Below are 57013 nucleotides of genomic sequence, written 5' to 3'. Positions count from 1 at the left end.
GCGAGTTCACTTCTGACGATTTGTTGGGTCGCATCTTCTCCAGCTTCTGTATCGGTAAATAACCGTGCTGGCCTGATAGCGTCTTGCTGTCAGGCCAGATTTCCTGCCACGCTGCCTCCCTGTTATTCCCGCTTCTGCGTTGATTCTTGCTGATATGTTATTTTGCGGCGGCACGGCATTGCCGTATAACGGTTGAAGCGCCGATCTGACGTGCGGCGACGGATTGCGGTGAATAATCCCCGCCTCATCCCGCCGCGCCGGACCGGACGCAAACCCACTACGTGAACACCGTTGGGCGAACTTTTTCGCCTGAAACAGGAGAGTTGCATGAGTACACCGCTCGACACTGCCGCACTGGACACGCTGTTTAATGACGCCCGCACCCATAGTTACTGGCAGGCTAAGCCCGTCGATAACGCCCTGCTGGAGCAGCTCTATGCTTTAACGGCACTGGGCCCGACCTCGGCGAACTGCTCGCCTGCGCGATTTGTTTTCGTGACCTCGGCGGAAGGCAAAGAGAAGCTGAAACCGGCACTCTCTTCCGGCAATCTGGAAAAAACCATGAGCGCGCCGGTCACGGTGATTGTGGCCTGGGACCGCGAGTTCTATGAGCAGCTGCCCGCCCTGTTCCCGCATGCTGATGCGCGCAGCTGGTTTACCGGCAGTCCCGAGGCGGCAAAAGAGACCGCTTTCCGTAACAGCAGCCTGCAGGCGGGCTACCTGATTCTGGCGGCGCGTTCGCTGGGTCTGGATGCCGGTCCGATGTCCGGGTTTGATCCGGCCAAAGTCAATGACGCCTTTTTCCCCGACGGTCAGTGTCAGGTTAACCTGCTGATTAACCTTGGCTATGGTGACGCGTCAAAACTGCATCCGCGCCTGCCGCGACTGAGCTTTGAGCAGGCGAGCCGTTTCGCCTGATGCTGCCCGCGTCGCGATTCGAATCGCGACGCTTATCTCTGGTCGATCCCCGCAACTCAGCTCACTCTGCTCATCCTATTCCGAATTTATCCCAATCTGTGCGTTGCCAGGTGCATTAAGGTAAGAAAATTCCTACAATGCTTCTGATGATTATCTGACCATTTTCACGGAGCGACAGATGGCTGGTCATTTTGTACGCTGGACGGGCGATCCCGGCTTCCCGGCTAATGATTTACGCATTCCTCAGGCTATCACCGACACGGCACAGCAGTTTGCTGAGAAACGCCGTGGGCGATTTCTTGCCGCCCGTACCCTGCTGGCACAACTGATGCTACGGGTTTATGGCATTGGTGAGCTGCCGCGCCTGCTTATCCAGAGCAACGGACGCCCCTTTTTTGCTGACAGCGATCTGCCCGATTTCAGCATCGCCTATGCGGGCAATACGGTGGGTGTGCTGCTGGCCGAAGAGGGTGGGCGTGCCGGTCTGGATATGGAGATTGTGCATGCCAGAAGCCGTCAGACTCAGGAGCAGCTGATTCAGGGATTAACCTCGGGCGAGATCGCCTGGATCAATGCCCAGCAGGATGCCATGGAGGCGGTGACGCAGATCTGGACATTACGCCAGAGCATTCTCAAGCTGACGGGAGAGGGCGATCGGGGGCTGGATTCGCTGCGCCTGTTGCCCGGTGCGGGTCGGCTGCGATCTTCACTCTATCCCGATATTCAGGTGGTGTGTGATGCGGAGCCTATGCTGGTCTGGTCGTGCGCGCTGTCGTCTGCGACTCAGCGTCTGCATCTGTGGGAGATGAATAACGCCTTTCAGTGGCACGCATTACGCGAAATAGAGATGGGTAAGCCCAACATCGGGCCTCATGCTCTGCGGCTGACCAGCCTGCCCAGCGAGCGCAGCCTGCATCCTGAAATGTAAAAAGCCGCAACCCGGAGGTTGCGGCCCTGAATGCGCTTAGTGCGCGTCTACAAAAACAATCTTCAGCACAAACAGCAGAGCAACAATCACTACGCAGGGGCTGATTTCACGCCAGCGGCCAGTACCCAGCTTCATGACGCAGTAAGCGATGAATCCCAGCGCAATGCCTTCGGTGATGGAAAAGCTGAAGGGCATCATGGCGGCGGTCACAAACGCCGGAACGGCTTCGGTCAGATCATCCCAGCGTACGCGCGACAGGCTGGCGGTCATTAACACCCCAACGTAAATCAGCGCGCCCGCAGCGGCGTAGGATGGCACCATCGCGGCCAGTGGTGACAGGAAGGTCACCAGCAGGAACAGCAGGCCGGTGACCACGGCCATCAGGCCGGTACGGCCACCAATCGCCACGCCCGAGGTGCTTTCGATATAGGCGGTCACGGATGAGGTGCCCGCCAGCGCGCCACTCACTGAACTGATGCTGTCGACATAGAGCGCCTGCTGCATGCGCGGGAAAGTGCCGGTTTCATCGGTCAGTCCCGCTTTGTCGGTGACGCCGATCAGCGTGCCGGAGGAGTCGAACAGATTGACCAGCATAAAGGAGAAGATCACGCCCGCCATGCCGATGTTGAAGGCGCCTTTGATATCCACCTGGCCGACCACAGAAGAAATGGAAGGCGGCGCAGAAAACAGGCCGACAAACTTCACGTCACCCAGCATCCAGCCGATAGCAGTGGTAACCACCATCGAGATCAGCACTGCCGCGTGGATATTGCGTGATGCCAGAATAGCGATGATAAAGAAGCCCAGCGCGCCCAGCAGTACGCTGTGCGAGGTCAGGTTCCCCACGGCCACCAGGGTATCGGGATTCGGCACGATAATACCGGCATTCTTCAGCCCCATCATGGCGATAAACAGGCCGATACCGGCGGTAATGCCGACGCGCAGGCTCAGCGGGATATTGGCAATCATCCAGTAGCGAACCCGCAGCAGCGTCAGGATCAGCAGGCCGACCGCACCCCAGAAGATCGCGCCCATACCCACCTGCCACGAATAGCCCATCGCGCCAACCACCACAAAGGCAAAAAAGGCGTTCAGCCCCATTGCGGGCGCCAGCGCCACCGGCAGATTGGCAAACAGTCCCATCAGAATGCTGCCGAAAGCGGCAATCAGACAGGTGGTCACAAACACCGCCTGGGTATCCATGCCGGCGACGCCGAGGATCTGCGGATTGACGAAGACGATGTAGACCATCGTCAGAAAGGTGGTGATACCCGCGATCACTTCGGTGCGCACCGTGGTGCCATGTTCCTGCAGCCTGAAGATGCGCTGCAAAACGCCTTGCTTGCTCATGCCATCCATCCAGAAGAAAAAATCATCGGCGCGTATCCTGGCGATTTTACCGGGGCAATACAATGATTTTTCGCAACCGATTGCCAGTCTCGCAATCTGCGCTGAGTGCGGTAGAGTGTGGAGCACACCCCTGAATCGAAGGATAGAGTCTGATGTCAGTAGAATGCGTCTTTTTTGATTGCGATGGCACGCTGGTGGACAGTGAGTTGCTCTGTACCCAGGCCTACGTCAACACCTTTGCCCGTTACGGCCTGGAACTGTCGCTGCAGCAGATGTTTGAAAAGTATAAGGGCGTCAAACTCTACGACATTATTCGTGACGTCGGCGACGCGCATCAGGTGACGCTGCCGATGGAAGAGGTGGAGACTGCTTATCGCGCAGAGGTCGCGCGGCTGTTTGATCAGCAACTGCAGCCCATCCCGGGCGCGAAAGCGCTGGTTGAGCAGATCAAGGTGCCGATGTGCGTGGTTTCAAACGGGACGGTAAAAAAGATGCAGCACTCGCTGGGCTTAACCGGCATGCTGCCGCTGTTTGCGGAGCACCTCTACAGCGGCTATGACATTCTGCACTGGAAGCCCGATCCGGAACTGATGTACCACGCTGCGGAACAGATGCAGGTGCCGATTGAGCGCTGCATTCTGGTGGATGACTCCGAAGCGGGCGCCCGCGCCGGTATCGCCGCTGGCATTCCGGTCTACTACTACTGCGCTGACCCACACAACCCTGAACTGGATCACCCGCTGGTGACGCGCTTCGACGATATGGCGCAACTGCCTGCGCTGTGGCGCGCCCGTGGCTGGGATCTGGTGTAGCGCGGGCCAGCATGACACACACCGTCTGGTTTTTAACCCTGCCCGGCGTGATGGCGCTGGATCTCACCGGCCCGGCCGAGACGCTGAAGCTGGCGGGCGAGCACTTTACGCTGCGCTACATCGGCCCGCAGCCGGAGGTGGTCTGCTCCACCGGCATGACCATTGGCGGCATCGAACCGTTACCTGAACAGTTGCCCGCCGGGAGTCTGCTGGTGGTGCCAGGCGTCTATGACTCGCAGGTCTGTTACGCCACGCCGCAGGCCGGAGAGGCACGCGAGTGGCTGATGCGCCAGCACGGCGCGCTGCGCGCGCAGACCTTTATGCTGGTCTGCGTCTGCTCGGGAGCGCTGCTGGCGGCGCAGGCAGGCATGCTGGATGACGTGGTCTGCACCACTCATCATGATGTGATTGCCCGTCTGAAAGCCGCGGCCCCGCGCGCACGGGTGCAGGAGAACCGGGTGTTTGTCGGGCATGAGAATATCTGGACCAGCGCAGGCATCACGGCGGGAATCGATCTGGCGCTGCATCTGATTAATCAGCTCTGTGATACGCAAACCGCGCTGGCGGTAGCGCGGGAGATGGTGGTCTGGTTCCGCCGGGCCGGTGACGATCCGCAACTTTCGCCGTGGCTGCGTTACCGCAACCACATGCATCCGGCCATTCATCGGGCGCAGGATCTGATGATTGCCCATCCTGAGCACGGCTGGACCCTGACCGAGCTGGCTGGACGCACGCATGTCAGCAGCCGCCATCTGGCGCGGCTGTTTCGCCAGCATCTGGGGATTAGCGTGCGTGAATACCATGAGCAGCTGCGGGTTGGCGTGGCACGCCAGCGTCAGCAGCAGGGTGAATCTGCCGAAAAAGCGGCGCTGGCGGCGGGGTTTTCATCGGCGCGCCAGCTACGGCGCGCCCGCCAGCGCGAAGCCGATCAGCTGACAAAGTGACGGGTATCGACGCGTTTCAGCGCCATCCCCAGCAACAGGCTGCCGCCCAGTGTCAGCCCGAACACCCAGGGCAGGTCGAGCCACGGACGCGACATATCATCGTAATGATGCGTTCGCAGGTAGTGAATGAACAGCGCATGAAAGCCGTAGATCGGCAGTGAATAGCGTGCAATCACCGTTAAACCCGGCAGCGTGCGCTGGTTCAGGCTGTTTTTAAACACGATGAGCAGGCTGATCGCGGCGATAAACACCAGCGGTCCGCAGTAGAGATACCAGGTGTCATTAAACGCCCCGTTGACGATCAGCGCCTGTTTCGTCCCTAACGTAATGCCAATCACACAGGCGATAAACAGCCCGGCAGCCAGCGGCGTCAGGCCGCGCCGGGTCGTTTCCATGGTGCCGATAGCCCGTCCCAGCAGCGCATAGAGCAGGTAGTAGATACTGTCACCGCTGACATAGAGATTAACCGGCAGAAAGTGAAACGGCCCCAGCGACTGGCTGACCGTATTGGGGTTGGCGAGCACCGCCAGCACCAGCACCAGCAGCGCCACGTAGCGCGCCTGCACGGTTTTTACCTGGATCAGGGGTGACAGCAGATAGATGCCGATCAGCGCAAAGAAGAACCACAGGTGATAAAACACCGGCTTCTGCAGCATCTTCAGGATTGATCGCCCTTCGCTGATGGGGGTCAGCCAGGTGATATAGGCCAGCGATACCGCGCTGTAGAACAGCAGACAGAGCACCAGCCGGAGCATATGGCGCGGCTGGGCGCTGCGTTCGCCGAAAAACAGATAGCCGGAGATCATAAAGAACAGCGGAACACAGACGCGTGATGCTGAGTTCAGCAGATTAGCCGCATCCCAGGTGATGCCAGTCACCGCCATCGGCCCGGTGATATACCAGGTGGTGGTGTGAATCACGATCACCATCAGGCAGGCAACCGCGCGTAAATTATCGATCCAGTAAATCTTATGCGGCATGGCATCCTCTTGCGCATCGCGTCCGTGCGCAAAAGGGTAGCCAAATGCGACCAGAGCAACAACTGCTGCCAGCAGGATTCGGAGCCATCTGTATGCCAGCGCCCTGAATCACCGCGAAAACGCGCCGGTAGCGCCTGGGATTTACGGCTGCACATCGCGCGGTCAAAGGGTATACTGTCGGCCTCTTTTTTTAATCTAACCGAAGCGCGTGCACACTCAACATGCAAAAGTTTGATACCAAAACCTTTCAGGGGCTGATCCTGACCTTGCAGGATTACTGGGCGCGTCAGGGCTGCACCATTGTCCAACCGCTGGACATGGAAGTGGGCGCTGGCACTTCACACCCGATGACCTGCCTGCGCGCACTCGGCCCGGAGCCGATCGCCGCCGCTTACGTGCAGCCATCACGCCGTCCTACCGATGGCCGCTACGGTGAAAACCCGAACCGCCTGCAACACTACTACCAGTTCCAGGTGATCATCAAACCCTCACCGGACAACATTCAGGAGCTCTATCTTGGCTCGCTGAAAGAGCTGGGTATGGACCCGACGGTGCATGACATTCGCTTCGTGGAAGATAACTGGGAAAACCCGACGCTGGGTGCCTGGGGACTCGGCTGGGAAGTGTGGCTCAACGGCATGGAAGTGACGCAGTTCACCTACTTCCAGCAGGTTGGTGGCATGGAGTGTAAGCCGGTGACCGGCGAGATCACCTACGGTCTGGAGCGTCTGGCGATGTACATCCAGGGCGTCGACAGCGTTTACGATCTGGTGTGGAGCGACGGTCCGCTGGGCAAAACCACCTACGGCGACGTGTTCCATCAGAATGAAGTGGAGCAATCCACCTATAACTTCGAATACGCCGACGTTGATTTCCTCTTTACCTGCTTCGAGCAGTATGAGAAAGAGGCGCAGCATCTGCTGGCGCTGGAAAAACCGCTGCCACTGCCCGCCTACGAACGCATTCTTAAAGCGGCACACAGCTTCAACCTGCTGGATGCCCGCAAAGCGATCTCGGTAACAGAGCGTCAGCGCTATATTCTGCGCATTCGTACCCTGACCAAAGCCGTGGCTGAAGCTTACTACGCCTCTCGCGAGGCAATGGGCTTCCCGATGTGCAATAACAAAAAGTAAGAGGCAGCCATGACTGAACAAACCTTCCTGGTGGAGATCGGCACCGAAGAGCTGCCACCAAAAGCCCTGCGCAGCCTGGCAGAAGCCTTTGCCGCGCAGGTCACTGCTGAACTGGATGCCGCTAACCTGAGCCACGGCGAGGTCAGCTGGTTTGCTGCGCCGCGTCGTCTGGCGCTGAAAGTCGCTAACCTGAGCGCCTCACAACCCGATCGGGAAGTAGAGAAGCGCGGACCGGCAGTCGCTGCTGCGTTTGACGCTGACGGCAACGCGACTAAAGCCGCTGAAGGCTGGGCGCGTGGCAACGGCATTACCGTCGATCAGGCTGAACGTCTCGCCACCGATAAAGGCGAATGGCTGGTTTATCGCGCTCAGGTCAAAGGCGAAGCGGCCCAGGCGCTGCTGCCCGCAATGATCGCTACCGCGCTCAGCAAGCTGCCGGTGCCAAAACTGATGCGCTGGGGCAACAGCGATGTGCAGTTCGTTCGTCCGGTTCACACCGTGACGATGCTGCTGGGCGATGAGCTGATCCCAGGCACCATTCTGGGCATTAAGTCAGATCGGGTTATTCGTGGTCACCGCTTTATGGGTGAAAGCGAAATCACGCTCGACAACGCCGATCAGTACCCTGATGTGCTGGAAAAACGCGGCCAGGTCATTGCCGACTATCAGGTCCGCAAAGCGATGATTAAAGCCGATGCTGAAGCAGCAGCACGCCGTTTAGGCGGCAACGCTGATATCAGCGACAGCCTGCTGGAAGAGGTGACATCGCTGGTGGAGTGGCCGGTGGTCCTGACCGCGACCTTTGAAGAGAAATTCCTCAAGGTGCCTGCGGAAGCGCTGGTCTACACCATGAAAGGCGATCAGAAGTATTTCCCGGTGTATGACAATGACGGCAACCTGATGCCGAACTTCATTTTCGTCACCAACATCGAATCCAGCGATCCGCGTCAGATTATCTCCGGCAACGAGAAGGTGGTACGTCCACGCCTGGCCGATGCGGAGTTCTTCTTTAATACCGACCGCAAAAAGCGTCTGGAAGATCACCTGCCGCGTCTGGAGACGGTGCTGTTCCAGAAAGAGCTGGGCACGCTGCGCGATAAAACCGATCGCATTCAGGCCCTGGCGGGCTGGATTGCCGGTGAAATTGGCGCAGATGTGAATCACGCCACCCGCGCGGGCCTGCTGTCGAAGTGTGACCTGATGACCAACATGGTCTTCGAGTTCACCGACACCCAGGGCGTGATGGGCATGCACTACGCGCGTCACGACGGCGAAGCCGAAGATGTGGCGGTGGCGCTGAATGAGCAGTATCAGCCGCGCTTTGCCGGTGACGATCTGCCGTCCAGCCCTGTCGCCTGTGCACTGGCGATTGCCGATAAAATGGATACGCTGGCCGGTATTTTCGGCATTGGTCAGCATCCAAAAGGCGACAAAGACCCGTTCGCACTGCGTCGTGCGGCGCTGGGCGTGCTGCGTATCATCGTTGAGAAGAAGCTGCCGCTCGATCTGCAGACTCTGACCGAAGAAGCGGTGCGCCTGTATGGCAGCAAGCTGAGCAACGCCCGCGTGGTGGATGATGTGATCGACTTTATGCTGGGTCGCTTCCGCGCCTGGTATCAGGAAGAGGGTCACAGCATCGACACGCTGCAGGCGGTTCTGGCGCGTCGTCCGACCCGTCCGGCTGACTTTGATGCACGCATGAAAGCGGTGTCGCACTTCCGTACGCTGGAAGCAGCCGCAGCACTGGCGGCGGCGAACAAGCGCGTCTCTAACATTCTGGCAAAATCGACTGAAACGCTGAATGAGAGCGTGCAGGCGTCGCTGCTGAAAGAGAATGAAGAGATCCAGCTGGCGACCTTTGTCACTGCGCTGAGCAGCAAGCTGCAGCCTTACTTCGCTGAAGGTCGTTATCAGGATGCGCTGGTCGAACTGGCACAGCTGCGTACTGCGGTAGACAACTTCTTCGATAAAGTGATGGTTAACGCCGACGATCAGGCGGTGCGGGTTAATCGCCTGACGCTGCTGTCAAAACTGCGTGAGCTGTTCCTGCAGGTCGCGGATATCTCACTGCTACAGTAATGCTATTTGTTGTGCGAAAAAGGGACGAGCAATCGTCCCTTTTTTTATGGGATTTTTTTGGCCTGATGTCTTCGACTCATACCTGAGTGTGACCGCTATAGCGGCCATTTTTTAGGGTGCAAATGAATACGCTAAAGTGCTCAAACTGCCATTGCCGGTCATCAGGAATCGGCTGTTGTGATGCGCCAGATTATAAATGTTTCATATATATCAAATGGTTACTTGTTAATTTTTCTCCTGTCATACTCTAAATTTTTTCATCAATCCGGTGGTTAAGAAACCGCCCTAAAAATAGCCAGCCCTCTTGTTTTTCCCCTCACCTGATGGATAATTCGCCAGAATTTACACCCGGTTACATTTAGTGAAATGGAATTTTCATGAAAAGGATTTGTTTATCGCTCTGGCATCCGCCAGTGCGTCTGCTCACCATGGTGGCAGGCGCGCTGCTCTGCTCTGCTTTCCCGCTGATGGCAGCCCCACCAGCCGATAATCCCCGCGAAGAAGGCCAGGCAATTGAAACCGGGCAACAGTTGCGTCAGCAGATGCGTGAAAATAATTCTAAAAGGTGTTTAGATGAATGTCTCAAATATGGATATGCAGCAAAAACTTGAAGTTTCCATCACTAAGGCTGCAAAAATTCTGCCTGGTGATGTCGGCCAACAATTGTTGGCAATGCTGACCCCTCAAGCATTGGCCACAATGGCTGCAATAACTGGTTTATGGGCTGGTGCACACTTTTTTGGTATTGGTGAGTTAGCTGACCTCATTCTGATTGTGGCGGGTTGGGTTGCCGTAGGTGGTGTGGCTGTTGAGGCTTCAAAAAAGCTCTACGAATTCGGTAAGACAACATACAAAGCCAGAACTGAAAGTGATCTTGATGATGCGGCTGCCTATTTAGCTGCAGCCATTACCATGATTGGCGTAGATACTGTGATGGCGATTTTACTGAAAAAGAACCCTCGCGACGCCTTCAGGCATTCATACAGAAATATACGTATGCCTAAATACAGCGCATCAGTGGGCCGCGCAATGAATGGCCCCCGAAACACTTCTTCATCCTGGCGGTATCGCCCAAAAATCCGCTTTACTGATAGGCAAAATGCCGGGTTAGGTTCAACTAATTTATGGGGTGACATTACTATTGGCAGAGCCTACGACCGTACAGTAAAAACAGCGGAACAAGCGGCTGAGGATGTTCTGGCGGCCATATATCATGAGCGGGTACATTCCTCCATTGCGCCAAAGTTTTATCTGCTTCGAGAGCTTAGAGCCTTTATGCATACTAGCTCCTACAACAGGTCATATATTTTACGTTATCTGGAAGAAGCATTTGCCGAGATGGTTGGGCTAATGAGAGCGAAAGGAATGTCACCACGTTATGTTATTAATGGTTTCAAATTCCCGTTAACCAATAACTATGAGATTACCTTTACCGCACTTCGACATGAAGCAGCTGGCGTATTTCTTGGGCCGGTTGTTGTAGGCGGTGCTATGTACAATGTCTATTATGGAATTCAGCAATGATAAGCTTAGAAGACGCTAAGGACGCCGCTCGTGACTACGCATCCCGGCATAAAATGGGATGGAGTGAGAAATTTACTTTCATTCAAACGGCTTTTTATGATGGTGTTGAATGCTATATCGTTGAGACTTCTAGCGAAGATGTAGAAAACAAGTCATGGATGGAGATTGAGACCTCTACTCCCGTGAATATTTACGTCGATATGAAAACTGGAAAATGTTTTGGGCATCAGTTTGGTAATAGGGGTTTTAACAAGGGTATTTAATATTCTCAATCATTGACCAGCTAATACCGTGTGGCCTGGCCTTTGCCGTAGACGGCGTCGCCCGTCATGACGGCGACACAGAACTTACGACGGGTGATAACACATCGGGTCGCCCACTGTTACCGGCTGAACTGGCCCTGACGGCGCTACAACAGCTGGAGAAAGTCGCCACAACCATCCCCAATAATGGTCTGTTCAGCCAGCATACCGCGGCGGGCAGCCCGTATCTGATCGTGACTGACGAGCGTTTTACCAGCAAGAGCAAATTTATCAGCAGCGACTATCTGCTTGAACGGGTGGGTTACGACCCGTCACAGGTGCATAAACGCCTGGGCGACGGTTTTTATGAGCAGCGTCTGGTACGCGAGCAGGTCCTGAAGCTGACCGGCAGGCCTTCCGTTAACGGCTGGGATGCGATGGCGCAGTATCAGGAGCTAATGAACAACGGCTCTAAAGTGGCGCAGGATTTCCATCTGGTGCCGGGCGTGGCGTTGACGCCGCAGCAGATTGCGGCGCTGCAACAGGATATCGTCTGGCTGGTCAGCGAAACGGTTGATACGGCAGACGGCCCTCAGACGGTGTGGGTGCCGAAAGTTTATCTGGCACAGACCACGCTGCGCCTGACTGGCGCGGGCGCGGTGATTGGCGGCGGTAATCTGCAGCTCTCGGCAGACAGCGTGACTAATGCCGGTAACCTCTTTGCGGACCAGGCGCTCTCCATCGACAGCGGGCAGTTTCAGCACCTGGGTGGCGATATCAAGGCGGGCAGCATTGATGTGAAGGCGGAGACGCTGACGATCAGCACCGATCTGCAGAATGCCCTGCGTCAGGCGACGATGAGTGCTGAGGATATCAGCCTCAGCGGCACCGATATCCGGCTGCAGGGCGCGAAACTCAATGCCACCAATAACCTCAGTCTGAGCGCGCACAACAACCTTGAGATCGGTGCCGCGAAAAGCAGTCACAGCGGCAGCCTGAACGTGATCTCCGGGGCGATGGGTAACCGCACCAGCAGCGGCATAGAAGAAGCGGGCAGGCGCATGGCGCAGGTCAGCGGCGAGTGGCAGCAGGCGCAGGGCAGCGAGCTTAACGCCGGTGGCAATCTTCTGCTCTCGGCCGGGCGTGACCTGACGCTGACCGGTAGCCAGGCCAGCGCCTCCGGCTCTGCCCGGGTTCAGGCTGGCGGCGACATTCACATCGGCGCTGAAACCACCACCAATGCCACCCATCTTGAGGCTGGCAGCCGGACTTCATCGGTCAGCAACAGCCGCACGGAAGATCGCCTGGTGCTCAGCACCCTGAGCGGTGACCAGGGCGTGACGCTGGTGGCGGGTAATAACCTGCTGGCCGAAGGCGCGCAGGTTGATAGTACCGAGGGCCGCATTGGCATCAGCGCGCAGAACGTTACCATCAAGGACGCGCATACCCGCACGCAGGACCTGGACAGCGAGAACAGGCGGCTGGGTAATACCCGCAGTCATCGTGACGAGGAGACGATTCGTGAGGGCAGCATGGGAAGCACCTTCGGCGGAGAGCAGGGCGTAATGGTCATCGGGCGTGAGGGTGACGTGACGGTCACCGGCAGCACGCTGCACAGCGGACAGGGTGCTGTTGCGCTGCAGGCGAAAAAGGATGTCATCCTCAGCCACACGACAGACAGCGAGCACCGCGTCTCAGAAGAAAAAAGTCGCGGCCGGAAAACCAAAGGTGAACGCTCAGAGGAAATGCTGAGTGAGAACGTGGTGGGGAGCACACTCAGTGGACGTGATGGCGTCACGGTGGTAGCGCAGGACGGCAGCATCACCGCCACGGCCAGCACTCTGCACAGTGAGCTGGGGGCCGTTGCACTGCAGGCGAAACAGGATGTGACCCTCAATACCGCCACCGAACGGGCGTTGGACTTTAGTGAAGAACGTTCTGAGAGAAAAGGCTTCCTGAAAAAGAGCAGCAGCCACACTATTACGCAGGACGGCAGCACGCGCGAGAACGGCAGCCTGCTGAGCGGCGAAAGTGTCACGGTCATTGCCGGGCGCGACCTGACGGTGACCGGCTCGGCGGTGGCCGCCGATCGGGACGTCAGTCTGCGGGCCGGACGCGACGTGGAGATCGGCGCGGCAACCGAGACCGACAGCCACTACCAGCTGAAAGAAAAGAAAAAGAGCGGGCTGCTGGGCAGCGGTGGCATCGGTTTCACCGTCGGCAAGCAGTCCACGCGGCACGAAATTGATGAAAAAGGCACCACCCAGAGCCAGAGCGTCAGCACCATCGGCAGCAGCCAGGGCAGCGTGGACATCACGGCGGGCAACCGGCTGCACGTCGGCGGCGCAGACCTGGTGGCGGGTAAAGACATGAACCTGACGGGCGACAGCGTAACTATCGACCCGGGCTTTGATTCACGCAGCCGTAAGGAAACCTTCGAACAGAAACAGAGCGGTCTGAGCATCGCCCTGTCAGGCACGGCAGGCAGCGCGCTCAACACGGCGGTGAGCAGCGCGCAGCAGGCGAGGAAGTCGGGCGACGGGCGGGTCAGCGCGCTGCAGAACACCCAGGCGGCGCTGAACGGGGTGCAGGCGGCGCAGGCGGCTCAGATGGACGGGCTGAATACTGCCGCCGCAAACGCACACAATGCCGCCGGCGACCTGAAGCCGGGGCAGGACGGCTATCAGGCGGGCTCGACCAACACCATCGGCGTCAGCGCCTCGTACGGCAGTCAGTCGTCGAAAAGCGAAACGCGTACCGAGAGCAGTCAGTCGAAGGGCAGTACGCTGACGGTGGGCCGGAATCTGACCGTCACGGCAACCGGCAAAAACGGTACGGCGCAGAGCGGCGACATCAGCATCGCCGGCAGCCAGCTGAAGGCGGGCGGCGACCTGGGTCTTGATGCGTCACGGGACATCCTGCTGCAGTCGGCGCAGAACACGCAGAGCACCGATGGGAAAAACAGCAGCAAGGGCGGCAGCGTCGGCGTAGGTATCGGCGTCGGGTCAGGCGGCTACGGCATCAGCGTGTCGGCGAGCGTCAACGCGGCGAAGGGCAGCGAAAAAGGCAACGGGCTGACGCACAGCGAGACCACGCTGGACGCGGGCAACCGGCTCAGCCTGACCAGCGGGCGCGACACGACGCTCACGGGCGCGCAGGCCAGCGGTGAGAGCGTGAAGGTGGACACGGGCCGCAACCTGACGCTGACCTCAGAGCAGGACAGCGACCGCTATGACTCGAAGCAGCAGAGCGCCAGCGCGGGCGGCAGCTTCACCTTCGGCTCAATGACCGGGTCGGCGAACTTGAACGTGAGCCGGGATAAGATGCACAGCACCTGGCAGAGCGTGGCGGAGCAGACGGGGATTTTTGCCGGGAAGGGCGGCTTTGACGTCACGGTGGGTGAGCATACGCAGCTGAACGGCGCGGTTATCGGTTCCACCTCTAACGCCGATAAGAACCGGCTCGACACCGGCACGCTGGGCTTCGGCGACATAGAGAACCACGCGGAATATGAGGTGGAGCATCAGAGCGCGGGCATGAGCACCGGCGGCAGCATCGGCGGTCAGTTCGCCGGGAACATGGCGAACGGCATGCTGGCGGGGCTGAACGACAGCGGCAGCGCGGACTCCACCACGAAGGCGGCGGTGAGCGAAGGCACGATAGTCATCCGCGACCCGTCGAAGCAGAATCAGGACGTGGCAGAGCTGAGTCGCGACGTGGCGAACGCGAACCCGGGGCTGGACGTCATCTTTGATAAGGAGAAGGAGCAGAACCGGCTGAAGGAGGCGCAGCTTATCGGGGAAATCGGGGCTCAGGCGGGGGATATCGCACGGACGCAGGGCCAGATAGCGGGCCTGAAGGCGCAGCAGGATCCGGCGGCTCTTCAGGCGGCGCGTGAGCAGCTGTCGGCAAGCGGTAAGCCTTATACGGAAGCCGATATATCGCAGCGGGCGTATGACAACGCGATGAAGCCGTTCGGCACGGGTTCGTCGCTGCAGCAGGGCATCAGCGCAGTGACGGCGGCAGTGCAGGGCCTGTCGGGCGGGAACGTGGCGCAGGCGATAAGCGGCGCGTCGGCACCGTACCTGGCGGAAAAGATACACGAGCTGACCACGGACGCGAACGGTAAGGTTAATGTCCAGGCGAACCTGATGGCGCACGCGGTGCTGGGTGCGGTAACCTCGTACGCGGCGGGCAATGCTGCGCTGGCCGGAGCCTCGGGCGCGATGATGGGCGAATACATCGCGCAGCAGCTGTATCCGGGGGTTAAGCGCAGTGACCTGTCTGAGGAGCAGCGGCAGACGATAAGCGCGCTGGGTACGCTGGCGGCGGGTCTTGCGGGCGGCGTTGTGGGTGACAGCACGGCGGATGTTGTTGCGGGGGCTCAGGCGGGTAAGAACGCGGTTGAGAATAATGCGCTGCACGCCGAAGGCGAGAAGCAGCGTCAGGATGCGAAGTGGTCGCTGCCGTATCTGGAAGCCGAAAAGAAACAGCAGGCTGAGAAGTTAATCAGTGACCTGAATGCGAAAGATAAGGCATTCGATGAAGCGTTAGACTCAGCCTGTAAAGGGCTTTCTTCAGCAGCCTGCCAGGGAATGCGGCAGGAACTGGCAGCGATGTCGAAGAGTTATGACCAGCAGCTCGACGGCCAGTATATCGGCACGATGGGCAGCGTTTATAAAGAAGGAAAAGGTCAGGTTGACGCGCTGATGTGGCAGTATGCCTCGGCGGATGCGAAAGCGGAGCGCGAAGCCAACGTTAACCGTATCGCTGAAAACTGGGGTGTGAGTAAGGAGACAGCAGACGGCCTCTATACCGCGATGGCTGGCGTTCATACCACAGCGGCGATTGGTGGCGCGGTTTATGGGATGAAGGGAAGTAGTTCGGCGCAGACAGGTAAGAATCCCGCTTATATAGAAGAGCCACCTTTCAATCCCTCAGGCACAGGCGGAGCTGCGCAACCGTGGTCGACTAAAGGTCGTATCAACTATGTTCAGCTACCGAATGAAGGTAAAATTCGTTATATACCGCCAGAGGGGTACTCTGCATCTCAACCTCTGCCAAGAGGCCCAAATAAAGGTTACATTGACAAGTTTGGGAATGAATGGGTTAAAGGCCCATCTCGTACAGCGGGCCAGGCATTTGAGTGGGATGTCCAGTTATCACGAACAGGTAAAGCTCAGTTAGGTTGGGCAACGCGAGATGGCTCTCACCTTAATATCTCCCTTGATGGAAAAGTTACGCATAAGTGAAAACTATGAAAATAGATTTTTATCAAGAAGTAGAAATTAAAGCGGATGCTAAAAATAGTAAGTACGCAAAATGCAAGGGAGTCGTTCTTGGAATCAGCGAGGAGGAGAATACTGTCTTTGGTTACTCTGTAGTAATTCATGGGAAAGAAAACACAGTGTACTTCGATAAAGATGATGTTTCCCCCACTGGTATTACCTTCAGTCGAGAAGACTTTTATTGATAAAAAGCCCGGCTATAATGTGCTGACTCCATAAAGTTGGACATCCAACAAGTAGGGGTTCACTTCATTAATAGCCGGTTTGTTTTATCAGCCCCTACGCAAAATGCCCGTCATCACGCTTAAACTGCGGCGCGTCACTGGTGCTGTGCATCGCACCAGGAAACTCCGTCAGCCACTGCGCCACCTTCTTCCGGTTGATGGGCACCACGCTTAAGCCCTCGACGCAGCCCCACAGTTCGCGGGTGGCGGGCCTGAAGGTGCAGAAAGATCCGGAAGCACTGGCGGCTGCGAGGGAAGAGCTGGTCAAAAAAGGGAAGCTGAACCCGACGGCAGATGAAATAGCGAAGCAGGCTTACGACACGGCGCAGAAACCGTTCGGGACCGGCGGTAAGGTGCAGCGTGCCATCAGCGCAGTGACGGCGGCAGTGCAGGGCCTGTCGGGCGGGAACGTGGCGCAGGCGATAAGCGGCGCGTCGGCACCGTACCTGGCGGAAAAGATACATGAACTGACCACGGATGCGAACGGTAAGGTAAATGTCCAGGCGAACCTGATGGCGCACGCGGTGATGGGCGAGTACATCGCGCAGCAGCTGTATCCGGGGGTTAAGCGCAGTGACCTGTCTGAGGAGCAGCGGCAGACGATAAGCGCGCTGGGTACGCTGGCAGCGGGTCTTGCGGGCGGCGTTGTGGGTGACAGCACGGCGGATGCGGTGGCGGGGGCTCAGGCGGGAAAAACGTCGCTGGAAAATAACGCACTGAGTGATATTGCGCAGGCGCAGTCTGAAGGTAAGACGCCGGAACAGAAGGCCGGTGAGTACGTTGAGGCGGAAAACGAACGCTATAAGAAGGCAAACTGCGGCGGCATGAGCGCCGAAGCCTGCTCGGTGAAGATGTATGAAGAGCGGCGTGAAGCGCTGAAAGATATGGCTTCGCTGGGTGCTGACTTCGTACCTGTTGTGGGTGATATCAAAAGCTTTGCGGAAGCGCAGTCGGCGCTTGATTACCTTGTGGCTGCAATCGGTATCATTCCTGGCGCGGGAGATGCGGCAGGCAAGGTCATCAGGGCAGCAGAAACGGCGCTGAAGAAAGGCGACGTGGCTGAAGCGTCGAAGCTGATTAATAAGGCCAGCGATGAAATATCAGGGCATTTACCGAGTTCTGGCCAAATATCTTTACCAAGCTCTGGAGTTGGATCTAATGCTGCATTCTCAGTTAACAATGCACAACTAGGTAAAAAGCTTGGAAAACACGTTGAAGATTTTGGTGGTAATGCATCGAACGCAGCAGATAGACAGCGTGTATTAGATATTATCAATGATATCGGTTCTCACCCGGATAAAGTTATTGCTGGAAAATTTGCGGGGCAAGGTACTGGAATCGGGGCCAGTCGTGGAGATGTATTTTTTAGGATCAAGGGTAATAATGTTGTTGTTACCAAACCAGATGGTAGCTTCGTCACTATCCTTAAAGATGGTATTAATAATACATCTGTAATAAATGCATTGAAGGGGGATCCGAAATGATTAATGTTGTGGGAGGATATCAAAAATGGGCTCGCAGTGTCGTTGGAAGAAAGCTTCTAAGGGTTAATGGGGTGATTTATTCGCTTGAAACTCATGATTTTAGTCACCCTCAGCAATTACAGCTTGTTTTTTCAGAAGTTGAAGAGATGGAGAGTTTTAAATGTGGAAGGGATGGCTCGACACTTGAATTAACAGACGTATCTCTCCAGGGAAATGATCTTGGCGAATATGGGAGAGAAACGGTCATTGATATTTCACACGTTTATCCGTTCGTTAATTATCTCGAAAAAAAACTTTTAAAAGTATTTTTAATTTTTTCTTCATTAGAGGATGCATTTATAGGTGTAAAGCTGGTTTTTGAAGGTGAATTAATCTTGTTCATTATGAATGTTGGAGATGAAATAAGTATGTTGGAATCTTTGTCGTCATCATATGAACAAGACGAAGGTATTAAATATCAACACTTATAAATTAGAACCTAGACCTCAATTAACCGACGTTTTCTTAACTTTAATGATCAGATTTTCGCGTACAGCAGGTTCGGAATGGGGCGTAAGGCGTAGTAGGCCATCAGCATCGGCATGAGTTCAGGCGGCTAATGCATCAGCGTGTCGACGAGCGTGAAGGTGGATGCGGGCCGCAACCTGACGCTGACCTCAGAGGAAGACAGCGACCGCTACGACAGTAAGCAGCAGAGCGCCAGCGCGGGCGGCAGCTTCACGTTCGGCTCGATGACCGGGGCGGCGAAGGTGAACGTTACCGGGGCTGTCTGGTGGGAACCTTGCGCAGGCGATAAGCGGCGCGGCGGCACCGTACCTGGCGGAAAAGATACATGAGCTGACGACGGACGCGAACGGTAAGGTTAATATCCAGGCGAACCTGATGGCGCACGCGGTGCTGGGTGCGGTAACCTCGTACCATTCCTGGCGCGGGAGATGCGGCAGGCAAGGTCATCAGGGCAGCAGAAACGGCGCTGAAGAAAGGCGACGTGGCTGAAGCGTCGAAGCTGATTAATAAAGCAAGTGATGAAATATCGGCCTATAGTTCAGCTACCTATCCAAAACTGAAAGAAGAGCTGATCCAGCAAAATCTGAATAATATCGCGAAGCAGGATCCCAGACTGGCGGCGGTTGTCAAAGGTGACAATGGGAAGCTGAACTATGGTGTTGGTACTGGCACTAAAGAGGAAGCTGATCGGCTGGGTAAAATTTGGGTGGGAGACGGAGCCAGACCAACAAGTGATGGCACAGGATTAGTCAGTGCTGATGGAACCAGAATTTATAGATCCCCTAAAGAAAAGCCAAATGCTCCGGATTCATTAAATCCAACGGTAACTCAGGCTAACTTTGAAAGTTATACAAAAAATATTGAAACAGGAAAAATGGATAAAACTGGTAACGGTCACTTGAATATTTAAGGGGAAAATAAATGAAAGCATCTCTGAGAAGTATTGGTTGTGATTGGCTTGATTTATCAAGTTATGAACCTGAAGAAGATGATTGTTTTCAATTTTTAGCCCATTTATGTATAGGGCCATCAGAAGAAAAAGGAATAAATCATTTTGAGGTTTATGTCTGTACCCCAGAATGGCTCTGCAAACACCACTGGCTACCAGAATTGATGCGCCATACGCTTCTGGTGCGTAAATACGATCTGGATGAGATCACCAAAACCATTACGGATTATATCGACCAGTGCGAAGGGAGAGACTGGATGGAGATAGCGCATAAACTCTCCCGCGTATTTGCCTGGGAATATGAAGATTATCAGCCTTAAACGTTAAATCCCGGCCAGTGAGACCGGGATTTTGCTTTTAATCCCTAAATCCTCCCCGCTTACCGCCGCTGCAACCGAATCACACCGGGTTCAGCGGTAATCTCCAGCTGTTCCGCCTCAGTGATATCAAAGCCGGTCAGCCAGTCGCCGCCGATAATCACCTCGCCGTTCTCCCTCACCCAGTCCGCCCATGAAGAATCGAGCCACGATCGCTACAGGCTATACAGAGTTCTTTCCACTCCGCTTCATCGGTGACGATAGCCACTGTCAGCGAGTTATCGTGGCGCGTCACCCGGAACGGCGTGTCGGTGTTAAATCCGAGAGCGGCCAGCTGGCCACCCGTGATGTTCAACTCCGGGACTGGTCCTTGCATAAGGGCGATATTCATAAATCATCCTCCCTGACGGGCGCGATGCGGATAATCAGCTGACCCTGTTCGGCGATGATATTTACGGGCTGTCCTTTAATAAATCCCCACTGTTCCAGCCATCGTCCTTTGATGGTCAGTTGGGGTAATGGATTCGGTCTGCCACCGTTGGGGCGGTAACCAACGATGCTTTTGCGTGCTTGGGGTACAGCGGGTTCTGACGTAGAATCAGCTCTAGCTCCAGTTCAGTTAGTTGTGGTCAGCGGGCTGTTGGTGTTCCACCACCTTCAGCTCGCGCTAAAAATTTCTCGTTACGTTCTTCCTTTTCTGTTTTCTCCTGTTCAAATATACACCGCCCGCTTTGTAAACTCGCTGAAAGCTAAGTAATACATTGCGAGTCGTCTCTGAAAACGGATTGTTTTTTCCGTTTACTATTTCGTTTACATCCTCTCCCCAATACTCTCTTCAGCATCTGCAGCCGGCCATTTGTTTATATGGGTATGGCGATTTCCGGCATCGCATAAGAGTGAAATGATGATGACAGGGAAAAGGATGACAGGCATGATGACACCACAAATGACACCACGCGAGAGTCAGGTTATGAGTACTATCCACTTCAGGATTGATGAGGACGTTAAACGGCTGGCGATGCGGGCAGCAGAGCGCCAGAAGATGACGCTGACAGAGGTTATGCGTCAGCGAGCGGAAGAGCTGGCTGCTGAAGAGCGGCAATATCAGGATGGCCAACATGATGCATGGCTGGAAGAGCAAATCACGGCGGCATTCAGTCGTTATGAAGCCGGTGATAGCGAGTTCATCAGTAACGATGAAATGAATGCCCGCATGGAAGAACTGAAAGCGCAGGCCGCGCGGGGAACGTTGTGATATCAGCCGTTCAATGGGAAAAACAGGCGCAGGCAGACAGGGAGACGATATTTCGTTATCTGTATCGTGAGGCTGGCCTGCTGGTAGCCAGTGCAACAGACGATAAGTTTACCCATATGGCCAGTCTGCTTAGCGAAAACCCGCGGGCCGGAACAAAAGTCGGCACAGAAAAACAATATAAACTGGTGGTGCCACGCTTTCCGTTCATCATCATCTATGTTGCCGAAACAGATGGCGTTCGCATCCTGCGGGTACTTCATACATCCCGGAAAATATCAGGCCGCTATCAAAGATAGTTAGCCTGTTCATCCAGCATCAGATTGTCAGGCATAAGAACGTCGTCAGACAGAACGGCACGCTTCAGAGCTGGATTAGAAAATTAGCACCCAAACCGCACCTTTTATTTTTCACCTGCGAGCCACAGCACCCATCACGCCGCAGGCGGCGTCGTCCTTGCAAAGCTCTCGCGCTGAAACAGCGTTTCTGCCAGTTTCACCAGCGCGGGTCGTTCGACACACCAGTTCGGGACTACGCGACGGAAATTGAGGTAGCCGATCATGCAACCGGTGGCGATATCCGCCAGATTGAGCTGGCCGTTGTTAAGCCATTTGCCCTCTGCCGCCTTCGCTTCCAGCATGTCGAGGCTGCGCTGAATCTTTTCACGATTGCGCAGCAGCACCTCTTCCGACTGCAAATCCCCCGGACGCATCTGCTCGCGCACGATCACCAGCGCGGCATCGCTGACGCCATCCGCCAGCTTTTCCAGCTGACGGATGTTAAGCGATTCAAGCGGATCGGCAGGCAGCAGAGCAGGCTCCACGCCACGCAGTTCCAGAAACTCCGCAATGATGCTGGAATCGAACCAGATTTGCTTATCGTCAGCGACCAGCGCCGGAACTTTGCCCAGCGGATTGTAGTGCGGCACGTGGCTGTCATCGCTGTAAGGCGATGCGTTAACGAATTCAAAAGTAATGCCTTTTTCCAGCATGATAATCGAAATCTTACGCACAAACGGGCTGGTATAGCTGCCAATCAGTTTCATCGGGTTCTCCAGAGTCAGTGACTATTCGCCAGGAAACATAAAGGGATTGAGACTGCTGCGTGCGAAGCCTTCCTGCTCCATTCTGGCATCCAGTATCAGCGATGCCAGGTCATCTGCCACCGGTTCAATGGCCGGATCTTTCTCCTGATAGAGCATCTTCAGGTAAGTGCCGCAGTCGCCACAGCTCTCTGCTTTCACCGCCGCCCGTTCGCTGTCGATCGACCAGTAGTGCAGATCACGGGACTGTTCGCACTGGGTACATTTGCTGCGCACCACATGCCATTCACTTTCGCACAGATTACAGTGCAGATAGCGCGCGCCTTCATGACTGCCCATATGCACCACGCTGGCGACCGGCATACTGGCGCAGACCGGACAGAACTGACGCTGATCGCCCATCTCAGCGCGTGCTTTGCCTGGGATCAGGGCCGCCATCTGCGCCCAGTAGAGCGAAAGCGCCGCCCAGATAAAGGGTGCTTTGTCGCTGCTGACCAGCGCATACTCGCCGGTAAACAGCGCGCTGGCCAGCGTCTCCAGCTCGGTGGCGGACGCCTTCTCCAGATTCTCCAGCACCGCCAGTGCCTGACCGCTCATCTCTGGCTTCAGCTCGGCAATCAGTGAATGCAGCAGTCGCTGCCAGTGGGGATCGCGCGGCAGGGTATGAATATTCAGCGGCGGCTTGCCCTCGCTGGCGCTCTGCGTCAGGCGGGCATGCAGGTCGATGTGCAGCGGATGGTCATACAGCACAATCTCCTGCGCTTCAGCGATCACCGCCGCAAAGCGCAGGTAGTCGCCGAGTGGGTTTTTCGCCGCCAGGTCACGCAGTCGCGCAGCACGACGGCTGTATAAATTTTTCAGCCGTGGAAAAAGTAACGGCGGAATCATCTCCGCCGTTGTCTTTTCGCCTTTCTCCAGCTGATCTTGCGGGATTATGCGAATACTCATCAGGGGCGTTTTTCCTGTTTTATTGGCGGATTACGCTGCTCGCGATACCAGCGAGGATGGTGCTGCCTGGCCCATTCGGCGCTGACCCAGCCTTCCACCATCGCGGTCAGTGTGCCTTTGACCCACAACGCAGCATAAATGTGCACCATAATGACGATGATTAGCGCCACCGCTGACACCGAATGTACCACCAACGCCAGACGAATCAGCGGAATGGCGAAGGCATCGGCAAAGTAAGGTCGCCAGATCACGATGCCACTGGCAAGCAGCAACACTAAGCTGATAATAGCAGCCCAGAACACACACTTCTGACCAAAGTTATATTTACCGGTATCACCCACCTCTTCATTCAGCGCAATCCGGTGAATGTTTCTGGCCCAGTAAAGGTCATCGCGATTAATCAGGTTGTGTTTCCAGTAACGCAAAAACATCAGCATAAAAGCAACGAACATCACCACGCCGACAAAAGGATGCAGAATACGCGCCAGCTGTGGTGTGCCAAATATCTGCATCAGCCAGTTGAACGACGGAAAGAAAAACCCTAATCCGCTTAACGCGGCCATGACAAAGCAAATCGCGACAATCCAGTGATTGATGCGTTCGGGTGCGCGGTAACGCACCAGATGATCGGGCTTTTTCATTATTTGCGCTCCTCAGGGTGATCGTCGTTGTCGTCGTGCTCTTCAGTGACGCGATTCGGGCCAACGCCAACATAGTGAAAAATAGAGGCGGCGAACGTAGCGGCAAAACCCACCGCCGCCAGCGGTTTCCAGATCCCCTTCCAGAAGGTCACCGTCGGGCTGATGCCCGGGTTAGCAGGCAGCCCGTGATAGAGCTGAGGCTTATCGGCATGATGCAGCACATACATCACGTGGGTGCCGCCCACGCCTTCCGGGTTGTAGAGGCCAGCCTGCGCAAACCCGCGCGACTTCAGCTCCGCCACGCGTTCCTCCGCCAGCGTCAGCATGTCGCTTTTGCTGCCGAAATGAATGGCGCCGGTCGGACAGGTCTTCACACAGGCAGGCTCCTGGCCGACGCTGACGCGATCCACGCACAGGGTGCATTTGTAGGCGCGGTTATCCTCTTTGTTGAGCCGCGGCACGTTGAACGGGCAACCCGCAATGCAGTAGCCGCAGCCGATACACTGCTCAGACTGGAAATCGACGATGCCGTTGGCGTACTGAATAATGGCACCTGCCGACGGACAGGCTTTCAGGCAGCCGGGATCGGCGCAGTGCATGCAGCCATCTTTGCGAATCAGCCAGGCCAGCTTGCCGTTCTCTTCAACTTCCGAGAAGCGCATCACCGTCCAGGATTTGGCGGTCAAATCGGTAGGGTTGTCATAGACCCCGATGTTATGACCGACTTCATCGCGGATGTCGTTCCATTCGGAGCAGGCGACCTGACAGCCTTTGCAGCCAATACAGGTGGTGACGTCAATGAGCTTCGCAACTTCACGCTGGTGATCGCGCGCCTGTGGCGGTGGGGTAAAGCCGTTGGTCGCTGAGCGACGGATAATATCTTGTGATTGATAAGCCATTGTCATCTACCGTTACGCTTTTTCCACTTTCACTAAAAATCCCTTGTACTCCGGGGTCTGCGAGTTGGCATCGCCAACCGACGGCGTCAGCGTATTGGCGAGGAAGCCTTTACGCGTGGTGCCTTCAAAGCCCCAGTGACAGGGAATACCCACGGTATCAACCGGCTTGCCGTCAATCATCAGACGCTGCAGACGACGTGTTACCACCGCTTTGGCTTTGATATAGCCACGGCGCGACGAGACCTTGACGCTGTCTCCGGCCTTGATGCCTTTCTCCTCTGCCAGTTCGGTGCCGATTTCAACAAACTGCTCCGGCTGCGCAATCGCGTTCAGCAGGGCATGTTTGGTCCAGTGGCGGAACAGTTCGGTGATGGAATAGGTGGTGGCGACGCAGGGATAGTCAGCGGCCTCGCCCAGTTGCGCGGCGTCGCTGCTGAACAGTCGAACGACCGGACTATGACGCTGCTGCGGATTCATAGGATTGTCGGCGAGCGGGCTTTCCATCGGTTCGTAATGTTCCGGGAAGGGGCCGTCGGCCATCTTATCGAGCGCAAACAGGTGGCTAAGACCATCGGGCTGCATGATAAACGGACCGGCCTGCTGCTGCGGCGACAGCGTTACCGGATAATCCGGCACGTCAATGCCGTGCCAGCGAGTGCCATCCCACTCAATCAGGCGGCGATTCGGATCCCAGGCTTTACCCTGCGCATCCGCGGAGGCGCGGTTGTAGAGAATGCGGCGGTTAGCCGGCCACGCCCAGGCCCAGCCGGAGACCGCGCCCAGCCCCGATGGGTCGGCGTTGTCGCGTCGTGCCATCTGGTTGCCTTCCGGCGTCCAGCTGCCGCTGTAGATCCAGCAGGCGCTGGCGGTGGTGCCGTCGTTACGCAGCTCTGAGAAGCCGTTGAGCTGCTGGCCTTTTTTCAGCAACAGCTTGCCGCTGGCGTCGTAAATGTCGGCCAGCGCCTGACCGTTGTTCTCCTGCGCCACCTCTCCCGGCTCAGGATTAGACGGATCGCGGTAGTCCCAGCGCATTGCCATCAGCGGTTCAGGGTTTGCTCCGCCTTCCAGGCGATAGAGCGCGCGCAGACGCATGAACAGATTGCCGAGGATTTTACCGTCGTGCAGCGCTTCAGCGGGCGGCTCCGCGGCCGCCCAGTGCCACTGCAGCCAGCGCGACGAGTTCGCCACCGATCCCGACTCTTCAGCGAAGCAGGAAGAGGGCAGACGGAACACTTCGGTCTGGATTTTCGACGGATCCACATCGTTGAACTCGTCGTGATGCTGCCAGAAGCTGGCGGTTTCGGTGCGAAGCGGATCGATCACCACCATATATTTGAGGCGGGACAGTGCCCGGACCGCTTTATTTTTGTCCGGGAAGGCGGCCAGCAGGTTGAAGCCCTGAATCAGGCAACCATTGAGCGCGCCCTGTTCCATCATCTCCGCCTGCGCCATGCAGTCGTAGCTCTTATCCCACTTCGGCAGCCAGTCGTAGCCCCACTGGTTTTCCGCTGTGGCCTTATCGCCGTAGAAACTCTTCATCAGGCTGACGAAAAATTTGTCGGTGTTCTGCCAGTAGTTGACCTGATCCGGCAGTGCCGCAACCGGCGTGACCTGCTGCAGGTAGGTTGCCAAAGTGGTCATCTTCTCGGAGGGCAGTGGCAGATAGCCCGGCAGACTCTGCGCCAGCAGGCCGAGATCGGTGTAGCCCTGCACGTTGGAGTGGCCGCGCAGCGCGTTAATACCGCCGCCTGGCATCCCGATATTACCCAGCAGCAGCTGAATCATCGCCGCCGTGCGGATAATCTGCGAACCGTTGGTGTGGTGAGTCCAGCCCAGCGCATAGAGAATAGTCGCGGTGCGATTCGGCACACAGGTTGAGGCCAGCTGCCTGCACACCGCAATAAAGGATTCCTGCGAGGTCCCGCACAGGCGCGTCACCATTTCCGGGGTGTAACGGCTGGCATGGGTTTTCAGCAGGTTCAGCACGCAGCGTGGGTGAGTGAAGCTCTCATCGCGTTTCGCATGGCCGTTTTCATCCAGCTCATAGTGCCAGCTCTGCCGATCGTACTGACGGGTTTCAGCATCGTAACCGCTGAACAAACCGTCGCTGAAGCTGAAACCTTCGCTGACAATCAGGGCGGCATTGGTGAAGGCGCGAACATACTCCTGCTGAATCTGATTGTGTTGCAGCAGATAGTTGATCACTCCCATCAGGAAAACCACATCGCTGCCGGCACGCAGTGGCGCGTAGAGATCGGCGACCGCCGCAGAGCGGTTAAAGCGTGGATCGACCACGATGACCTGCGCATTGTTATGGGTTTTGGCTTCAATCACCCATTTAAAGCCAACCGGATGCGCCTCGGCGGGGTTGCCGCCCATGATCATCACCACATTGGCATTTTTGATGTCGTTCCAGTTATTGGTCATCGCACCGCGACCAAAGCTGGGGGCCAGCGCGGCCACGGTCGGGCCGTGACACAGGCGCGCCTGGTTTTCCAGCGCCAGAATACCCAGCGAGCGGGCAAATTTCTGATCGAGCAGGCCGGTTTCATTACTGGCGGCGGAAGAGCAGAGCATGGCGGTGGTCGGCCAGCGGTTTACCGTGACGCCAGCGGCGTTGGTGGCCTGGAAATTGGCATCGCGATCCTGCTTCATCAGGCGGGCTATGCGGTCAAATGCCTCATCCCAACTGATGCGCTGCCATTTATCCGAGCCTGGCGCGCGGTATTCCGGGTATTTCAGTCGCTGTTCACTGTGAATAAAGTCGAGCACGCCCGCGCCTTTGGGGCAGAGCGATCCGCGACTGACCGGATGGTCAGGATCGCCTTCAATATGGTAAATCGAGGCGCGGGCATTTTTAGCGCCATCACCCAGGCTGTAAATCAGCATGCCGCAGCCGACTGAGCAGTAGGTGCAGTTATTACGTGTCTCTCTGGCGCGAATGAGTTTGAACTCTCTGACGCTGGCTAAGGCTGTGGTGGGGGCAAAACCGAGTAACGCCGCGCTGGTGCCCGCCAACCCGCCAGCACAGATTTTGAAAAAACTCCGTCTGTTAATTTGCATTTTATCGTTCTTCTTTATTGGCTCCATTGCGAAGCCTTGCAAAATAGCAGCCCTATCTGCCTGTAAGTTGACCAGGGTCAACAGGTTAGTCATTAGTAATTCTTTTTCTAAATTTTGTTAAAAATCCTCGGCAACGGATCCCCGGCGCAAGCAGATTTCCCGTAGCGGCAGATAATTACTGTTGTTTTATGCTTACCGATGTTAAAGCCTGAAAGATACCCATTCTCATTCTGCCCGCCAGCAGGCGTGGCTGCGCCTTTCCCGGTGAGAAAACCGCATGAATTGCCCCGCTGTTTATTTGCGCCGCACCGGGCCAGAAGGCAAAATTAGTCTGCGTCTGATCACCGCTGTGCAGCCGCACTGACTGTCGCATTTCATTATTTATTAACAACAGGTCGTACTTTTTGAAAGCTATCCAGCCTGACTCAGGCGAAGATTTAACAATTGAGGCCGGCGTCAGCAGAACGCAGGTATGGCAGCGTGCCGATTTGACCGCAGCAGAGTCTGACTGGCTGGCGGACGAGGTGCCGGTGGCGCTGGTTTACAACGGCATCTCTCACGTGGTGATGATGACCACGCCCAAAGATCTGGAGGCGTTTGCGCTGGGTTTTTCGCTGTCAGAGGGCATTATCGACGCGCCAGGCGACATTTTCGGCATGGACATCGTGCCGGGCTGTCACGGCATTGAGGTTCAGATTGAGCTTTCCAGCCGCCGTTTTATGGCGCTGAAAGAGCAGCGTCGTGCGCTGGCAGGCCGTACCGGCTGCGGCGTGTGTGGCGTTGAACAGCTGGACCAGATTGGCAAGCCGCTCTCTCCGCTGCCGTTTACCCAGACCTTTGCGCTGGATCAGCTGGATCGGGCGCTGGGCCAGCTGAAAGCGTATCAGCCGGTCGGACAGAAAACCGGCTGCACCCATGCTGCCGCGTGGATCCAGCCTGATGGTCAGCTGGCCGGTGGCTGTGAAGATGTGGGTCGCCATGTGGCACTGGATAAGCTGCTGGGCTATCGCAGCCAGGCTGAGTGGGGGCCAGGCGCGGTGCTGGTCTCCAGCCGCGCCAGCTATGAAATGGTGCAGAAGTCCGCCATGTGCGGGGTTGAGATCCTGTTCGCAGTCTCGGCAGCGACCCGCCTGGCGGTTGAGGTGGCTGAGCGCTGCAATCTGACGCTGGTCGGGTTCAGTAAACCTGGACGCGCTACGGTTTACAGCCATCCTCAGCGGCTGCGTTAAACCACCATTACCTCTGGCAGCGTCTGCTGCAACGCCTCAAGGGCGGCACTGTTGTCGCCGCCACTATCCGTAATCAGCAGGTTGATCGCCGGTGACGGCGCGTAAACCGTGCGGCTGACTACCCCCAGTTTGGTGTGATCGGCCAGCAGATAGCAGGAAGTGGATTGCTGCACCATCGCCCTGGCGATGGCCGCTTCGTGCGGATGAAAACTGCTGGCACCACAACCCGCCTCAATGCCAACCGGCGACAGCAGCGCCACATCGGCGCGATAGCGGATAATCTCACCCACGGTAATTTCGCCGCGCGTCTGTTGTGCGCCCGCCGACATCGTCCCGCCCAGCAAAATAATCTGATTATTCAGCGGCTGATCTTCTTCTCCGGCGCTCAGCGCCAGCGCGGCCTGCAGGCTGTTGGTCACAATCGTCAGGCCGGAAAGGGCGTGCAACTCCTCTGCCAGCAGCGTGGTGGTGCTGCCCGCATCCAGAAACAGCGTCTGTCCGGGCTGCAGCAACTGCGCAGCGGCGCGGGCGATGGCGCGCTTCTCCCGGGTCTGGGTACTGCGGCGTTCCGTCAGCGGCGGTTCAGCCCGCGTTTCAATCGCCACCAGCCCGCCGTGAACGCGGCGTGCCAGACCCAGCGCTTCCAGCTCAATGATATCGCGGCGCGCGGTTTCGCGTGAGACCCCCAGCTCCCTGATAATGCGCTCGGTACTCACCTGGTTAAGCCGGGTCAGTAAGGCACGGATGCGATGAAGGCGCGTTTCCTGCAGCATAGAGGTTTCCTTTTAAAGCGCGAAGATCACGGATGATACGCCAGTGAAGCGAAAGATTCCGTCTGAATCAGTGAGCAAGCTTAGCGCGGCGATCTGCCTGCGTCATGTGTATTTTATTGTATTTGTGTATTTGGTTGCATTTTAGATTCAGGCAGGCATGATAAAGGCGTCAGCTCTTCCTCCTTCATCCTTGTAACGGGAGTCATTATGGCCACGCGTTCCACCATTATGGATACCAACAGTTTCCGTGCCGAACATGCCGATGCGCTCGACAGCGATACGCGCAAACTGACCGATAAACGCAGCAAAGTGCTTGGCGAATCTTATCGCCTGTTCTATCGCAAACCGGTGCATCTGGTGCGGGGTGAAGGGCAATATCTGTGGGATGCGGCGGGCGATAAATATCTCGACGTCTACAACAACGTGGCGAGCATCGGGCACTGCCATCCGGCCGTGACTGAGGCGGTGACGCAGCAGATGAAAATGCTGAATACCCACACCCGTTACCTGCATGAAAATATTCTGGACTACAGCGAAGCGCTGCTGGCGACCACGCCTGAGGCGATCGATCGCGCGATGTATATGTGCACCGGATCGGAAGCTAACGACCTGGCGATTCGCGTGGCGCGCGCCTTTAGCGGCGGCAGCGGGATTATTGTCAGTAAAGAGGCCTATCACGGCACCAGTGAGCTGACATCCGGCGCTTCTCCGGCGCTGGGCAGTGGACAGCCGCTGGCGCCCACCACGCGGCTGGTGATGCCACCGGATGCGTATCGTGTGGACGCGCCTGACCTGGGCGACTGGTTCGCTGGCCAGATTCAGCAGCAGATTGATGATATGGCGGCGCACGGCATTAAATTTGCTGGCTTCCTGGCGGACTCAATCTTCTCCTCGGACGGCGTGTTGCCCGATCCGCGCGGCTTCCTGAAAAAAGCGGTCGAGGTGGTGCATGCCAACGGCGGCATCTTTATTGCCGATGAAGTGCAGCCTGGTTTTGGCCGTACCGGCGACGCGTTCTGGGGCTTTGGCCGCCACGATGTGGTGCCTGACATCATTACCACCGGTAAGCCAATGGGCAACGGCATTCCGGTTTCCGGCCTGCTGGCAAAAAGTGAAGTGCTGGCCGCCTTCAGCGACTCAATTCCCTACTTCAATACCTTTGGTGGTAATCCGGTCGCGATGGCGGCGGCGCAGGCGGTACTGAAAGTGATCACCGAAGAGGGGTTACAGGAACACAGCCGCGTGGTCGGCGCGAAGCTGCTGGCGGAGCTACGAACCCTGATGGATTGCTATGAGTGCGTGGGGGATGTGCGCGGTGCCGGACTGTTTATCGGTTTTGAGCTGGTCACCGATCGTCACAGCAAAACGCCGGACAAAACGCTGGCGCTGGATTTAATCGAGAAGCTGCGTGAACATCGCGTGCTGACCTCGGTCGCCGGCCCGTATGGGAATGTGCTGAAACTGCGTCCGCCACTGGCGTTCCAGGAAGGGGATATCGACTGGCTGGTCGGCGCGCTCGACAGCGGGCTGCGCGAACTGGGCAGGTAATGCGCAGGGCAGGGCAGATGCGGCGTTCGGGCGGGATGAGTGCCTGCTGGTGGTGCTGGCAGAGTGCTTCGCTCTCCCTGTCTGATAAAGCTGAAAAGGCGGAGTCAGCAGCAGCATGCTGTAAAAACAACGGGTTGCTTTTGCCAGATTTCTCAAATCCTTATGGTTAATAGGGCATTGATTACCCTTTTACGCTACATGAATTTAACTATAATGATTCGACTGCTTACGCGGCACGTCCCGAATTCGTCGTGCTGCTCAAACTAAATGGAGAGGAAGAACATGAGTTATTCACTGCCATCCCTGCCTTACGCATACGACGCACTGGAACCGCATTTCGACAAGCAGACGATGGAAATCCATCACACCAAACATCACCAGACCTACGTGAACAACGCTAACGCGGCGCTGGAAGGCACTGAATTTGCCAATCTGCCGGTAGAAGAGCTGATCACCAAACTGGATCAGCTGCCAGCAGACAAAAAAGGCCCACTGCGTAACAACGCAGGCGGCCACGCTAACCACAGCCTGTTCTGGAAAGGCCTGAAAACCGGCACCACGCTGCAGGGCGACCTGAAAGCGGCTATCGAGAAAGATTTCGGTAGCGTGGAAAAATTCCAGGAAGAGTTCGAGAAAGCGGCTGCGACCCGTTTCGGCTCAGGCTGGGCGTGGCTGGTTAAAAAAGGCGACAAACTGGCTGTGGTATCTACCGCAAACCAGGACAACCCGCTGATGGGTGAAGCGGTTGCTGGCGTTTCTGGCTTCCCAATCATCGGTCTGGACGTGTGGGAACACGCCTACTACCTGAAGTATCAGAACAAACGTCCTGACTACATCAAAGCATTCTGGAACGTGGTCAACTGGGACGAAGCAGCAGCCCGCTTCGCAGCTGCCCAGTAAGTTAACCCAGTGTTAACGTGATAACGATAAACCGGTGGAATTTATTTCGCCGGTTTTTTTTATCTTTAAATTCTGTCGTCCCAGATTAAACCAAAAATAAACGGATCTCGCTTTTTAACCGCCGCGCTTTTAACCTTCTGCCACATTAACACGCCGTTGATACTCGTTGTCTTATGCTCAGTGACATTCCTGCTCACTGTGTGTCGATGACTATGTCAATTATAACTACTCACGAAACCACGACCGATTCTTCTGCATCGCTTTTTTTTCAGTTAATTAGCGGAAAATACGTTCCGAATAAACTCTGGATAAGTAAACGTTTCCGGCTGAAATTTGTGTTAAGAACCTTAATATCGCCGTTGACTACGCTGCGTTATCTGGATGAGCTGTCGCATTTACCGCAACTCCCTCTGTTGATGAGTACTCAGGGATTGCTGCCAGCCAAGCTGCACCGGCCCTATCTGCGCTCAGGGTTGAGTATTGCTGCGCGCGCGCAGGCGATACTTGATCATTACAGTCTGATGAATAATCTGGAAAACCCTGCGCTGCGTCAGCTGCTGCAAAGCGCCACGGATAATCCGCTGGCTACGCTGACCGGTAAAAATGGCGAATCCTTTTTACTTTCCTGCAGTTCCGGTTATTTCGATCGGGAAGGGGAAGTGACGCTGGTATTACGCTATAACGACGAAATTATTGCTTCACTTTCATTTTCAATTCTCAATGAAAATAACCAGCGCACATTATTAATTGGCGGATTACAGGGTCCGCGAAAACATATCAATAATGAGGTGATCCGCGAGGCGACCAAAGCGGCGCAGGGTCTCTTTCCGAAACGCCTGTTAATGGAATCGGTATTTATTGTGGCGAAGCAGTGCGGCGTGGAGAATATTCTGGCGGTAGGCGATGAGACTCATGTCTTCCGCAGCCTGCGCTATCGCCACAGCAAAGGGGATAAGTTCTTTGCCAGCTACAGTGAATTCTGGCTGTCGCTGAGTGGCGAGGCGCGCAGGGATGGGATGTTTACCCTGCCGCTGAGTCTGCCGCGCAAAACGCTGGAGGAGATTGCCAGTAAGAAGCGGGCTGAATATCGTCGCCGCTATGAACTGCTGGATGCGCTGGCGGAGCAGGTCTATGCCGCCGCCGGCGAACGCAAAGCCGATGTCGATCAGGCTGCTGCCTGATCGACCCGTCAGAATGCGGTTTTGGCGAAGCCGGTCATTGCTGTCAGCCCCATCTCACGTCCCAGCGCGGTCATTGGATGCACCACGACCAGGCCGCGCACGCTTTTCTTCAGCGCGCCCAGATTTGCCTGCTCTTTCTTGGTAATTTCGCGGCTGAAGCCCATTTTTTGCAGCTTCTGCGCCTCGGCACTGAGTTTTTCAACCCGCTGACCGCGCAGACGCTCAATCTCAATGACCAGCGCTTCTTTCTCTTTCAGCAACGCGCCCAGTTTCTCGACATCACCCGATTCCAGTAACTGCGGCTCTTTGCGGTTCAATGCGTCCAGCTTATCGCTGAGAAGTTTGATTTCGTTCTTTTCTTGCTCTTTCATGACAACAACTCGTTGAGGAAAACAGGCCAAGGATACACCAAATCTGGCGCATATTCCCGCTCAGGTTAAGACGAAAAAGGCGCCGTGATGGCGCCTGACAGGATTAGCTGCCGGACTTTTTAAACGCCTGCTTCATACTGATGCGGGCGATCAGCTCGGTTAGCGACAGGACCATGGTGGATCGCACCATCTGCAGATAGCGCTGCTGCTGCATGCTGCGCAGCTCTGCATCTTCGGTGTGAAACACCGGTGCGGGCGGCCAGGCGGTGACGCAGTGCAGTTCACCAAACGGGCCAAGGATCTCATCGTCGGTAAAACGATAATCACCGCTGTCGTGATTCAGCTCTTCGCGCAGCGCCAGCAGCAGTTCACCATCTTCATATTCGTGCCGGCTGATAACGCCAAGACCGTAAATCAGCTTCAGACGAACCGAGAGTTCGCCCAAAGGACCATCGCCCAGCAGCAGCGGTTCTACGGCATATTTCACCGCGTAGTCATCTTTACGGAACACCTGCAGCACCAGCAGATTGACGGCTTCAGCCAATAGCTCAACGGCGGCGATCAGAAAGCTTCTCACCGAACGACCGGCGTTCAGGCGCTCAAGCACCCGGTTTTCAAAAGCCTGCTTCTCTTCCATTATTGCCTGCATGGGTTCAATACCGCCGTTGGGCGCAGGCGAACTGCGCCCGGCTTGCGTCACTAACACGCGCGCATTATGCCATAGCGTGCCAGGCGCTCACCACCGAAGCCACCACTTCGCTGTCAGCATCCAGCCCTGAAACCTCAGCCAGCGTCGCCTGTGGGCCTTTTTCTGCCAGCAGCGTGGCCAGCTCCTGCGCCTGTGGGTCCTGGTCGCTGCGATAGTGCATCGCGGCGGCAATGCCCTGTACCAGGCTGGCGTGCGGTAAACCATACTCCAGCGTGCCCAGCGTCGGCTTAATCAGGCGATCGCCCGCGCTGAGTTTACGCAGCGGCTGACGACCCACACGCTCAACATCATCTTTCAGATAAGGGTTCTCAAAACGGCCCAGTATTTTCTGGATGTAGGCCGCATGTTTATCCGCCTCAAAACCATAGCGCTTAATCAGCACCGCGCCGCTCTCTTCCATCGCCCCTTTTACCACGGCCCGGATTTTTTCATCGAGGATGGCGTCACGAATGGTCTGGTGACCGGCCAGCTGGCCAAGATAGGCGGTAATCGCGTGACCGGTGTTCAGTGTGAAGAGTTTACGCTCAACAAATGCCATCAGGTTATCGGTCAGTTCCATACCCGGAATCGCAGGCAGGTCGCCTTTAAACTGAGTTTTATCGACGATCCATTCGCTGAAGGTTTCAACGGTCACTTCCAGCGGATCGGTGCTGCCCGCTTCAGACGGTGGCACGATGCGATCGACAGCAGAATCCACAAAGCCGACGTGCTGCTCCAGCCAGGCGTGATACTGCTCCGGCAGCGCCTTCAGCACATGCTGTTTCAGCTGGCTGGTGCCGCGCACCATATTCTCACAGGCGATAATATTTAGCGGGCGGGTATTGCCGTTGTCGCTGCGTTTTGCCAGCCCTTTAGCCACACTGCCGGCAATACGCTCCAGAATCTGCGGGCCCACGGCGGTGGTAACGAGATCGACTTCAGAAACCAGGGTGATGATCTCATCGCTGGTGCTGTTTACCGCACTGACGCCTTTAACGGTTTCTGTTTTGGCCTGCTCGCCAACTACATGAACGGGATACTCATGACGCGCGTTCAGTGCATCCAGCACCGTCTGATTCACATCAGCAAAAACCAGTTCGATACCTGCATCAGCCAGTAACTTGCCGATAAAGCCGCGACCAATGTTTCCTGCTCCGAAATGTAACGCTTTCATAATTTTTGACCCATATCAAATGACGATGGGGCGGGCAAACCCGCCCCAGGAAATCGGGACGGGCATGACCGCCCCAGGGAAAATAATTGCTATAAATTACGCGATTGCAGGCTTACCTGACAGCAGATCCAGCACTTCCTGCACGCTGGTGGTGTTCGCCAGCTTCTCAATCACGCTGTCATCATCCAGCGCATTGGTCAGGCTGGTGATCACCTGGATGTGCTCGTTGTTACGGGCAGCAATACCAATCACCAGGCGCGCCACATCCTCCGGCTCTTCACCGAACAGGACGCCTGCCGGATACTGGCAGAACACCACGCCGGTTTTCAGCACGCGGTCTTTCGCTTCGACGGTACCGTGCGGCACGGCAATCGACTCACCGAGATAGGTCGGCGTCAGTTTTTCACGCGCCAGCATCGCCTCAACGTATTCAGGCTCAACGTAACCGCCTTTCACCAGCTGTTCGCCAGCAAAGCGGATCGCCTGCTCTTTGTTACTGGCGGTCAGGCCGAGGAAGACGTTATCCGCACCCAGTTTAAACAGGTGTGCGTTGCCTTCATCGTAGCTGTCAGAGAGCGCGGTATTCACCGTTTGACGATGCACGTCGCTGCGGTTAGCCGCCACCAGACGCTCGGTCAGAGTGCTGTAGAGCGCGCTGTCGAGGAAGTTGTTAAGCGAGATATGCTGCGCATGCGGAGCCTGGCGGATGGCGCGTTCAGTCAGATCACGATGGGTAATCACCAGATCGACATCACCCGGCAGGGCGTTGATCGCGGTATTGGTCACCGACACATTGCTCAGCCCGGCGTCCTGCACTTTCTTACGCAGTACGCCTGCACCCATCGCGCTGGAACCCATACCGGCATCACAGGCGACGATGATTTTACGCACGTGATGCAGTTCAACGCTCATGGCATCGCTGGCGACTGGGGCACCCGCGCCGCTCTGGCCTTTAGACTGCGCTTTCATCTCATGCATGCGCTGGGTCGCGGCTTCGATATCGTCATCTTCTTTGACTTTGCTGGTTTTCAGCAGGATAGCGGACACCACGAAGGAGACGGCGAAGGCGGCAGCGATAGCAGCGATGTTCGCGAAGTAGGCCCCTTTTGGCGTCATTGCCAGCACCGCCAGGATTGAACCCGGTGAGGCAGGAGAGACCAGGCCACCGTTCAGCACCGTCAGCGTGAAGACGCCGGTCATACCGCCAAGGATAACTGCCAGCAGCAGACGAGGAGCCATCAGCACATACGGGAAGTAGATCTCATGGATGCCGCCAAGGAAGTGGATGATTGCCGCACCGCCCGCAGACTGTTTAGCACTGCCACGACCAAAGAACATATAGGCCATCAGCACGCCCATACCCGGACCCGGGTTGGCTTCGATCAGGAAGAAAATGGATTTGCCGGCTTCACTAGCCTGCTGGATACCGAGCGGCGAGAAGATACCGTGGTTAATGGCGTTGTTCAGGAACAGAATTTTCGCGGGTTCGACGAAGATCGAAGTCAGTGGCAGCAGGTTGTTCTGCACCATCAGATTCACGCCCGCGGCAAGAATGTGTGACAGACCTTCTACCAGCGGACCGATCGCCAGGAACGCCAGCAGTGCCAGTATCATCCCGATAATACCGGCCGAGAAGTTGTTGACCAGCATCTCGAAGCCGCTTTTGATTTTGCCGTCAATCGCCCGGTCAAACGACTTGATTGCCCAGCCGCCCAGCGGACCGGCAATCATCGCACCGAGGAACATCGGCATATCCGCACCGACAATCACACCCATGGTGGTAATGGCACCGACCACGCCGCCGCGATCGCCGCCCACCAGACGCCCACCGGTGAAACCGATCAGCAGTGGCAGCAGGTAGGTGATCATCGGGCCAACCAGTTTGGCCAGCGTTTCGTTAGGGATCCAGCCAGTTGGAATAAACAGTGCGGTGATGATACCCCAGGCGATAAACGCCCCGATGTTTGGCATCACCATATTACTCAGAAAGCGACCAAAGCTTTGTACTTTGACCTTCACTGATGAGGACATAAACCCACCCCTTATTGAGACGCGCTGCAATAGGAGAGCGCGCTTGTTTTTGTTTAGCCACCCCGACCCAAAGCCGGTGGTATTACTGTATGCACGCGGACTCTATCACGCGAATTTGACGCTGCGTAGCGTGCGGGGTAAGTGTGATCTACATCACTGATTAAGGGTGGTGGCAGGGGTGATTAGCGTGATTTTGATCACACTTTAAGGCGTAGCTCAGGCTCAGTTGGCTGATTTTTAGACGGGGTGGCCGGTTATCTGTGAGGTGAATCACACTTGTTTGACGTTGATTTGTTATATATATGTGACTTAGATCACAAACTATTTTTGGTTGAAAATGCGCCAGATCACACTTCATTCAGCGGGTGATTGGGTGGGAGGAGAAAAGAGAGTGGGACGGGCAGACGATTAGCGCCTGCCCGTAAAGCGGGTTTACTGCAGACCACCCTGGACGGCAGCCTGTGCCTGAGGAAGCGCCTGCGAATTGGCGGATAAAGTGCTCATCAGCGCGTTATATTGCGAAGCCTGATCCTGAGTCGGGAACTGTACGCCGCCATCATTGAAGCTGACACGGGTTCCCTGCGTTTGCAGGAAATCGCCGGTCTGCACTGCACCCTGGCTCAGCGCCTGGAGTTTTGGCAGCAGAGGAATCAGCTGATTGGCGGGCACCGTCACCACTTTGTTATAGGCGGTGTCGTAGACTTTTTTCAGGTCATCCGGCTGCTTCAGGGTCGCCTTGCTGCTATCCGCCTGCATTTTGGCGCTTTCAATCTGCTGGGTGACGATCACCAGTGCGCTGGTCGCCTGACGCAGGGAATCACGACGGCTGAGATAATCCTGCGGAACGCGAATAGCAGAAAGCTCATCCACCACCGGACGCATACCCTGTTCAACCGCTTTGTTCGCCTGCTGCGAGAAGCCATACATAATGGCGTAATCGCTGGCGAAGTTGCCAAAGCTCTGCTTCTGGTTTTCGCTGAGGCTGGGCAGATGCTCGCCGCTGCGCATCACAGTGTTCTGGAGAAAATCGATAAATGCTTTGCGCTGCTCGCCTTCTTTATCACCGCATGCGGTGAGTTGCAGCACGATCAGCGCGCCAGCGAGCATAATGCCGCCGCGTGCCATAAGGCGTGTAAGTCCTGAAGCCATAGGGTCAACTCCTGTCGGTGATACTGTCAGATGTCCAGGTAGGAATGGCCTAAAGAATAGAACAAACCCGAGCCACGGCACAACGTGAAACCACCTGTGAAACAGATGCTTTCTGAAACGCCGGTTACAGAATGGGACCGCCTGCGCCTCAGGGCGTGCTGCGTTCCCTGCCATTGCAGGCTTGAGCGCGCAGAGATGAAGGAGGGGTTGAGCAGCCTGACACTCACTGCCGCGACCTTAAAACACCACCGCCTGACCATCTTTGCGACTCTCACTGGCCGCAATGTAAAAGCCCTGCGGATCGCGCACTATCGCCTGCGCGCCACCAAAATTGTAATTACTCAGGGGATCTTCCAGTACCACGTTGTGACCCATGCGGCGCAGTGTGCTCAGGGTATTGCGATCGAGGGTTGATTCAAATACCACCTCGCGTCCCTGCACCACGCGCCAGCGCGGCGCATCAATCGCGGCCTGCGGATTCTGCTGGTGCAGCATAATGCGCAGCGCCAGCTGGAGGTGCCCCTGCGCCTGCATCGGGCCGCCCATCACGCCAAATGCCATCAGCGGCTGGCCCTGCTGATCCCGCGCAAAGGCCGGAATGATGGTATGAAACGGCCGCTTACCGCCCGCCACGACGTTGGGATGGTCTGGATCGAGTGAAAAGCCCGCGCCCCGGTTCTGCAGGCTGATGCCGGTATCGGGTACCACCACGCCGGAGCCAAATCCCATGTAGTTAGACTGAATGAATGAGACCATCATGCCGCTGGCATCACCGGCGGCGACATACACTGTGCCGCTCTGCTGCGGTGATCCAAAGCAGAAATCTCCCGCCTTGTCAGGATCAATTAACGCTGCCCGCTGGCGAATATAGTCGTTGCTGAGCAGGTGTTCCGCCGGAAATTCGAGATGATCTTCATCGGTGACATAACGGTCCAGATCAACCAGCGCCAGTTTCATCGCCTCGATGGAGAGATGCAGCCACTGCGGCGAATCCGGTGCATAGCGGTTGATTTCCCACTCTTCCAGAATGCCAAGTGCAATTAAGGTCGCAATGCCCTGACCATTCGGCGGCAGCTCCTGCACCGATCCTCCGGCAAACGGACGCGACAGCAGGGTAACCCAGTCGGCACGATGGTTTTTCAAATCCTCCAGCGTCAGGGCTGCGCCATGCTCACGGGCGAAGGCTGTCATCTTTTGCGCCAGTGCGCCGCGGTAAAAGCTTTCGCCCTGAGTCTCAGCGATTTCCTGCAAGGTGCGGGCCTGAGCCGGATTGCGGAATAGCTCGCCAGCACGCGGCGGACGACCCTGCGGCGCAAAGCAGTCGCTAAAGCCAGGTTGATCCCGCAGCTTGTCATAGCCGCGCTGCCACAGCTGACCAATCAGCGGTGAAACCGGAAAACCGTCGCGCGCATAGTCAATTGCCGGTTGTGCGAGGGTGGTCAGCGGTAAGGTGCCAAAGCGCTGTGCCAGTGTGACCCATGCCGAGACGGCCCCTGGCACAGTGACGGATTCCCAGCCGGTTTCAGGCATCGCACTAAAATCGGCAAAGCGTTCGGGATGCCACGCGGCTGGCGATCGGCCTGAGGCGTTTAACCCATGCAGCTCGCTGCCATCCCAGACAATGGCAAACGCATCGCTACCGATGCCGTTTCCGGTTGGCTCCAGCACGGTTAAGGCGATGGCGGTGGCGATAGCCGCATCCACGGCGTTTCCACCCTGTTGCAGCATCCGTAAACCCGCCTGCGCCGCCAGCGGTTGAGAGGTTGCGACGGCATTACGACCCATCATCGGTACACGATGAGAAGGGTATCCGACGTTAAAATCTGTTTCTCGCATCGCTTTTCCTTACAGAGGTCAGGTATGGGTTTTGCCCGTCGTCAGTGCGTTATCACGGGGCTGCACTTTTACCGCGCATCAGGTCGATAGTTGCCGGGTAACTGCACCGGCATGAGGCGCCAGCCGTTTCGTTAAGATGACTGTTGATTAATCTGGCGACAGAGCGCCGTTAAGAATAAAAGATTTACCCGCTCTGCACTGTGAGCCGCCGCGCGCCAGGCCTCAGGCCCCAACCAGGACTATTCTTAATTTAATAAGATCAGTGAATATATGTGTTCAGGAAGTAAACCATTGGCGTATATTTTGCACTCACTACCTGAAGAGGTGTATTGCCTCACAGAAATGAGAATATGCCAGCAAAAAGCTTGATGGCATCCACATAAATAGCAAACACCATTTGATTTTTTTTGCCCACACCGAAGGCACAAAACTCAACTGCCTCAGCGGGTTAGAGGCGCTGGAACTTTTCCGGCAAACCATAGTTAAAAAAATAATTATAAATTGCGCGGCAAATAGTCAGGTCTCTATCCATACTTAGTCTCCCGGCATTTGTTGCATTGACCTGACATCTTTAAAGCAGTGCACCGCAGGCTGTGTCCCGTAATGGTTTCTCTCATAACAAAAATAAACCCTTGCGGGATCCAGCCTGAAACAGGCCCGGTTTCAGAGTCCTGACTTCAGGCTCGTACCTCTCTACTTTCACGTGCTTCATAGCGAGTTTTTAAGGAGTTCTCTATGGAATTAAAAGACCCGATGTTTGAATTGCTCAGCAGCCTTGAGCAGATTGTTTTGACACGTGATGATCGCGCCGCCGAGTTACTTATTCAGCGTCAGCAACCCGCCCAGCCAGAGCCGCAGCGTCTGCGTGAAATGACCGGCATGCAGGTTGATGAGTTTGCAAAAGTAATGGGCGTGAGCGTTTCTTCCGTGAAAAGCTGGGAAGCCCGGCGTACCCGTCCTTCCGCGACGGCGCAGAAATTGATGAAGTTATTACATGCCAATCCCTATCTGGGACGGCAGTTGCTTGAATAAACTGATATCACGAAAAGAACCCGCCGCTGGCGGGTTTTTTATTAGCGTAATTCGCTGTATTTAGCCGCCTGTCTGGCAAACCAGCTCTCCGGCACGCTATAGGGCGGCTCCCGCAATTGTGCGAGTCCGCTTTCAATAATCATTGAAGCCTGCTGCCATAACTGCGCATCTCCCTGCTTCAGCAACTCAATCTGTATCTGCTTTTCAACCAGGTAGACCCGCGCAAAGTCGGGATCAAAACGCACAATCGCGCGGGTGTTATCGATGATGTCAGCCAGTTTGATGGTTTGTGCCTCAGGACTGGCGCTGGCTGTATGGCGGAAGTGCGCCAGTTTACGGGCCGTGCGATTTTTTGCCCCAGCGGGTGCGCTGTTGGTCAGCATCTCTACCAGGCTTGCCACGCGCGTACCAAAGTGGGTTTCGATATCGCTCTGTGTGGTTGCGGTATCTTCTACGGTATCGTGCAGCCAGGCTGCCGCTAACAACGCGTCGTCATGGCTGACGCTGCGCACCAGTTCCACCACCGCTGCCGGATGAACAATATAAGGCTCATCGGTATATTTGCGGCGCTGACCGGCACTGGCATGTGCCTCGGTGGCGAAGCGACGCGCCTGTTCTTCCAGTGAATCCTGCATGCCTTTCCCCCTGACAAAAAGTTTGCTTGCAATTATCTAGCGCGCTATCTATATTATTAACCATGAACTGTGATCAAGATGACAAAAAAGTGAAAACGATGCCACTGTTGGTCGATCAGCACCTCTGCTTTGCGCTTTATTCTGCCAACCTGGCGATGAATAAAGTCTATCGTCAGTTGCTGAGCCAGCTCGACATCACCTATCCTCAATATCTGGTCATGCTGGTGTTGTGGCAGAAAGATGATGTCACGGTGTCAGAGATTGGCGAGCAGCTTTTTTTAGACTCGGCAACATTAACGCCACTTCTGAAGCGACTGGAAAGTGCAGGCCTGATTAACCGGCAGCGAACCCGTCAGGATGAACGCCAGGTTGCGGTGACGCTGACCGAAGCCGGGCAGGCGTTACGGGCCAGGGCTGAAGCCATTCCTGAAGCGGTCAAGTGTGCCACAGCCTGTGATGATGACGCTTTGCTGGCGCTGAAATTACAGCTGGATGGGTTGCGAGATAACCTGAATAAGTCACGATAAATATTGCTGACGGGTGCGCGGCACCCGTTAAACCTCACCGCCTGATTACGGCTGTATAAGTAGTGGGCGATTAAATAGCGTAATGGAGAAATGTCATGTCTTTAGAACAAGTGGTTTACCGCGCCAAAGCCAAAGCAACCGGTGGTCGTGATGGTCGTGCAACCTCTTCTGACGGTGTACTGGACGTGAAACTGGGTGTGCCAAAAGAGATGGGCGGTGCAGGCGGCGAAGTGACTAACCCGGAGCAGCTGTTTGCTGCGGGCTATTCTGCCTGCTTCCTGGGCGCGATGAAGTTTGTGGCAGGCCGTGACAAAATCACCATGCCAAAAGACGCCTGGATCGAAGGTGAAGTGGGTATCGGCCCTATCCCTGATGGTTTTGGTATTGAAGCGACCCTGAACATTCACCTGCCAGAGATGGATGAAGCAGAAGCGCAGAAGCTGGTTGATGCGGCACACATCGTTTGTCCTTACTCAAACGCCACCCGCAACAACATCGATGTCACGCTGAACATTATTCGCTAAGCGTGCTGCGGGCCTGAAACTATCAGGCCCGCACTTTTTTCCCTCTCTCATTTTCGCTCTCCTGCTGCTGTCTGCGACAGCCCACCTGGCCGTTCCTGTCCGCTGTGTACAAAAAATGTGCTAATCAGGTCGACAACGATTATTTTCTGGTCTATCAAACGCGACCATGTTTTACTGAGCCACCTCGCGTTATAGCCTGTAAATCCGTTCAGAATTTTCCTTCATCTTGTCCGGTCCGCTTATTCAGCGAACTCTGCCGCGTTTCGGCAGTCACATAAAAGATTTGGTCAAGCGCTTCACACCGGAGAAACACCTTTTTTCATGAATTACATTAAAACCCTGACTCAGCAGAAGTTATCGCTCTTGCTGGCGCTCTATCTCGGTATCTTATTGAATTTGCCGATTTTCTATCGTCGTTTTGACGGTTTTCTCAGGCACTCTACGGTTACGAACTGGCTGACTGCCGTCACCGAGGTAGTGGCCATTGTGGTGCTGACTTTCTTCCTGATGCGTCTGCTGTCGCTGGGAGGAAAGTGGTTTTATCGCGTGCTGGCCACGCTGATTGTTCTGATTTCGGTTGCCGCCGCCTATTACATGGCGTTTTTTAACGTGGTGATTGGCTACGGCATTGTGGCTTCGGTGATGACGACTGACACCGATCTCTCTAAAGAGGTGATTGGTTACCATTTCATCCTGTGGATGGTGCTGGTCAGCGCGCTGCCACTGCTGATGATCTGGCGCAATAAGCTGAGCATGACGCTGAATGAACAGCTGCGTACGCCGGGACAGCGCCTGAAACCTACCCTAATCATGCTGCTCTGCGTGGCACTGGTCTGGCTGCCGATTCGTTTTTTCGACAAGCTGCAGAAGCATAACGAAGAGATCACCAACATCGATCTGCCGAGTTACGGCGGTGTGGTGGCGCACTCTTATCTTCCTTCGAACTGGCTGGCGGCTGTGGGCCTGTTTGCCTGGACCCGTGTGGATGAGTCGCTGAACAGCCAGGAACTGCTGGATCCGGCGAAGAAGTTTACCTACGTCGCGCCTGCCGGGCTTGATGATACCTATGTGGTGTTTGTGATTGGCGAAACCACGCGCTGGGATCACATGGGGATGCTGGGCTATGAGCGTGACACTACGCCGAAGCTGTCGAAAGAGAAGAACCTGGTGGCATTCCGGGGCGAGTCCTGTGATACCGCGACCAAGCTGTCACTTCGCTGCATGTTCGTGCGCGAAGGCGGCACTATGGATAATCCGGGCCGCACGCTGAAAGAGCAGAATGTGTTTGCGGTGATGAAAGAGCTGGGCTTCACCTCTGAGCTGTTTGCGATGCAGAGCGAAGTCTGGTTCTACGACAACATCAATGCCAACAATTTTGCCTTCCGTGAGCAGATTGGTTCAGAGAAGCGTAATCAGGGCAAAGCGGTGGATGACATGCTGCTGGTGCCGGAGATGAAAGCGTCACTGGATCGTTTCCCGAAAGGTAAGCATCTGATTGTGTTGCACACCAAAGGTTCGCACTACCTCTATTCACAGCGTTATCCGCGCAGCTTCGCGAAATATCAGCCGGAGTGTATGGGCGTGGATGAGACCTGCAGCAAAGCGCAGTTGATCAACGCTTATGACAACTCGGTGCTGTATGTCGATAGCATGCTGGATAGCGTGCTGGATCAGCTGCGTGATAAGAAGGCGATCGTCTTCTATGCCGCCGACCATGGTGAGTCGATTAGCGAGAATATGCACCTGCACGGCACGCCGCGTGAGATGGCTCCGCCTGAGCAGTTCCGTGTGCCGATGATGGTCTGGGCGTCAGATAAGTATCTGGAAGACAGTCAGAACCGCAGCAACTTTGAGCGTCTGCAGGCGCAGCAGCGTGTGGGCCGGACCCATCGCCACGTTGAGTTGTTCGATACCATCCTGGGCTGTCTGGGTTACACCTCGCCAGATGGCGGCATTAACCCGGCCAACAACTGGTGTCAGGCACCGGGTAATGGTCAGGCTAAACCGCTGTAATAGTGGTCGAAAAGGGTAAAGCAGGCGGCTGATTCCCGGTAACCGCGTGCTTTCCAGGCGATTGGCGGCAAAAGCATAAAAAGCGGTTGACGCTGATCGGGGGTAGCAGTAACATGCGCCCCCATCGGCGAGTAGCGCAGCTTGGTAGCGCAACTGGTTTGGGACCAGTGGGTCGGAGGTTCGAATCCTCTCTCGCCGACCATATTTAAGAAACCTGTCTGAAAAGACAGGTTTTTTTTCGTCTGAAGAAAAGAGGATGAGAACCTCCGAAGGAGGTTTGAGCCGAGCGTAGCGAGACAACGTTGCTTCAGCAACGGCCCGAAGGGCGCTGCTCGCAGAGCAGAGTCATCCTCTCTCGCCGACCATATTTAAGAAACCTGTCTGAAAAGACAGGTTTTTTTTCGTCTGTAAAAAGTGGACGAAAGGTACGGATTTACCGTTGAGCGGGCTTCAGGGAGCATACGTCTGGCAGACGCATCAGGTACTTACAGAAGCATCTCAGACAACTGACAGATCCAAACCCGAGTGACGCTGACAGCAATGAACAATCTCAAGGCGAAGGGAACAGGGGCAGAGGAGGAAAGCGTCCCACGCCATGGACGGCGTGGGCCGAGCGTCCATGGATGGTTTAAGCGCCTTTCCGATCTGACCGTGTTCCCGAAGCAGTCTCGATCTGACCGCTAAGCATTCACATTATTACCGCTGAGTGGGCTTCAGGGAGCATACGCCTTCCGCAAAGACGCAAAAACGCCATCCCTGGCAGGCTCAACGCAGGCGATTACGCACCTCATCCCTGAGGTGCGCCGGTAGCCGGGCCAACGCTTTGCGTTGTTCAAAAACGCTCCCGGCGTTTTTATCCGGGCGGCGCGATGCTTTGCTCCAGGCGTATGCTCCCTTCGCTTCACGTCTGGCAGACGCATCAGGTACTTATTTGGGAGCCTCAGACGGCTGACAGATCCAAACCTCAGCTGTCACCTTCCAGAAAGTTCCAGTAAACCCCATCCACCGCGCATTCTGTTTACCAGCCGTTGTTATCATCACTTACCCGCTGGCAGGCCTTGCCATATAAGAGATGCGATCATAATTCGCGACACATTCTTCTTATGACCGAAAGCGGCAACATGCTGATTTCTTATGCTTCTTTACCAGCATATTCCGCTGGATGAACGTCATAACGCACGGTGAATCGTTCAGTTATTCAACATTTGCCGGTAAAAGTTTTAAGTTTTTTAGCGGTGAGAATCACTAGCGATAGAACAACCATCCAGCACAATGCACGGAAATCAGACCAGCAGCGCTGTGCATTGTATGGCTTTTAGGCCGAAAGGGTTTTTATTACCGTTGCATGCTATCCCTCACACTCTGTGTAAATAAGTAACCGTTGTATTGACGTTCTTTGCAACTGTTGACAAATTGATGCGTCAATAAACGCGCAGTTACGGAATTTTCTGAATGCACCATCTGCATTAGAAAAAACAAAAAAAACGTAGCGTGCTTTAACCACCTGTTCGGTGGTACGCCTGAACCGCATAAAAAAATCAGAGGTCGGGCAATACACACAACATCACATCACAATGGAGCAAAAGCATGATCAACTCCCTGGCTAAATCCGGGATGCTGAAGGTCGGTCTGAGCCTGATTGCTATGACTGTCGCCGCCGGTGTTCAGGCAAAAACCCTGGTCTACTGTTCTGAAGGTTCTCCGGAAGGCTTTAACCCGCAGTTGTTCACCTCGGGCACCACCTACGATGCCAGCTCACGTCAGATCTACAACCGACTGGTTGAGTTCACTATCGGCACCACCGAACTGCACGCTGCGCTGGCAGAGAAGTGGGATGTCAGTGAAGACGGTAAAACTTACACCTTCCACCTGCGCAAAGGCGTGAAGTGGCAGACCACCAAAGATTTCAAACCGACGCGCGACTTTAATGCGGATGATGTGGTGTTCACCTTTGAGCGCCAGCTGGATAAAAACAACGCCTATCACGGCGTCTCCGGCGGCAGCTACGAATATTTCGAAGGCATGGACATGCCGAAGCTGATCAGCAAAATTGAAAAAGTGGACGAGAACACCGTGCGCTTTGTGCTGACGCGTCCTGAATCGCCGTTCCTTGCTGACCTCGGCATGGACTTCGCCTCGATTCTGTCGAAAGAGTACGCTGACAACATGCTGAAAGCGGGCACCCCGCAAAACGTCGACCTGAATCCGGTCGGTACCGGTCCGTTCCAGCTGCTGCAGTACCAGAAAGATTCGCGCATCCTTTACAAAGCTAACCCGGATTACTGGGGCACCAAGCCGAAAATCGATCGCTTAGTCTTCTCCATTACCCCGGATGCTTCAGTGCGTTACGCCAAGCTGCAGAAGGGCGAATGTCAGGTCATGCCCTATCCAAACCCGGCTGACATCGCGCGTATGAAGCAGGACAAAAACATCAACCTGTATGAGCAGGCTGGCCTGAACGTCGGCTATCTGTCGTACAACGTTGAGAAAAAACCGCTGGATAACCTGAAAGTGCGTCAGGCATTGACCATGGCGGTCAACAAAAAGGCGATTATCGAAGCCGTTTATCAGGGTGCAGGTCAGCCTGCTAAAAACCTGATCCCACCAACGATGTGGGGCTATAACGACGACGTGAAAGATTACGCCTACGATCCTGAGAAAGCCAAAGCGCTGCTGAAAGAAGCGGGCATGGCAGACGGCTTCTCAATCGACCTGTGGGCAATGCCGGTTCAGCGTCCGTACAACCCGAATGCGCGCCGCATGGCTGAGATGATCCAGAGCGACTGGGCGAAGATTGGCGTCAAAGCCAAAATCGTCACCTACGAGTGGGGTGAATATCTGAAGCGCGCCAAAGCAGGCGAGCACCAGACCGTCATGATGGGCTGGACCGGCGACAATGGGGATCCGGATAACTTCCTGGCCACCCTGTTCAGCTGTTCAGCGGCAAAAGATGGCTCTAACTACTCGCGCTGGTGTGATAAATCCTTTGAGGATCAGATTCAGCCAGCTCGCGCCACCGCCGATCAGGCGAAGCGCATCGAGTACTACAAGCAGGCACAGGTTGTGATGCATGACCAGGTACCGGCGCTGATGATCGCGCACTCAACGGTATACGAACCGGTCAGCAAGAAAGTCTCCGGGTACAAAGTCGATCCGCTGGGCGGACACTACTTTGCTCAGGTAGACATTAAAGAATAATTGTCGCCTTTTCCGGGGTGGCTGCGCGTCGCCCCGGCTTTATCTCCCTGTTTTACTGGAAACGGTAGAGGCGCAGCCTGTCTGCGTCGCGGTCGGGCCTACCCGATCGTCAGATGTAAGCAATAACTACCCTCGCGGCGACGGTCGCGCGGACAAGAGAGAACCCGGATTATGCTGCAGTTCATACTCCGACGTCTGGGCCTTGTCATCCCAACGTTTATCGGTATTACATTACTCACCTTCGCATTTGTTCACATGATCCCCGGCGATCCGGTACTGATCATGGCGGGCGAACGCGGTATTTCTCCTGAACGCCATGCACAGTTAATGGCGCTGTTAGGTCTGGATCAGCCGCTGTGGAAACAGTACCTGAACTACATTAACGGCGTATTACATGGCGACCTGGGCATTTCACTCAAGAGCCGCATCCCGGTCTGGGATGAGTTTGTTCCACGCTTCAAAGCGACGCTGGAACTCGGCTTCTGCGCCATGATATTTGCCGTGGCCATTGGTATCCCGGTTGGGGTCATGGCCGCCGTGAAGCGGGGGTCGATTTTCGATCACACCGCCGTGGGGATCTCACTGACCGGCTACTCCATGCCGATCTTCTGGTGGGGCATCATGCTGATCATGCTGGTCTCGGTACAGCTCAACCTGACGCCGGTTTCCGGGCGGGTCGGCGACACCGTCTTCCTGGATGACACCATGCCGCTGACCGGCTTTATGCTGATCGATACCTTCTTCTGGGGTGAGCCGGGCGACTTCCACGATGCGGTGATGCACATGATTCTGCCTGCCATCGTGCTCGGCACCATTCCGCTGGCGGTGATTGTGCGAATGACGCGATCGGCGATGCTCGAAGTGCTGGGTGAAGATTACATCCGTACGGCGCGCGCCAAAGGCCTGACGCGCATGCGCGTGATCGTAGTGCATGCGCTGCGAAACGCCATGCTGCCGGTGGTTACGGTGATCGGCCTGCAGGTCGGCACTTTGCTGGCCGGGGCGATTCTGACCGAAACCATCTTCTCGTGGCCGGGCCTGGGTCGCTGGCTGATTGAAGCGTTGCAGCGCCGTGACTATCCGGTAGTGCAGGGCGGGGTGCTGCTGACAGCAGTACTGATTATTGTGGTCAACCTGCTGGTTGACCTGCTGTATGGCGTGGTTAACCCGCGCATACGTCATAAGAAATAAGGGGGCATCATGTCTGTTGTTGATCCCGGCAGCGTTACCGTTGCACCCAAGCCGATGACCCCGTTTCAGGAATTCTGGCACTACTTTAAACGTAACAAGGGCGCCGTTGTGGGCCTGGTCTACATCATCATTGTGTTGCTGTGTGCCATTTTTGCCGATGTGCTGGCCCCGCATGCCCCTGCTGAACAGTTCCGCGATGCGCTGCTGCATCCGCCGGTCTGGCAGGAAGGCGGCAGCTGGAGCTACATTCTGGGCACCGACGATGTAGGCCGCGATGTGCTGTCGCGTCTGATGTACGGCGCGCGCCTGTCGCTGCTGGTGGGCTGCCTGGTGGTGGTGCTGTCACTGATTTTTGGCGTGATATTTGGCCTGCTGGCCGGTTATCTCGGCGGCGTGGTCGATGCCATCATCATGCGTGTCGTCGATATCATGCTGGCGCTGCCCAGCCTGCTGCTGGCGCTGGTGCTGGTCGCCATCTTTGGCCCTTCGATCGTTAACGCCTCTATCGCGCTGACCTTTGTGGCGCTGCCGCACTATATCCGTCTGACCCGCGCGGCGGTGCTGGTGGAAGTGAACCGCGACTATGTGACCGCCTCCGGCGTGGCCGGCGCCGGTATGCTGCGCCAGATGTTTGTGAATATTCTGCCTAACTGCCTTGCACCATTGATCGTGCAGGCTTCATTAGGTTTCTCCAACGCCATTCTCGATATGGCGGCGCTGGGCTTTCTCGGTATGGGTGCGCAACCGCCAACGCCGGAGTGGGGCACGATGCTCTCCGACGTCCTGCAGTATGCGCAAAGTGCCTGGTGGGTAGTGACCTTCCCTGGATTGGTCATTCTGCTTACCGTGCTGGCATTTAACCTGATGGGCGATGGTTTGCGTGATGCACTCGACCCGAAACTCAAGCAGTAAAGAGGCACCGAGATGGCGTTATTAAATGTAGACAAACTATCGGTGCATTTCGGCGACGATAAAGCACCGTTCCGTGCGGTTGACCGCATCAGTTATCAGGTTGAGCAGGGCCAGGTCGTGGGTATCGTGGGTGAGTCCGGCTCCGGTAAATCGGTGAGTTCCCTGGCGATCATGGGGCTGATCGATTTCCCCGGCAAGGTGATGGCTGAGAAGCTGGAGTTTAACCAGCGCGACCTGCAGAACATCTCCGAACGTGAGCGCCGCCAGCTGGTGGGCGCCGAAGTGGCGATGATTTTTCAGGACCCGATGACCAGCCTGAATCCCTGCTACACCGTAGGTTTCCAGATCATGGAAGCGATCAAGGTGCATCAGGGCGGCAATAAACGCACCCGGCGTCAGCGGGCGATCGACCTGCTGAATCAGGTTGGTATTCCCGATCCCGCGTCACGGCTCGATGTCTATCCGCACCAGCTGTCGGGCGGCATGAGCCAGCGTGTGATGATTGCCATGGCGATCGCCTGTCGGCCTAAGCTGTTAATCGCCGATGAGCCGACCACGGCGCTCGACGTGACCATTCAGGCGCAGATCATCGAACTGCTGCTGGAGTTGCAGCGGCAGGAGAACATGGCGCTGATCCTGATTACTCACGATCTGGCGTTAGTGGCAGAAGCGGCGCACCACATTATCGTGATGTATGCCGGTCAGGTGGTGGAGAGCGGGAAAGCGACCGATATCTTTAAGGCGCCGCGCCATCCTTATACGCAGGCGCTGCTGCGTGCGCTGCCGGAGTTTGCGGCCGATAAAGCACGCCTGGCCTCGCTGCCTGGCGTGGTACCGGGCAAGTATGACCGCCCGATTGGCTGTCTGCTTAATCCACGCTGCCCCTATGCGACTGACCTTTGTCGTCAGGAAGAACCTGAACTGCGCACCATTCCAGGACGCCAGTCCAAGTGTCACTATCCGCTGGACGATGCCGGGAGACCAACTTATGAGTCATGAAACCACGAAAGATCAGTTCCTGCTGCAGGCGATTGATCTGAAGAAGCACTACCCGGTGAAGAAGGGGCTGTTTGGTCAGGAGCGTCTGGTCAAAGCGCTGGATGGCGTCTCTTTTAATCTGGAACGCGGCAAAACGCTGGCGGTGGTAGGCGAGTCAGGCTGTGGTAAATCCACGCTGGGCCGCCTGCTGACGATGATTGAAACCCCGACCGAAGGGCAGCTTTACTGGCACGGTCAGGATCTGCTGAAACATGATCCCCAGGCGCAGAAGCTGCGTCGCCAGAAAATCCAGATCGTGTTCCAGAACCCGTACGGCTCACTCAATCCGCGCAAAAAAGTAAGCCAGATTCTGGAAGAGCCGCTGGTGATTAATACCCAGCTGACCCGCGCGGAACGCCGCGAGAAGACGCTGGAGATGATGGCAAAAGTCGGCCTGAAAACCGAGCACTACGACCGCTACCCGCACATGTTCTCAGGCGGGCAGCGTCAGCGTATCGCCATCGCACGTGGGCTGATGCTCGATCCGGACGTCCTGATTGCCGATGAGCCGGTTTCGGCGCTCGACGTGTCGGTGCGTGCCCAGGTGCTTAACCTGATGATGGATCTGCAGCAGGATATGGGGCTTTCTTATGTCTTTATCTCGCACGATCTGTCGGTGGTGGAACACATTGCCGATGAGGTGATGGTGATGTATCTCGGCCGGTGCGTTGAGAAGGGCAGCAAAGAGGCAATTTTTGCCAACCCGCGCCATCCTTATACTCAGGCTTTGCTGTCGGCGACGCCGCGGCTTAATCCAGACGACCGTCGTGAGCGCATTAAGCTGACCGGCGAGCTGCCGAGCCCGCTCAATCCACCGCCGGGCTGCGCCTTTAATGCCCGCTGCCACCGACGTTTTGGCACCTGCGTGCAGCTGCAGCCGAAGCTGAAAAACTATGGCGGACAGGAGATTGCCTGCTTCGCGGTTGATCAGGATGAGAATCAACCGGTCGGCGTGGCAGAAAAGGTCAACTGAGGATTGGCAGCGCATTCTGATGTTTACAGACCGCACAAAATTGAAAGCGATGGGAGCACAGGCCTGTAGCAAAACATTGCGCCCCCCGGACAAAAACGCCGGGAGCGTTTTTGAACAACGCAAAGCGTTGGCCCGGCTACGGGCGCACCTCAGGAATGAGGTGCGTACTAAAAAAACCGGGAGCGTTTTTGAACAACGCAACGCGTTGGCCCGGCTACGGGCGCCCCTCAGGGATGAGGTGCGTACTAAAAACGCCGGGAGCGTTTTTGAACAACGCAACGCGTTGGCCCGGCTGCGGGCGCCCCTTAGGGATGAGGTGCGTAATCGCCCGCGCTGAGCCTGCCAGGGATGGCGTCTTTTGCGTCTTTGCTTAAGGCGTATGCCCCCTGAGCCTGTTCGCGATCTTAACTCCCCAGCCGAAGGCTCCTTTCTGGAGCCTTTTTTTATCTCAACTCAGCTGCAAGCCGCACTGCTCGCAGGTCAGCGAGCACTTCCTGGTTATCCCTCCTCTTTTTCCGTTATCAGTTTTAACCTGTTTTTATTCTGGCGATATTTGCAATGAAAAAAGATAAATAGCCTCAATCACTTATGGCAGAAATGCGATTTTTTTGCGCCTGCGGCAGCCTGAACGCTCTTTGAAAGGCTGTTTACAGGAGTCAGCCTGGCAGTGCCAGAGGTTGTAAGAGCGGTATTTTCTGAAAAATTATTAAAACAGTGCTAATGAATTTAACTTAAGTTTTACTTATTAATTATCAGCGGCAATGACTCAGAAAAGGCTTTCTTCTGCCACTATTGAATCTTTATGATTAAACAATTTGATTGAAATTGCTTTTTTTGTAATCAGGTTTTTCTGACTGATATTAAAGGGATGTGTTATATTCCAGGAAAATTCCCACCTTGTTGCAGGCCATGGCCAATGAAGAATAATTACGATGATTTGCAGCGTTTTAAAGAGAAAACGCAAACGCTCGACATCGACTTTAAAGATATGTCTGGCCAGACGCAGGAAGCGGCGGAACACAGTAAATGGGCATTGATTCGCCAGCTGGCGAAAGAAGAACATCAGACCCCGTTTGGCGGCGGCGAGCGTATTGACCTGCCGCAACCTCAGCCGCTGCGTGGTGATGAGTTTACGGCTCCACCGCCTGGGGCACCGGCACGACATGCCGCACTCACTGCGCAACCGGCAATGGCAGCTCGCACCTCGATTCTCGATAGCCTGTCAGGCAGCAACCTGCCAGCAACCAGCACGACTGCACGCGGTCCTTCATCACTCTTTCCGCCACCGCCGCCACTGCAAAAAGTGGCCGTGGCTGAGCCTGCGACCATGCTGCGTGCTGAGCCGGTCCGGCCTGCCACCGTGGCGGAGCTTCAGCCCGTCGTCGCACCCACCGCCACCCATTCTGAGCCAGGGCGATTTGGTGCGCTGTTCCGCTCGCGCGAGATTAATCTGCCGAAAGAAACCTTACTCAAACCGTTACTGGAGAAGATTGCGCTATGCCATTAGTTTGTGTGTGCTCGCCGAAGGGGGGTGTGGGGAAAACCACGCTGGCGGCGAATCTGGCCTGGAGTCTGGCGCGTTCCGGTAGCAAAGTTCTGGCGATTGATTTTGATGTGCAGAATGCACTGCGTCTTCACTTTGGCGTGCCGCTTCATGATGGCCGCGGATTTGTGGCGCGCTCAGAAGAGCAGGCGGACTGGAGCCAGTCGATTCTTACCACTGGCGGCAATATCTTTGTGCTGCCCTATGGCGACGTCACGGAGCCGCAGCGCGAACGGTTCGAAGAGAACCTGATGAAAGATCCCCACTTTATTAAGCGCGGTCTGGATACGGTGCTCAATTATCCTGGTCTGGTGATCGTGGCTGATTTCCCGCCAGGCCCAGGCCCCGCCCTTAAAGCAATGACGGCGCTGGCCGATATGCATTTAGTGGTGATGTTAGCCGATACCGCATCAGTATCGTTATTACCGCAGATTGAAGAGAACCGGATGATCGGTAAGCCGCTCAATAACAAGCAAGGTCACTATTTTATCCTTAACCAGTGTGACAACCGCCGGAATATCAATCGCGATGTCACCGCGTTTATGCAGCAGCGCCTGGGCGATAATTTACTGGGCGTGGTTCACCGCGATGAAAGTGTGGGTGAAGCCAATGCTTCGCAGCAGTCTGTTTACGATTTCAGTCCCGCCTCCGCAGCGGCATTTGATATTGAACTGATCGCGAAAAGGGTCAGCAGCATTCTGAATATCACCGTGGGTAATGGCGAAGTTCAGGCTCCCATCCGCACAAACCACTTTTAGTCGGCTTCCGCCAGGCGACTGACTTACACAGCTCTTCTCAGGGTGAATCATGAGTAAAATCGGGTTTTACCTGCTGCTGCTGGTGCTTGCACCCGTTGCGGCGGTGATCATCATTACGCCAATGGACAGCCAGAAACAGTATATTTTTGGTCTGATCAGCATCGGCATGATGTTTTTATTGGGTTTCAGCAAGAGCCGCAAAATAACGGTGGTGATGGTGGTTCTCTCTGCGCTGATGTCCAGCCGCTATATCTGGTGGCGGACCACCGAGACGCTGCACTTTAATTCCGAAGTTGAAGCTATCTTAGGCATTGGCTTATATCTGGCGGAGCTGTACGTCTGGCTGATCTTAATTCTTGGCTTCCTGCAAACCACCTGGCCATTAAAACGCACCATCGAACCCTTACCGGACGACACCAGCCTGTGGCCGACGGTCGATATTTATGTGCCTTCCTACAATGAAAGTCTTGATGTGGTGCGCGACACCGTACTCGCGGCGCAGTGTATCGACTACCCGCGTGACAAAATCAGGGTCTATCTGCTGGATGATGGCAAGCGCAGCGAGTTTGCCCGCTTTGCGGCGGATGTCGGCGTGGGTTATATCACCCGTGACGACAATAAACATGCCAAAGCCGGGAACCTCAACCATGCGATGAAAATCACCAAAGGTGAGCTGATTTGCATCTTCGACTGCGACCACGTGGCGACGCGCACCTTCCTGCAGGCGACGGTCGGACCGTTCCTGAAAGATCCGAAGCTGGCGCTGCTACAGACGCCGCACTACTTCTATTCTCCCGATCCCTTTGAGCGTAACCTGCGCGCCGCACGCAGCATTCCAAACGAAGGCTCGCTGTTTTATGGCCCGGTGCAGCAGGGTAACGATAACTGGAATGCCACTTTCTTCTGTGGCTCCTGTGCGGTTATCCGTCGTTCAGCGCTGGAAGAGATTGGCGGTTTTGCCGTTGAAACCGTGACCGAAGATGCACACACCGCCCTGAAAATGCAGCGACTGGGCTGGGGCTCAGCCTTTTTGTCGATCCCGCTGGCTGCCGGTCTGGCAACAGAACGTCTGGGCCTGCATATCATTCAGCGTACCCGCTGGGCGCGTGGCATGACACAGATTTTCCGCGTCGATAACCCGCTGTTTGGCCGTGGCCTGAAGTGGCAGCAGCGTCTTTGCTATCTCAACGCCATGCTGCATTTCCAGTTTGGCCTGCCACGCGTTGCCTTCCTGACCGCACCGCTGGCTTACCTGCTGTTTAACCTGAATATTATTCACTCATCGGCCTCGCTGATCTTTGCCTATGTGCTGCCCCATCTGGTGATGTCGCTCTACGTTAACTCACGAATGAATGGCCGTTTCCGTTACACCTTCTGGGGTGAAATTTATGAGACGGTGATGTGCTTCCATCTGGTGATCCCGACCATTCTGACCCTGCTGTCGCCAAAACATGGCAAGTTTAACGTGACCGATAAAGGCGGCGTGCTGGATCAGGGCTTCTTCGATTTCCACATTGTGCGTCCGCATGTGATTGTGGCGCTGCTGCTGGGCATTGGCATTGTAGCCGGCGTGGTGCGCGCCGTGATGCATGACTATTTTGGCGTCGATCCTTACGTAATCGCGCTCAACGTCGGCTGGGCGATCTTCAGCCTGATCATTCTGATGGCGGCGATTGCCGTGGCGCGCGAAACCAAGCAGGTACGTAAAACCATCCGTGTTGAAGTGCAAATCCCGGCGATTATTCATTACGCCAGCGGCATTTCATCGCGCACCCAGACCAGCAACCTTTCGATGGGCGGCGCGCAGCTTGATGCACCCGATGGACGTCATGAAACTGATGAGATTGAAGAGATTGATCTGCTGCTGAAATCCGGCGCGATCACTATCCCGGTCAGTCAGATTTCCGGCGATGATGAGAGCATCCGTCTGCGCTTTGAGGCGATGCCGCTGGCGCGTCGTCGCGAACTGGTCCGTGTGGTGCTGGCTCGTGCTGATGCCTGGATTCAGCCGGAGTATAAGCAGGACAACCCGCTGATTTCGCTGGGCACTATTATCCGTACCGTCTTTGAGCTGTTCTGGCTGACCTGGAAAGGCCGCCACGATAAACGTAAAAATGTCGACCCGGTTGCCGCGGCGGCGAAAGAGGATGGGGCGGCATGAAGATCCTGACGCAAACTTTGCTGGTCAGTTCACTGACCGCAGCGTTATGGCTGACGCCCGCTGGCGCGGAAACGCCGGTTACTGCTGATAACAGCAGTGCCGCG

The 57013-nt window shown here is 55.8% G+C and carries 53 protein-coding genes, 1 tRNA gene, 1 other RNA gene and 2 pseudogenes (2 of these 57 only partly in view); 39 read left to right on the top strand and 18 right to left on the bottom strand.

The window, feature by feature from the left end; translation table 11 throughout:
• From mnmE to ACXKZD_RS19020, 3 genes are all read left to right on the top strand, one after another.
• Positions 1–62, top strand: partial view of a tRNA uridine-5-carboxymethylaminomethyl(34) synthesis GTPase MnmE gene (mnmE, locus tag ACXKZD_RS19030; protein WP_010258935.1) — the 3' portion only. 1303 nt of this gene lie to the left of the window's left edge; only the last 62 of its 1365 coding nucleotides appear in the window; its start codon lies beyond the left edge, outside the window; the stop codon is at positions 60–62.
• A 265-nt stretch (positions 63–327) separates the two neighbouring features.
• Positions 328–918, top strand: a complete 591-nt coding sequence (locus tag ACXKZD_RS19025) for a malonic semialdehyde reductase (RefSeq protein WP_187494904.1) — start codon at positions 328–330, stop codon at positions 916–918.
• A gap of 178 nt (positions 919–1096) precedes the next feature.
• Entirely contained in the window at positions 1097–1846 is a 750-nt protein-coding gene (locus tag ACXKZD_RS19020; RefSeq protein ID WP_488981800.1) for a 4'-phosphopantetheinyl transferase family protein, read from the top strand.
• A 36-nt stretch (positions 1847–1882) separates the two neighbouring features.
• Here the strand turns inward: ACXKZD_RS19020 and ACXKZD_RS19015 are convergent, their stop codons facing one another.
• Complete coding sequence (locus ACXKZD_RS19015) at positions 1883–3196, bottom strand: NCS2 family permease (protein WP_045139491.1); 1314 nt, start codon at positions 3194–3196, stop codon at positions 1883–1885.
• A gap of 152 nt (positions 3197–3348) precedes the next feature.
• On the opposite strand from ACXKZD_RS19015, the gene yieH reads away from it, so the two are divergent.
• Positions 3349–4008, top strand: coding sequence for a 6-phosphogluconate phosphatase (yieH, locus tag ACXKZD_RS19010; RefSeq protein ID WP_010258939.1), 660 nt, complete (start codon positions 3349–3351; stop codon positions 4006–4008).
• An 11-nt stretch (positions 4009–4019) separates the two neighbouring features.
• Positions 4020–4952 (top strand): GlxA family transcriptional regulator, encoded by a 933-nt coding sequence (locus ACXKZD_RS19005; RefSeq protein WP_324700506.1) that lies wholly within the window; start codon positions 4020–4022, stop codon positions 4950–4952.
• Here the strand turns inward: ACXKZD_RS19005 and ACXKZD_RS19000 are convergent.
• Complete coding sequence (locus tag ACXKZD_RS19000; RefSeq protein WP_187494906.1) at positions 4937–5932, bottom strand: acyltransferase; 996 nt, start codon at positions 5930–5932, stop codon at positions 4937–4939. The two genes, ACXKZD_RS19005 and ACXKZD_RS19000, sit on opposite strands and share 16 nt — an antisense overlap.
• 221 nt (positions 5933–6153) lie before the next feature.
• On the opposite strand from ACXKZD_RS19000, the gene glyQ reads away from it, so the two are divergent.
• From glyQ to ACXKZD_RS18960, 8 genes and pseudogenes are all read left to right on the top strand, one after another.
• On the top strand, positions 6154–7065 hold the full coding sequence (glyQ, locus tag ACXKZD_RS18995) for a glycine--tRNA ligase subunit alpha (RefSeq protein WP_010258942.1): 912 nt from the start codon (positions 6154–6156) through the stop codon (positions 7063–7065).
• A 9-nt stretch (positions 7066–7074) separates the two neighbouring features.
• Positions 7075–9144: a glycine--tRNA ligase subunit beta gene (gene glyS, locus ACXKZD_RS18990; protein ID WP_488981799.1), complete on the top strand. Its 2070-nt coding sequence runs from the start codon at positions 7075–7077 to the stop codon at positions 9142–9144.
• A gap of 413 nt (positions 9145–9557) precedes the next feature.
• The gene (locus ACXKZD_RS18985; protein ID WP_244636161.1) at positions 9558–9755 is read left to right on the top strand and encodes a hypothetical protein; all 198 of its coding nucleotides are present in this window, start codon (positions 9558–9560) and stop codon (positions 9753–9755) included.
• Positions 9718–10668 (top strand): hypothetical protein, encoded by a 951-nt coding sequence (locus tag ACXKZD_RS18980; RefSeq protein ID WP_033759366.1) that lies wholly within the window; start codon positions 9718–9720, stop codon positions 10666–10668. Before ACXKZD_RS18985 ends, ACXKZD_RS18980 begins: the two co-directional genes overlap by 38 nt.
• Positions 10665–10931: a hypothetical protein gene (locus ACXKZD_RS18975; protein ID WP_031593498.1), complete on the top strand. Its 267-nt coding sequence runs from the start codon at positions 10665–10667 to the stop codon at positions 10929–10931. The genes ACXKZD_RS18980 and ACXKZD_RS18975 overlap by 4 nt, the downstream gene beginning before the upstream one ends.
• A 35-nt stretch (positions 10932–10966) precedes the next feature.
• Positions 10967–15499, top strand: a pseudogene (locus ACXKZD_RS18970) (hemagglutinin repeat-containing protein); the annotation flags it as partial.
• A 6-nt stretch (positions 15500–15505) separates the two neighbouring features.
• A complete protein-coding gene (locus tag ACXKZD_RS18965; protein WP_080740542.1) occupies positions 15506–16162 on the top strand; it encodes a polymorphic toxin type 17 domain-containing protein in 657 nt (218 codons plus the stop codon).
• A gap of 5 nt (positions 16163–16167) precedes the next feature.
• A complete protein-coding gene (locus ACXKZD_RS18960) occupies positions 16168–16383 on the top strand; it encodes an Imm31 family immunity protein (RefSeq protein ID WP_050482658.1) in 216 nt (71 codons plus the stop codon).
• A gap of 94 nt (positions 16384–16477) precedes the next feature.
• On the opposite strand, the pseudogene ACXKZD_RS18955 reads toward ACXKZD_RS18960, so the two are convergent.
• Positions 16478–16627: pseudogene (locus tag ACXKZD_RS18955) on the bottom strand (SymE family type I addiction module toxin); the annotation flags it as partial.
• Here ACXKZD_RS18955 and ACXKZD_RS18950 point away from each other — a divergent pair.
• The 5 genes from ACXKZD_RS18950 to ACXKZD_RS18930 all read left to right on the top strand — a co-directional run bounded on the left by ACXKZD_RS18950 (position 16581) and on the right by ACXKZD_RS18930 (position 19682).
• Positions 16581–17906: a VENN motif pre-toxin domain-containing protein gene (locus ACXKZD_RS18950; protein WP_488981798.1), complete on the top strand. Its 1326-nt coding sequence runs from the start codon at positions 16581–16583 to the stop codon at positions 17904–17906. The pseudogene ACXKZD_RS18955 and the gene ACXKZD_RS18950 sit on opposite strands and share 47 nt — an antisense overlap.
• Positions 17903–18376: a hypothetical protein gene (locus ACXKZD_RS18945; protein WP_307515683.1), complete on the top strand. Its 474-nt coding sequence runs from the start codon at positions 17903–17905 to the stop codon at positions 18374–18376. Before ACXKZD_RS18950 ends, ACXKZD_RS18945 begins: the two co-directional genes overlap by 4 nt.
• 138 nt (positions 18377–18514) lie before the next feature.
• Positions 18515–18742, top strand: a complete 228-nt coding sequence (locus ACXKZD_RS18940) for a hypothetical protein (protein WP_307515682.1) — start codon at positions 18515–18517, stop codon at positions 18740–18742.
• A 152-nt stretch (positions 18743–18894) separates the two neighbouring features.
• Positions 18895–19323 (top strand): filamentous hemagglutinin, encoded by a 429-nt coding sequence (locus tag ACXKZD_RS18935; RefSeq protein WP_307515681.1) that lies wholly within the window; start codon positions 18895–18897, stop codon positions 19321–19323.
• 11 nt (positions 19324–19334) lie between these two features.
• Positions 19335–19682 (top strand): immunity 8 family protein, encoded by a 348-nt coding sequence (locus ACXKZD_RS18930; protein ID WP_031593501.1) that lies wholly within the window; start codon positions 19335–19337, stop codon positions 19680–19682.
• Positions 19683–19857: 175 nt separating this feature from the next.
• Here the strand turns inward: ACXKZD_RS18930 and ACXKZD_RS18925 are convergent, their stop codons facing one another.
• Both ACXKZD_RS18925 and ACXKZD_RS18920 read right to left on the bottom strand, forming a co-directional pair.
• Positions 19858–20055: a SymE family type I addiction module toxin gene (locus tag ACXKZD_RS18925; RefSeq protein ID WP_307515679.1), complete on the bottom strand. Its 198-nt coding sequence runs from the start codon at positions 20053–20055 to the stop codon at positions 19858–19860.
• Between the two features lie 11 nt (positions 20056–20066).
• Positions 20067–20237, bottom strand: a complete 171-nt coding sequence (locus ACXKZD_RS18920) for a SymE family type I addiction module toxin (protein WP_457184445.1) — start codon at positions 20235–20237, stop codon at positions 20067–20069.
• Positions 20238–20649: 412 nt separating this feature from the next.
• Here ACXKZD_RS18920 and ACXKZD_RS18915 point away from each other — a divergent pair, with 412 nt between their 5' ends.
• Both ACXKZD_RS18915 and ACXKZD_RS18910 read left to right on the top strand, forming a co-directional pair.
• Positions 20650–20934, top strand: coding sequence for a DNA-damage-inducible protein J (locus ACXKZD_RS18915; RefSeq protein ID WP_010671631.1), 285 nt, complete (start codon positions 20650–20652; stop codon positions 20932–20934).
• Positions 20931–21230, top strand: coding sequence for a type II toxin-antitoxin system RelE/ParE family toxin (locus ACXKZD_RS18910; RefSeq protein ID WP_072000467.1), 300 nt, complete (start codon positions 20931–20933; stop codon positions 21228–21230). Before ACXKZD_RS18915 ends, ACXKZD_RS18910 begins: the two co-directional genes overlap by 4 nt.
• Before the next feature lie 134 nt (positions 21231–21364).
• Here the strand turns inward: ACXKZD_RS18910 and ACXKZD_RS18905 are convergent, their stop codons facing one another.
• Genes ACXKZD_RS18905 through fdnG form a run of 5 tightly spaced genes read right to left on the bottom strand, consistent with a single transcriptional unit; the run spans position 21365 to position 27524 of the window.
• On the bottom strand, positions 21365–21976 hold the full coding sequence (locus ACXKZD_RS18905) for a glutathione S-transferase (RefSeq protein WP_010257484.1): 612 nt from the start codon (positions 21974–21976) through the stop codon (positions 21365–21367).
• A 21-nt stretch (positions 21977–21997) separates the two neighbouring features.
• On the bottom strand, positions 21998–22921 hold the full coding sequence (gene fdhE / locus ACXKZD_RS18900) for a formate dehydrogenase accessory protein FdhE (RefSeq protein WP_010257482.1): 924 nt from the start codon (positions 22919–22921) through the stop codon (positions 21998–22000).
• Positions 22921–23562 (bottom strand): formate dehydrogenase cytochrome b556 subunit, encoded by a 642-nt coding sequence (gene fdoI, locus ACXKZD_RS18895; RefSeq protein WP_010257478.1) that lies wholly within the window; start codon positions 23560–23562, stop codon positions 22921–22923. Before fdoI ends, fdhE begins: the two co-directional genes overlap by 1 nt.
• Positions 23562–24461: a formate dehydrogenase subunit beta gene (fdxH, locus tag ACXKZD_RS18890; protein ID WP_010257476.1), complete on the bottom strand. Its 900-nt coding sequence runs from the start codon at positions 24459–24461 to the stop codon at positions 23562–23564. The genes fdoI and fdxH overlap by 1 nt, the downstream gene beginning before the upstream one ends.
• A 12-nt stretch (positions 24462–24473) precedes the next feature.
• Positions 24474–27524 carry a formate dehydrogenase-N subunit alpha gene (gene fdnG / locus ACXKZD_RS18885; RefSeq protein ID WP_488981797.1) on the bottom strand — a complete coding sequence of 1017 codons (3051 nt, stop codon included), beginning with the start codon at positions 27522–27524 and terminating at the stop codon, positions 24474–24476.
• A 404-nt stretch (positions 27525–27928) separates the two neighbouring features.
• Here fdnG and fdhD point away from each other — a divergent pair, with 404 nt between their 5' ends.
• Positions 27929–28753: a formate dehydrogenase accessory sulfurtransferase FdhD gene (fdhD, locus tag ACXKZD_RS18880; RefSeq protein WP_033785824.1), complete on the top strand. Its 825-nt coding sequence runs from the start codon at positions 27929–27931 to the stop codon at positions 28751–28753.
• Here the strand turns inward: fdhD and ACXKZD_RS18875 are convergent.
• Positions 28750–29526 (bottom strand): DeoR/GlpR family DNA-binding transcription regulator, encoded by a 777-nt coding sequence (locus tag ACXKZD_RS18875; RefSeq protein ID WP_010257462.1) that lies wholly within the window; start codon positions 29524–29526, stop codon positions 28750–28752. The genes fdhD and ACXKZD_RS18875 overlap by 4 nt on opposite strands.
• A gap of 207 nt (positions 29527–29733) precedes the next feature.
• Here ACXKZD_RS18875 and ACXKZD_RS18870 point away from each other — a divergent pair, with 207 nt between their 5' ends.
• From ACXKZD_RS18870 to ACXKZD_RS18860, 3 genes are all read left to right on the top strand, one after another.
• Positions 29734–31074: an aspartate aminotransferase family protein gene (locus ACXKZD_RS18870; RefSeq protein WP_346447857.1), complete on the top strand. Its 1341-nt coding sequence runs from the start codon at positions 29734–29736 to the stop codon at positions 31072–31074.
• 282 nt (positions 31075–31356) lie between these two features.
• A complete protein-coding gene (gene sodA, locus ACXKZD_RS18865) occupies positions 31357–31974 on the top strand; it encodes a superoxide dismutase [Mn] (RefSeq protein ID WP_008926407.1) in 618 nt (205 codons plus the stop codon).
• Positions 31975–32186: 212 nt separating this feature from the next.
• A complete protein-coding gene (locus ACXKZD_RS18860; protein ID WP_488981796.1) occupies positions 32187–33155 on the top strand; it encodes a VirK/YbjX family protein in 969 nt (322 codons plus the stop codon).
• A gap of 8 nt (positions 33156–33163) precedes the next feature.
• Here ACXKZD_RS18860 and ACXKZD_RS18855 read toward each other — a convergent pair whose 3' ends face one another.
• The 6 genes from ACXKZD_RS18855 to ACXKZD_RS18830 form a co-directional block, all read right to left on the bottom strand.
• Positions 33164–33526, bottom strand: coding sequence for a YibL family ribosome-associated protein (locus ACXKZD_RS18855; protein WP_003848030.1), 363 nt, complete (start codon positions 33524–33526; stop codon positions 33164–33166).
• 103 nt (positions 33527–33629) lie between these two features.
• On the bottom strand, positions 33630–34175 hold the full coding sequence (gene mtlR, locus ACXKZD_RS18850; RefSeq protein WP_171820345.1) for a mannitol operon repressor MtlR: 546 nt from the start codon (positions 34173–34175) through the stop codon (positions 33630–33632).
• A 64-nt stretch (positions 34176–34239) separates the two neighbouring features.
• A complete protein-coding gene (mtlD, locus tag ACXKZD_RS18845; protein WP_010257450.1) occupies positions 34240–35388 on the bottom strand; it encodes a mannitol-1-phosphate 5-dehydrogenase in 1149 nt (382 codons plus the stop codon).
• A 96-nt stretch (positions 35389–35484) separates the two neighbouring features.
• The gene (locus ACXKZD_RS18840; protein ID WP_010671638.1) at positions 35485–37419 is read right to left on the bottom strand and encodes a PTS mannitol transporter subunit IICBA; all 1935 of its coding nucleotides are present in this window, start codon (positions 37417–37419) and stop codon (positions 35485–35487) included.
• Positions 37420–37851: 432 nt separating this feature from the next.
• Complete coding sequence (locus ACXKZD_RS18835) at positions 37852–38568, bottom strand: DUF3053 domain-containing protein (RefSeq protein WP_010671639.1); 717 nt, start codon at positions 38566–38568, stop codon at positions 37852–37854.
• Positions 38569–38805: 237 nt separating this feature from the next.
• The gene (locus ACXKZD_RS18830; RefSeq protein WP_122459533.1) at positions 38806–40404 is read right to left on the bottom strand and encodes a gamma-glutamyltransferase family protein; all 1599 of its coding nucleotides are present in this window, start codon (positions 40402–40404) and stop codon (positions 38806–38808) included.
• 735 nt (positions 40405–41139) lie between these two features.
• Here ACXKZD_RS18830 and ACXKZD_RS18825 point away from each other — a divergent pair.
• Positions 41140–41436, top strand: coding sequence for an HTH-type transcriptional regulator (locus ACXKZD_RS18825; protein WP_010257438.1), 297 nt, complete (start codon positions 41140–41142; stop codon positions 41434–41436).
• Positions 41437–41477: 41 nt separating this feature from the next.
• Here the strand turns inward: ACXKZD_RS18825 and ACXKZD_RS18820 are convergent, their stop codons facing one another.
• Positions 41478–42071 (bottom strand): HD domain-containing protein, encoded by a 594-nt coding sequence (locus ACXKZD_RS18820; protein ID WP_010257434.1) that lies wholly within the window; start codon positions 42069–42071, stop codon positions 41478–41480.
• 62 nt (positions 42072–42133) lie between these two features.
• On the opposite strand from ACXKZD_RS18820, the gene ACXKZD_RS18815 reads away from it, so the two are divergent.
• The 14 genes from ACXKZD_RS18815 to bcsB form a co-directional block, all read left to right on the top strand.
• Positions 42134–42598 (top strand): MarR family winged helix-turn-helix transcriptional regulator, encoded by a 465-nt coding sequence (locus ACXKZD_RS18815; protein WP_010671641.1) that lies wholly within the window; start codon positions 42134–42136, stop codon positions 42596–42598.
• 95 nt (positions 42599–42693) lie between these two features.
• Positions 42694–43122, top strand: a complete 429-nt coding sequence (locus ACXKZD_RS18810; protein ID WP_010257431.1) for an organic hydroperoxide resistance protein — start codon at positions 42694–42696, stop codon at positions 43120–43122.
• 321 nt (positions 43123–43443) lie between these two features.
• A complete protein-coding gene (gene eptB / locus ACXKZD_RS18805) occupies positions 43444–45135 on the top strand; it encodes a kdo(2)-lipid A phosphoethanolamine 7''-transferase (protein ID WP_010257429.1) in 1692 nt (563 codons plus the stop codon).
• Between the two features lie 125 nt (positions 45136–45260).
• Positions 45261–45337 (top strand) — tRNA-Pro (locus tag ACXKZD_RS18800).
• 33 nt (positions 45338–45370) lie between these two features.
• Positions 45371–45500: non-coding RNA, RtT sRNA (locus ACXKZD_RS18795), on the top strand.
• Positions 45501–46722: 1222 nt separating this feature from the next.
• Positions 46723–48333 (top strand): dipeptide ABC transporter periplasmic-binding protein DppA, encoded by a 1611-nt coding sequence (dppA, locus tag ACXKZD_RS18790; RefSeq protein WP_010671642.1) that lies wholly within the window; start codon positions 46723–46725, stop codon positions 48331–48333.
• Positions 48334–48504: 171 nt separating this feature from the next.
• Complete coding sequence (gene dppB, locus ACXKZD_RS18785) at positions 48505–49524, top strand: dipeptide ABC transporter permease DppB (RefSeq protein WP_022624833.1); 1020 nt, start codon at positions 48505–48507, stop codon at positions 49522–49524.
• A 9-nt stretch (positions 49525–49533) separates the two neighbouring features.
• Positions 49534–50436: a dipeptide ABC transporter permease DppC gene (gene dppC, locus ACXKZD_RS18780; protein ID WP_010671643.1), complete on the top strand. Its 903-nt coding sequence runs from the start codon at positions 49534–49536 to the stop codon at positions 50434–50436.
• Positions 50437–50448: 12 nt separating this feature from the next.
• A complete protein-coding gene (gene dppD, locus ACXKZD_RS18775) occupies positions 50449–51435 on the top strand; it encodes a dipeptide ABC transporter ATP-binding protein (RefSeq protein WP_010257423.1) in 987 nt (328 codons plus the stop codon).
• Positions 51425–52447, top strand: a complete 1023-nt coding sequence (dppF, locus tag ACXKZD_RS18770; protein ID WP_022624835.1) for a dipeptide ABC transporter ATP-binding subunit DppF — start codon at positions 51425–51427, stop codon at positions 52445–52447. Before dppD ends, dppF begins: the two co-directional genes overlap by 11 nt.
• Positions 52448–53363: 916 nt before the next feature.
• Positions 53364–53954, top strand: coding sequence for a cellulose biosynthesis protein BcsO (gene bcsO / locus ACXKZD_RS18765; protein WP_045140905.1), 591 nt, complete (start codon positions 53364–53366; stop codon positions 53952–53954).
• Positions 53945–54748 carry a cellulose biosynthesis protein BcsQ gene (bcsQ, locus tag ACXKZD_RS18760; RefSeq protein WP_010671647.1) on the top strand — a complete coding sequence of 268 codons (804 nt, stop codon included), beginning with the start codon at positions 53945–53947 and terminating at the stop codon, positions 54746–54748. The genes bcsO and bcsQ overlap by 10 nt, the downstream gene beginning before the upstream one ends.
• Before the next feature lie 49 nt (positions 54749–54797).
• Entirely contained in the window at positions 54798–56909 is a 2112-nt protein-coding gene (bcsA, locus tag ACXKZD_RS18755) for a UDP-forming cellulose synthase catalytic subunit (protein WP_010671648.1), read from the top strand.
• Positions 56906–57013 carry the 5' portion of a cellulose biosynthesis cyclic di-GMP-binding regulatory protein BcsB gene (bcsB, locus tag ACXKZD_RS18750; protein ID WP_488981795.1) on the top strand. It continues 2844 nt past the right edge of the window, so only the first 108 of its 2952 coding nucleotides appear in the window; it begins with the start codon at positions 56906–56908; the stop codon falls past the right edge of the window. Before bcsA ends, bcsB begins: the two co-directional genes overlap by 4 nt.

This window comes from Pantoea sp. ABR1s, assembly GCF_057812235.1.
The sequence above is the reverse complement of the archived record's forward strand: the minus strand, read 5'-3'. Positions and strand labels throughout refer to the sequence as shown.

What these genes read in the sequence shown, in the direction of transcription:
- bcsA (WP_010671648.1), top strand. Translation starts at nt 54,798, where the DNA reads ATGAGTAAAATCGGGTTTTACCTGCTGCTGCTGGTGCTTGCACCCGTT.
- bcsO (WP_045140905.1), top strand. Translation starts at nt 53,364, where the DNA reads ATGAAGAATAATTACGATGATTTGCAGCGTTTTAAAGAGAAAACGCAA.
- ACXKZD_RS18975 (WP_031593498.1), top strand. Translation starts at nt 10,665, where the DNA reads ATGATAAGCTTAGAAGACGCTAAGGACGCCGCTCGTGACTACGCATCC.
- ACXKZD_RS18860 (WP_488981796.1), top strand. Translation starts at nt 32,187, where the DNA reads ATGTCAATTATAACTACTCACGAAACCACGACCGATTCTTCTGCATCG.
- dppA (WP_010671642.1), top strand. Translation starts at nt 46,723, where the DNA reads ATGATCAACTCCCTGGCTAAATCCGGGATGCTGAAGGTCGGTCTGAGC.
- mtlD (WP_010257450.1), bottom strand. Translation starts at nt 35,388, where the DNA reads ATGAAAGCGTTACATTTCGGAGCAGGAAACATTGGTCGCGGCTTTATC.
- fdnG (WP_488981797.1), bottom strand. Translation starts at nt 27,524, where the DNA reads ATGCAAATTAACAGACGGAGTTTTTTCAAAATCTGTGCTGGCGGGTTG.
- ACXKZD_RS18905 (WP_010257484.1), bottom strand. Translation starts at nt 21,976, where the DNA reads ATGAAACTGATTGGCAGCTATACCAGCCCGTTTGTGCGTAAGATTTCG.
- ACXKZD_RS19015 (WP_045139491.1), bottom strand. Translation starts at nt 3,196, where the DNA reads ATGAGCAAGCAAGGCGTTTTGCAGCGCATCTTCAGGCTGCAGGAACAT.
- ACXKZD_RS19020 (WP_488981800.1), top strand. Translation starts at nt 1,097, where the DNA reads ATGGCTGGTCATTTTGTACGCTGGACGGGCGATCCCGGCTTCCCGGCT.
- bcsQ (WP_010671647.1), top strand. Translation starts at nt 53,945, where the DNA reads ATGCCATTAGTTTGTGTGTGCTCGCCGAAGGGGGGTGTGGGGAAAACC.
- glyS (WP_488981799.1), top strand. Translation starts at nt 7,075, where the DNA reads ATGACTGAACAAACCTTCCTGGTGGAGATCGGCACCGAAGAGCTGCCA.
- ACXKZD_RS18810 (WP_010257431.1), top strand. Translation starts at nt 42,694, where the DNA reads ATGTCTTTAGAACAAGTGGTTTACCGCGCCAAAGCCAAAGCAACCGGT.
- ACXKZD_RS18815 (WP_010671641.1), top strand. Translation starts at nt 42,134, where the DNA reads ATGAACTGTGATCAAGATGACAAAAAAGTGAAAACGATGCCACTGTTG.
- ACXKZD_RS19000 (WP_187494906.1), bottom strand. Translation starts at nt 5,932, where the DNA reads ATGCCGCATAAGATTTACTGGATCGATAATTTACGCGCGGTTGCCTGC.
- ACXKZD_RS18950 (WP_488981798.1), top strand. Translation starts at nt 16,581, where the DNA reads ATGGGCACCACGCTTAAGCCCTCGACGCAGCCCCACAGTTCGCGGGTG.
- dppF (WP_022624835.1), top strand. Translation starts at nt 51,425, where the DNA reads ATGAGTCATGAAACCACGAAAGATCAGTTCCTGCTGCAGGCGATTGAT.
- ACXKZD_RS18945 (WP_307515683.1), top strand. Translation starts at nt 17,903, where the DNA reads ATGATTAATGTTGTGGGAGGATATCAAAAATGGGCTCGCAGTGTCGTT.
- fdoI (WP_010257478.1), bottom strand. Translation starts at nt 23,562, where the DNA reads ATGAAAAAGCCCGATCATCTGGTGCGTTACCGCGCACCCGAACGCATC.
- dppB (WP_022624833.1), top strand. Translation starts at nt 48,505, where the DNA reads ATGCTGCAGTTCATACTCCGACGTCTGGGCCTTGTCATCCCAACGTTT.
- fdhE (WP_010257482.1), bottom strand. Translation starts at nt 22,921, where the DNA reads ATGAGTATTCGCATAATCCCGCAAGATCAGCTGGAGAAAGGCGAAAAG.
- mtlR (WP_171820345.1), bottom strand. Translation starts at nt 34,175, where the DNA reads ATGCAGGCAATAATGGAAGAGAAGCAGGCTTTTGAAAACCGGGTGCTT.
- dppC (WP_010671643.1), top strand. Translation starts at nt 49,534, where the DNA reads ATGTCTGTTGTTGATCCCGGCAGCGTTACCGTTGCACCCAAGCCGATG.
- yieH (WP_010258939.1), top strand. Translation starts at nt 3,349, where the DNA reads ATGTCAGTAGAATGCGTCTTTTTTGATTGCGATGGCACGCTGGTGGAC.
- ACXKZD_RS18930 (WP_031593501.1), top strand. Translation starts at nt 19,335, where the DNA reads ATGAAAGCATCTCTGAGAAGTATTGGTTGTGATTGGCTTGATTTATCA.
- ACXKZD_RS18870 (WP_346447857.1), top strand. Translation starts at nt 29,734, where the DNA reads ATGGCCACGCGTTCCACCATTATGGATACCAACAGTTTCCGTGCCGAA.
- ACXKZD_RS19025 (WP_187494904.1), top strand. Translation starts at nt 328, where the DNA reads ATGAGTACACCGCTCGACACTGCCGCACTGGACACGCTGTTTAATGAC.
- ACXKZD_RS18830 (WP_122459533.1), bottom strand. Translation starts at nt 40,404, where the DNA reads ATGCGAGAAACAGATTTTAACGTCGGATACCCTTCTCATCGTGTACCG.
- eptB (WP_010257429.1), top strand. Translation starts at nt 43,444, where the DNA reads ATGAATTACATTAAAACCCTGACTCAGCAGAAGTTATCGCTCTTGCTG.
- dppD (WP_010257423.1), top strand. Translation starts at nt 50,449, where the DNA reads ATGGCGTTATTAAATGTAGACAAACTATCGGTGCATTTCGGCGACGAT.
- ACXKZD_RS18840 (WP_010671638.1), bottom strand. Translation starts at nt 37,419, where the DNA reads ATGTCCTCATCAGTGAAGGTCAAAGTACAAAGCTTTGGTCGCTTTCTG.
- ACXKZD_RS18820 (WP_010257434.1), bottom strand. Translation starts at nt 42,071, where the DNA reads ATGCAGGATTCACTGGAAGAACAGGCGCGTCGCTTCGCCACCGAGGCA.
- ACXKZD_RS18965 (WP_080740542.1), top strand. Translation starts at nt 15,506, where the DNA reads ATGCGGCAGGAACTGGCAGCGATGTCGAAGAGTTATGACCAGCAGCTC.
- ACXKZD_RS18925 (WP_307515679.1), bottom strand. Translation starts at nt 20,055, where the DNA reads ATGCAAGGACCAGTCCCGGAGTTGAACATCACGGGTGGCCAGCTGGCC.
- ACXKZD_RS18915 (WP_010671631.1), top strand. Translation starts at nt 20,650, where the DNA reads ATGAGTACTATCCACTTCAGGATTGATGAGGACGTTAAACGGCTGGCG.
- ACXKZD_RS18980 (WP_033759366.1), top strand. Translation starts at nt 9,718, where the DNA reads ATGAATGTCTCAAATATGGATATGCAGCAAAAACTTGAAGTTTCCATC.
- ACXKZD_RS18825 (WP_010257438.1), top strand. Translation starts at nt 41,140, where the DNA reads ATGGAATTAAAAGACCCGATGTTTGAATTGCTCAGCAGCCTTGAGCAG.
- ACXKZD_RS18835 (WP_010671639.1), bottom strand. Translation starts at nt 38,568, where the DNA reads ATGGCTTCAGGACTTACACGCCTTATGGCACGCGGCGGCATTATGCTC.
- fdxH (WP_010257476.1), bottom strand. Translation starts at nt 24,461, where the DNA reads ATGGCTTATCAATCACAAGATATTATCCGTCGCTCAGCGACCAACGGC.
- ACXKZD_RS18960 (WP_050482658.1), top strand. Translation starts at nt 16,168, where the DNA reads ATGAAAATAGATTTTTATCAAGAAGTAGAAATTAAAGCGGATGCTAAA.
- ACXKZD_RS18855 (WP_003848030.1), bottom strand. Translation starts at nt 33,526, where the DNA reads ATGAAAGAGCAAGAAAAGAACGAAATCAAACTTCTCAGCGATAAGCTG.
- glyQ (WP_010258942.1), top strand. Translation starts at nt 6,154, where the DNA reads ATGCAAAAGTTTGATACCAAAACCTTTCAGGGGCTGATCCTGACCTTG.
- ACXKZD_RS19005 (WP_324700506.1), top strand. Translation starts at nt 4,020, where the DNA reads ATGACACACACCGTCTGGTTTTTAACCCTGCCCGGCGTGATGGCGCTG.
- ACXKZD_RS18875 (WP_010257462.1), bottom strand. Translation starts at nt 29,526, where the DNA reads ATGCTGCAGGAAACGCGCCTTCATCGCATCCGTGCCTTACTGACCCGG.
- sodA (WP_008926407.1), top strand. Translation starts at nt 31,357, where the DNA reads ATGAGTTATTCACTGCCATCCCTGCCTTACGCATACGACGCACTGGAA.